This is a genomic window from Allosphingosinicella deserti (genome assembly GCF_003012735.1).
Taxonomy (GTDB): Bacteria; Pseudomonadota; Alphaproteobacteria; order Sphingomonadales; family Sphingomonadaceae; genus Allosphingosinicella; species Allosphingosinicella deserti.
In genome coordinates, this window is record NZ_PXYI01000001.1 from 856506 (window position 1) to 914176 (window position 57671).

Genomic DNA, 57671 nt, shown 5'->3' on the forward strand with positions numbered 1-57671 from the left:
CCCGGCAACGTCAGGCATAAGCGGCCTCGGCTTCGGCGCGGCTGTCGATGCCGTCGATCCAGGTTTCGAGCACCTGGAGATCGTCGTCGGCGGCAACCAGGCTCGCGCGATAGCCGGGCGCGATCCGACCGAGCTCGTTGCCGAGGCCAAGGAATTCGGCCGGGTACAGGCTCGCCATCCGCACCGCTTCGGCGAGATCGAGTCCGAGCATGGCGACGGCGTTCCTGACCGCGCCGGCCATATCGAGATCGGAGCCGGCGAGGGTGCCGGCATCGTCGACGCAGACGCCGCCCTGGACGTTGATCGTCCGCCCCTGCAGCGAGAAGGACTTGGTCGCGGCACCGACGGTGGGCATGGCATCGGTGACGAGCATGAAGCGGTTGCGCGGGCGGGCGCGAAGGGCGATCCCGAGCACCACCGGGGAGACATGGACGCCGTCCACGATAATTCCGCACCAGGCCTGGTCGTCGTCGAGAACGGCGCCGACGACGCCCGGCTCGCGGCTGCCGAGCGGCGACATCGCATTGAAAAGATGGGTGACTCCGCGCAGGCCTCGATCAAGCGCCTCGCGCATGATTTCGTAGCTCGCGTTGGTGTGGCCGGCGCAGACCAGCAGTCCGGCCTTCGCAAGATCCTGCAGCGCCTCGGGGGTGATCCGTTCCGGCGCGAGCGTGACCATCCGCTTGCCGCGGCCGGCAGTCTTGAGGATCGCGAGGTCGCGCGGATCGGCCCGGCGGATGTGATCGGCAGCGTGAATGCCCTTGCGCTCGACATTGAGGAACGGCCCCTCGATGTGGATGCCGAGCACGCCGGGGACGTTCGCGGCAATCGCGGAATCAACGGCCGCGATGCAGCGTTGTACGGTTTCGAGATCGTCGCTGATCAGGGTCGGCATGAAGCCGGTGGTGCCGAATGGGCGATGCGCCTTGCCGATCGCCTCGATGCCCGCAGCTGTCGGCGTTTCGTTGAACAGCACGCCGCCGCCGCCATTCACCTGCGTGTCGATGAAGCCGGGGACGAGCAACGCGTTGCCGAGATCGCGCCGCTCCATGCCGATCGGAACGTCGTCACGGCCAACAAGGGCAGAGATGCGCCCCTTGTCGACGATGACAACGGTGTCGGTGCGGAAGCCGTCGTCGAGGAGGACGCGTCCGTTGGTCAGCGCAATGGCCATCAGATCGTCTCCGTCACCTTGGAAAGGTGCGGCGGCCGATCGGGATCGAAGCCACGCGCGAACGAAAGGGCGTTTGCGGCGCGATAGAAGCTCTGGATCTGGAGGATCGGCTGGAGCGCCGGGTGCGAGTCGACGCAGGGCAGGGTGATCGAACCGGCAGGCCCTTCGCCAGCAACCGCGACGTGGCTGCCGCGCGCGACCAGCTCTGCAACGAGATCGGTGACGCCCTGCGCGGTCCGATCCCGCTGGCGGAAGACGACGATCGGAAAGCCCTTGCCGATGATCGCCATCGGGCCGTGACGAACCTCGGCGGCGCTGAAGGCCTCGGCGTGGAGCCCGCAGGTCTCCTTGAGCTTCAGCGCGGCTTCCTGGGCGACGCCGAGGGCGATGCCGCGGCCGATCGTGTAGAGGTTGGAGCGTTCACGCAGCAGATCGACCAGCGGGCTCCAATCGAGGTCCCAGGCCTGGCGGAGCAGGGCAGGTGCCTCGGCGAGAGCCGCGCGCAGCGGATCGTCATCGGCCCACTCGGCAACGAGGCCGGTGATTGCCGTCAGCGATGCGATGTAGGATTTGGTGGCGGCAACGCTGAGCTCCGGTCCGGCGTTGAGCGGGATCACTTCGTCGGCGAGCGCAGCCAGAGGCGAATCGGGTTGATTGACGAGGACGATGACGTAGGCGCCCGCATTTCGCGCAGTTTCGACCGAAGCGAGCAGATCCGGGCTCTTGCCCGACTGGGAGATGGCGATGCACAGGGCACCGTCCAACCGCGGCTTCGCTTCGTAGACCGAGGTGATCGACGGCGCCGCGGACGCCGTCGTGACCCCTGCCTTGGTTTCCATCAGATATTTGGCGAAGGTCGCGGCGTGATCGGAGCTGCCGCGAGCGCAGGTGACGACCAGTTGCGGGTTCAGCGTGCGCAGCCGCGCGCCGATCCGCTGGAACTGGGCACGGCTTTCATCGTGCTGACGAGCGACGGCATCCGCTGCCTCGGCGGCTTCGGAGAACATGCGGCTTTGGGTCGACAGAGAAGCGTTCATTTTCATCCGTTCAGTTCCGCGACGAAATCATAGGCATCGCCGCGATAGTAAGATTGGGTTGTTTCAACGGCGCGACCATCTTCCAGGAACGCGCGCCGCTCGATGAAGAGCCCGGGCGATCCCGGCTGGATGCCGAGCAAGGCGGATTGGGTTTCGTTGAACAGCACGGCGCGGAGCCGTTGCAGCGCGCGCCTCGGCCGGCAGCCGGCGGCATCGAGCGCCTCGTAGAGCGATTCTCCGACATCGTCGGCCGATGCCAGGCAGAAGCCGGAGATGGTCGATTGCTCCAGCGCCATCGGCTCCTCGTCGGCATAGCGGACGCGGCTGAAGCGATAGACCCGGGTGCCCGGGCTGAGCCCGAGCATCAGCGATTCGTCCGGAGTCACCGCGCCTTCGGATCGGCTCAGCCACTTGCTATGCGACGTGCGCCCCCGCGCCGCCATGTCCTCCGTGAACGAGGACAGCATCGAGAAGCTCTTTTCCACCCGGCGGGCGACGAAGGTTCCCGCGCCCTGCCGGCGGGTGAGCAGCCCGTCGGCGACGAGACCATCAAGCGCCTTGCGCACCGTGATCCGCGACACCGCAAGCTGCTCCGCCAGATCGCGCTCCGGAGGCAGCGGATCGTCGGCGCGGAGAACATTGTTCTCGATCGCCTGCCGGATCGCCTTTCGGAGTTGATGGTAGAGCGGTGTCTCGAGCCCGCTGTCCAGCGCACCGATCTTGTCGATCAAGCTCATCGCGACCTCTCCCCGATATTTCCGGTAACATAGGACCAATGGCGTACCAAAAGCCAGTGCTTTTGCGGGGGAGGTGAATTCTGCACGCTTGACGAGTTCCGGCAAAGAGAGGATGGTCATATCCAATCAGTGTTGAATACGAAAGAGGGTACTACCAATCATACGATAAAATAGCAGGGAGACAAAAAATGGTGTTGCGCACGATAATGGTGGCGTCGGCAAGTTTGCTGGCGATCGGAGCAAGCGGGGCGGCGCAGGCGCAGGCGAGCGGGGGTGACGGCGCGCCGAGCGATCAGCCTCCAGGCGGAACCCAGTCTTCCCAATCGGTGAGCGAGGACGAAATCGTCGTCACCGGCATTCGCGGCTCTCTGCGCCAGGCGATCGAGGCCAAACGCCAGTCGGATGTCGTCTCCGACGTGATCACCGCCGAGGATATCGGCAAGTTCCCCGACAAGAATGCGGCCGAGGCGCTGCAGCGTATTCCGGGCATCGTCATCAATCGCGAATTCGGCGAAGGCGAGCGGGTCAGCCTCCGGGGTACTGCCCCGAACCTCACCCGAACCTTGCTCAACGGCCATGCGGTGGCGACGGCGGACTGGTTCATCCTCGAACAACTCGCCGCAACGCGAAGCTTCAACTATCTCACTCTGCCCGTCGACGTCGTCGGCCAGATCGACGTCTACAAGAGCCCGCAGGCCGACGTCGAGGAAGGCGGCATCGGCGGCACGATCAACGTGCATACCCGCAATCCGCTCGATCTCGCGCCCTTCGTCCTCACCGGCTCGCTGCAAGGTGCCTATACGGAGAAATCGGACTCGCTCGATCCGCAGGCCTCCGCGCTGATCAGCTGGAAGAACGAGGCCGAGACGATCGGGCTGCTGTTCGGAGCCGTCTACCAGAAGCGCGACATCCGCCGCGACGGTGTCGAAGTGCTCGGCTATTTCACACCGGCCGGGGCACCCGCAGGGACGGCGCAGGTGCCGTCACTGATCGGATCGGCGCTGTTCCAGCAGGAGCGGGAACGCTACGGCGCCAACACCACGCTGCAATTCCGCCCGTCGGATCAGCTGGAGATCAACCTTACCGGCCTTTATTCGCATTTCGGCGCGAACAACTTTAACCAGAACTATCTGGCCTGGGGCAGCAACGCACTGGGCGGCGGCGGCACTTTGACCAATGCCACCGTTGAGGACGGCACCGTGGTGAAAGGCCGGATCACCTCGGCACCAGGGGGACGCGCGGTCGTGTACGACGCGATCGACCGCGAGGCCTTTGCCGAAAATTGGTCCGCAGATTTCGATACCGTTTACCGGCCGACCGAGACCTCCAAGATCCACCTGAAGCTCGGCTACACCAAGGCGAGCGGCGACACCGAGTCGCAGCCTTTCTACGAGGGCGGCGCTCCCGGTGCGTTCGACTTCAATCTGACCGGGCGCGTGCCGCAGGTGACCTTCATCGGCGTCGATCCCACCGATCCGAGCGATCTCGCGTTCGATTTCGCATCGCTCCACAAGATTACCAACGACGATAAGGAAAAATACGCCTATCTCGATTTCGAGCAGGAGGTCGGTTGGGGCCCGGTCCGCGCGCTGAGCGCAGGCCTCAAATATACCGACCACGATCGCGTCACCCGGTTCGATGCGACCACCTATGGCGGCTTCTTCCTGCCGCTGCTGGCGTCCGGATGCGGCGGCCCGTGCACGTCGCCCTTCTTCGCCGGTAAGCCTACTCCAAGCAACTTCCTGAACGACCTTGCCGAGCCGGGAACGCTGACGAACTTCTTTCAGATCGACCGGAAGAAACTGCGCAACACCTTCTTCGCATTGCCGGCGGAGGTGCGCGCCCGGATCCCCAATCCGCCGGAAAACTACTCGATCAACGAGAAAGCCTATGGCGGCTACGTGATGGCGACGCTCGGGCAGGACGGCGGCAAGTGGAGCGGCAATATCGGCGTGCGGGTGATCCGGACCGACCAGACGTCGCGCGGCAACATCGTCGGCGCGGCCGGACCGGGGGCGATCTCAAACGCGTTCGGCGACTTCATCCCGGTCGTCGTCGAGCGCTCCTATACCGACGTGCTGCCGAGCGCGAATGTGAAGTTCGATCTGTCTGACCAGTTCGTCCTGCGCCTCGGCGCCGGCGAAACCATGGCGCGCCCCGACTTCACCGACATCGTGCCGCGGGTGAGCCTCAATCCGGGAACACTCACCGCCGATGCCGGCGATCCGTTCGTCGATCCGTTTCGTGCGACAACGGCCGACGTGTCGCTGGAATGGTATCCCGATCGCGACACGATCGTCGCGCTCGCGCTCTATTACAAGGATATCGAGTCCTACATCGTCAACAGCACGACGCAGGGCATCTTCCCGGTGCAGACCGCGACTCCGAACCTCTCACGCTGCACGCCGGTGGCGGGCTCCACCGACAATCTCTACAATTGCGTGTTCGACGTGAACCGGCGCTCGAACGGCGGCGGCGGCACCAACAAGGGCTTCGAGATCCAGGCGTCACGGCCGGTGTGGGGCGGGTTCGGCGTGCAGGCCAACTACACCTATTCCGACGCAAGCTCCTCGGGCGGCGATCCGATCCCGGGCAATTCCAAGCACTCGCTCAACCTCACCGGTTATTACGAGAATGACTGGCTGAGCGCGCGCCTGGCCTACAATTACCGCTCGAGCTTCTTCATCAACATCGACCGGGCGACGCCGCTGAACCAGGGATCGACGGAATCGCTCGATGCGTCGATCAACATCGACGTGATTGACAACGTCACCCTGACGTTCGACGCGGTCAATCTGACCAACGACAAGATTTTCCAATATGCCGGAACGCAGACGCGGTTCCGGGCAATGTACGACAATGGACGCCAATTCTATTTCGGCGTGCGCCTGCGCTACTGATCAACGATAGGGTCTCACTCCGGGCAGGGACATGCAGATGCCGTCATGCACGGCAGATGCGGTTCCTGCCCTTTTTCTTGGCCCGGTAGAGAAGCTCGTCGGCCTGGCTGATCAGCGGCGTCGCGCCGGCACGCCCCTCGGCGATCCCGGCCGAGAAGGTGATGATGCCGATCCGCGCGCCATTGTCGCGGTCGTGAAGGACTCGTCGCTCGAGCTCCATCCTTGCTTGCTCGAGACAGCGCTCCGCATCGGCGGCCCGCACCTTCTCGAACACGACGACGAATTCCTCGCCGCCGAACCGCGCCACGAGATGGCCGCCGCAGAAGTGGCGCAACGTATCGGCGATGACCCTCAGCACTCGGTCGCCGACTTCGTGCCCGTGCCCGTCATTGACCTGCTTGAATCGATCCACGTCGCACAGCCCGATGCTTACGGCGGCGTTCTCACGCTCCAGCGCCTGCCAGCGCATGTCGAACCCGCGACGATTGAGCAGGCCGGTGACCACGTCGGTGCGCGCATCCTGCTCCGCGGCGGCGAGCTTCTCCCTGAGCGCACTTGCTTCCCGTTCCGCTTCCGCGAGCCTGGTCTCGGCAAGGCGGGTTCGTGCGAGCATTTCGCTGGTGATGGCAAGCAGGCTGGCCTTGGCGAAGACATCGCCAACCTCCTCGATGGCGGCCGCACCCGATTCTAGGTTGCGCCCATAATCCTCGGTTTCGAGGCGGACGATTTCGATCGTGCGCGCAAATGCCTCCATCTGGCGGAAGGCAAGATCGAGCTCTTCCGTCTGCGGGCGCACCGGACGCCTGGCGTCGTCCTCGTCGCCGGCGGTCTCCCGGAGCAGCCGATCGGCTTCGCTCTGCAGCAGCCTGACGCCGTTGAACGTTGCCGCCTCGATCGCTTTGGCGAGCGGTGAATTCGGATTTGCGACTTGCTCGAAGGCGAGCCGATAATTGCCCGGCGTCGAGCGCAGCGCATGCGCAGCGAGGAAATGGCCAACCTCGCGGAGAATGCGGGCGTTCTCCTCCTCGATCGATCTGTTCTGCGGAAACGGGGTGATGATGCCCATCGCAATTCCCAAGCCCTCGGAACGGATGATGTTGCAGATTACGGTAACCATAAGGTGAAGATGGTCGTACCGCCTCCGGAATAACCGTCGTGAGCGGAGGTGTGCAGCGCGCTCGGGGCGGAGCCGGCGCGGGTGAACGGTTCGTCGCACCGTACGAAAATGCCGGGAACGGCGTTCCGGACTTCGCGTTGGACGGGTGATGCGTGATGTTCCCGGAAAGATTGCTGCCGACGAGCTGCGGCGGCGTGCCTCTCACTACCGTCTCCTTGCCCAAGATTGTGCTTACCCCGAGGGCATAGACCTTCTGCTGCTAATGGCGGAGGTCCACGAGGATGAAGCCACGGCTGCCGACGCGAAGTCGTTCCTCATAGCGCAGCCGACGCCCAACGCCTGAGGGGCTAGCAGCCCCGGCTCCGACACTTCCAGCCGTTTCAAGCCACGACCAGGCCGAGTACCTCATCAAGTTCGGCGAAGAGAACGTCGGGCGCGAAGGGCTTTTCCAAGATCTTGGTCGCGCCGAGCCGCTTGGCATCCACTTCCAGATCGAATTCGGCATGGCCGGTCATCATGATCACAGGCCAGTCGCACGATTGTCGCCTCAGTTCCCGCAGCGCCGAGAGACCGTCCATCCCCGGAAGGCAGACGTCGAGCAGAACGCAGCCGCGCGGCAACTGCGGGCGGCGGCGAAGGAATGCGTCCGCGGAGGCAAAATGATCCACCTTCAGGTCCCGCATCTGCAGCAGCACCATCAGCGATCGAGCGACTGCCTCGTCGTCCTCGACCAAATACACGCAACATTCGAGGACCACCACTTGCCCTCCCAACAGGACGTGCCGAACACTGACACGCGCCAACCTTAACAGCGGTTCATGTGCCGTGTTGCTGAATATCGTGGTCAACACACTGTTTACCGCAAGGATGCGGCTTCGCGGCCACAGCCGATCCACTTTGGATCAATTCTTTGCGCAAAAGGCGCGGCATCGGCTGTTTACCGGGCGCCGGTGACGGCCCACCAGCCGATACCTGCTGCGGCGCAGGCGGCAAGCACCTTGAACGCCGCAACCTTGAACCGGAACATGGCGATGATCGCCGCGACAGTCAGGGCAAGGGCCGCGCCGTTCAGGCTGGCCGGTACCGGCAGTTCCGTTCTCACCGCTCCGAACGACCACGGCCGCACCTCGGCGAAGAGCGTGTGCAGCGCGAACCAGATGGCAAGGTTGAGGATGACGCCGACCACCGCCGCGGTGATTGCGGAGAGCGCTGCCGAAAGCGCCGCGTTACCGCGAAGCTTCTCGATGAACGGCGCGCCGAGAAAGATCCAGAGGAAGCAGGGTACGAACGTGACCCAGGTGGTCACCAGGCCGCCAAGCGTGCCCGCGACAAGAGGATGGAGACCGGTGGCGGCGCGGGATGCACCCATGAAACCAACGAACTGAGTGACCATGATCAGCGGACCGGGCGTCGTTTCCGCCATTCCCAAGCCGTCGAGCATCTCTCCAGGGCGCAGCCAGCCGTAGCCCTCAACGGCTTCCTGAGCGACATAAGCGAGGACGGCATAGGCGCCGCCGAACGTGACCACCGCGAGCTTCGAGAAGAAGATCGCGATGTCGGTGAAAACATTGTCGGGGCCGGCCAGGCCGAATAGCAGGGCGACCGGCGCGAGCCAGAGCAGCAGGAAGATTGCGCTGACCTTGAGGGACCAGCGGAGGTCCGGGCGGGCATGGGCCGGGATCTCTTCCCCGAGCACCGTCTCGCTATCCTCGACGATCGGGCCGGGGCCGGAGCCGTGTCCGCCGCCGATGGCGAAGGCCTCGAGACCGGCACGGCCGCCGAGCCAGCCGACCAGTCCGGCGCCGAAGACGATCAAAGGGAAGGGCGCGTGGAACAGGAAGATCGCGACGAATGCGGCGGCAGCGATCGCCCGCATCGCGCCGTTGCGAAGGGCGCGACTGCCAATCCGCTTCACGGCCTCGAGCACGATTGCGAGCACCGCCGCCTTGAGGCCGAAGAACAAGGCGGCGACCGGACCGACATTGCCGAAGGCGGCATAAAGCCAGGACAAAGCCATGATCGCCACCAGACCGGGGAGGATGAACAGCCCGCCCGCGATCAGCCCGCCTTTGGTGCGGTGCATCAGCCAGCCGATATAGGTTGCCAGCTGCTGCGCTTCGGGACCGGGGAGGAGCATGCAATAGTTCAGCGCATGAAGGAACCGGTGCTCCCCGATCCATTTCTTCTCCTCGACGACGATCCGGTGCATGACCGCGATCTGCCCCGCCGGCCCACCGAAGCTCAGTGCGGCAACGCGCGCCCAAACCTTGACGGCTTCGGAGAGCGGGATGCCGTGGCGGGGCTGTTCGACAGGTTCCCCGACAATGAACATCCCGCTCCTCCTCAGAACCGCGCCTGCACCGTCACGCCGTAGGTCCGGGGATCGCCCGGCTGGCCGACGACCAGGCCCGTACTGCCCGATTGCGTGGCCAGCACCTCGTAATATTTCTTGTCGAACGCATTGCGAACCCAGCTGAAGATGTTCCAGCCGTCATCCGTCCGGAAGCCGAGCCGGAAATTGGCGAGGGCATAGCCTTCGATGTCGGTATAGGCCGATCGCGAAGGATTGGACGAGAAGCGCGAGCGGTAGCTGGCATCGACGCCGACATAGGCTTCGCCGGCCCGGCCCAGCAACGTGCCCGGCTGGTTGTACTCGCCGCCGAACGATGCCGCCCATTTCGAGATGCCAGGCAGCCACTGGCCCGAAATGTCGCAATTGGCCGGGCTGAACCCCCCCGGGGTTCCCGCCGGGCTGGCCGGGTTGGCGGCACTGGCCGCGGCGCCGCCGGCAAGCTCGGGCGGGCAGGGGGCGTCGACGAACTTCACATATTCGTGATCGGTGAAGGCACCGCTCGCATACAGGCTCAGCCGCCTGGAGGGGCGGACCGAGAAATCGGCCTCGATGCCGCGGACCCGCACCTTGTCGGCATTGGCGAGATACCCGCGCAGCACGCCGAGCTGGCCGTTGGTCACCGTCGCCTGATAGTCCTTGATCTCGGTCCAGAAGCCGGCGAGGTTCAAGGTCGCCTTGCGGTCGAGGAACTGGGTCTTGAGACCGACTTCGAAATGATCGACCTTCTCCGGCTTCACCGTGCTCGCGCTGAGGATCGGGTTGTTGCCTGCGTCGAGCGGCAATCCGGCAAGGTTGATGCCGCCCGATTTGAAGCTCTTGGCGTAGGTTGCATAGGCGAGAACGTCTTCGGAGACGTCGTAGGAGATGGTGAAATCTCCCGACAGGTTCCAGTCGCTGAACGTCGCGTCATAGCTTTGCGGGGCAAGCACGCCGCGCTGATCGTTGTTGAGAACGGTGCTTCCGGTTCCGGTGGTGACCACGGCGACGTAGGAGCCGTCTTTCTTGTCGTAATTAACCCGCAGGCCGGGCTGGAGCCTGAGCCGGTCGGTCACGTGCCAGCTGAGCTGCCCGAATGCGGCGAGGCTGGTGGTCTTGAGCCGGATGTCGTTCTCGGAGCGCAGGCCGTTCAACACCGCCGGGTTGCACGCATTCGCGGTCGGGGTGGCGCAACCGGGAGAGCCCGGCGGCACGTTGCCCGGGTTGAGCAGCCAGCGGCTGGCCGCACTCCCTTGCTCCTGGGCACCGGTCGTATGCTGTTTCTGATGGTAGGCAAACAGGCCGAAGACGTAGTCGAGCGACTCGCCCGAGGCGGCGTAGCGCAGCTCCTGCGAATATTGATCCTGCTTGGACGGGTTGGCCGAAACGGTGGTGATCGGAAGCCCGGTGAAATCGCGATCGTTGGACGGGCCCCAGTTCCAGAAGCGCCAGGCACTGACCGAAGTGAGCGTGCCCGGGCCGATATCCCATTCCGCGCGCAAGGCGACTCCGCCGATCTCCTGGAAAGCGTCGAGCGGCGTATCGAGATCGGTGAGCCGATCGAACGCATTGGTGCTCGGCGGCGCGTAGCCGAAGGCGGAGGCGAGCGCCGCGTATTGGCGGTTGAGCGGGCGCTGGGTGGTGCCGGTGCGCACGTAGATCTGGGCGCAGCATTCGGGATTCTGGCGGTTGTAGTCGGCCGACAGAGTGACGTTCAGCGTGTCCGTCGGCCGCCACAGCATCTGACCGCGAAGTCCGAGATTGTCCTGCTCGTTGACCCAGCGATCGCTGAACAGATTGTAGATCGTGCCGCGGCGGTGGGACTTGGATGCGGCGAGGCGGACGGCGAGCTTGTCGTCGATGATCGGGCCCGAGATCGATCCTTTCGCCGAGACGTAATCGAGGTTGCCGATCGAGAGCTCCAGCCGTGCTTCCGGCTCGAACGTCGGCGCCCGGGTGGTGATGCTGATCGCGCCAGCCGTTGTGTTCTTGCCGTAGAGCGTGCCCTGCGGGCCGCGCAGCACCTCGATCTGCTCGACATCGAGGAAGTCGAAGGTAGAGACCGCGATGCGGCTGTAATAGACCTGATCGATATAGATGCCGACGCCCTGTTCGATGCCGTCATTGGTGAGGCCGAATGGCGCGCCGAGGCCGCGGATATTGGCGGCGGAGTTGCGCGGATTGGTGGTGAAGAACTGGATCGACGGCTGGATCTGCTGCAGCCGGCTGACATTGATGCTGCCGGTGCGTTCCAGCTGATCGCCGCCGACCACCGACACGGCGAGCGGCACGTCCTGCAATTGTTCGACGCGGCGGCGCGCGGTGATGACGATGCCGTCTTCGGACGCGACCGCCGGCGCCGCCTCCGCGCTGCCGGTGGTGGCGTCCGCGATGCCGGCGTCCGCCTCCGGCGGTGATTGGTCCTGGGCGTTTGCCGGTGCGACGGCGACGAGCGCCGATGCGGTACCGGCGAGCAGAATGAAGCGTGCGATCACGAGAACCTCCCCTGATGGATCGCGACGCCTCCGGCTGTCCGGTCGGCATCGAATGATGTGGATGTTTGGGATGCGGCGCTCAGCCGAGCGCCTGATAAACTCCGTACAGGCTGGTGACGGTAAGCAGACAGCCGACGAAAATGAGCAGCGCCTTGCCGGGCGCCTTCTTGACGACGAACGCGCCGAGCGGCGCCGCTATGACGCCGCCGATCAGCAGGCCGAGCGTCGCTTCGGTGAAGGCCGACCAGCCCAAGCTGGCGATGAAGGTCGCCGAGATGGTGGTGGTCAGCACGAATTCCGACGCGCTGACAGTGCCGATCGTCTTGCGCGGCTCGTGCCCCTGAACCAGCAGATTGCCGGTCACCACCGCGCCCCAGCCGCCGCCGCCTGCGGCATCGAGGAACCCGCCCGCAAGGCCGAGCGGCTCGACCATGCGTGCCGCCTTGTGCTCACCGGTGAGATGGAAGCCGCGCCAGATCAGGTAGACGCCGATGATCGCCAGATAGGCCATCACGAACGGGCGGGCGACGCCGGCGTCGATGTTGCTGAGCAGATAGGCGCCGATGATGCCGCCGATCACGCCCGGAATGACGAGGCGCGCGAACAGCTTCCAGTCGACGTTGCGATGAAGGATATGGCTGAACCCGGAGACGCCGGTGGTGAAGGTTTCAACGGTGTGCACGCCGGCCGATGCCGCGGCGGGCGGAACGCCAAGGCTCAGCAGCAAGGTCGACGAGATCACGCCGAATGCCATGCCAAGCGCTCCGTCGACGATCTGGGCGGCAAATCCAACGGCAATGAACGGCAGGAGATCGAACAGGCTGAAGCCGTCCATTCACGGGACTTTCTCGGGTGGGCTGCGGCCGCCGTCTTTGCCATCGGTCTGCCTGCGGTCAACCGCCGAAGCGACGCTTCTCCGTCACCTCAAGCTGAGTGAGACGACCCTCGTGAATGGTGAGGGTGATCGTCCCGAAGCGTACCGAGCCCGCTTTCTCCCGGACGACGCGCATCGCCTCGTCGAGCGCCTGAAGCGGCTGCGGCCTGGTTCCGAACGTCATGTCGCTCATCGAATCCTCCTCGTCGACTTGTGTCGATTCGTGGTGCAGTAGTATCTCAACCGAATTAGTTGACAATAGGCTCCGTCAAAAAATGTTCCTGTGCGCACTGCCGCACGCAAAGGTTCGAGGCGCCCCGGTCCGTCGTCCGGGGCGCCTCGAGAGCAGCCCACCTCGCGAAGGCTGCCCAAGCTCATGAAAGGCTCTCAGGCAAAAGCGGTCCTCAGGCCCAGTTCGGCGACGAGCAGGTTCGGATTGTGGCCGGTCAGACGGGCGAGCAGCGGCAGCCCCTCCGCCCACGCGCCGACCGGGGATTCGGCATTGATGTGCCCGGCAAAGCCGGCGTCGACGAACTCGCTTCCCCAGGCCGAGGCGATCTCCTGCGCCCGGGCGAAGCTGCAATAGGTATCGTCGCGGCTTGCCACGACGAGGCTGGGAAATGGCAGCCGCACCCGGGGGATCGGGCGGAAGTCGCGGATCCGCGGATCGACATCCTCGGCGTCGACATCGGGCGGGGCGACGAGGAGTGCGCCGCAGACCTTTTCGCGGAAGGCTTCGCTCCACGAGAGGGCCGCCCACCAGGCGAGCGCTACGCAGCCGAGGCTATGCGCGACCAGCACGACGCCGCGGGGCGCCTCGCGAACGGCGCGATCGAGCTTGGGCACCCAATCGTGCAGGCGAGGCTCGTTCCACTCGCCGAAGTCCACACGGTTGAAATGGGGAAGCCTGTCCCACGCGCTCTGCCAGTGCCGCGGCCCCGAATTGTCGAGGCCGGCGATCGTCAGCACGCCGTGCGGGCCGTCCTCCTGACCGAAGGGATGGTGCCGTTTCGCGCTGCTGTGATGAAGTTCCAATTGCACCTGTGCCTCCTTGCAATCTGCGCTCAGCAGTGTGGTCTGAAGGAGCCCTCCGGTGGTCCGGTCGATGCCTGCCGTTCGCATTTCGCCGTCATTTCTGAGTCGACGACATGGAAGCGACAACAGCAGAAGAATAGCTAAGTGCCGCGGTTGACAATGGCCTCGCGCCCAACCGGTCGAATCGAAAGCCGGTCCGAAATCGCTTTGGCGACGCCGCGCACAGCGATCGCTTGCCCTCTCCGATTGCGCCTCTAACGTGCCCATCGGGCACATTCGGGAGGGACAATGACGCCGCCGGGAGACCGTCTCCAGTTGATCGATTCCTTGCGCGGCTACGCGTTGATGGGGCTGTTCCTCGTCCACTGCGTCGAGCTGTTCGAGCTCCACTGGGCCCATCCGCAGCCGAGCCTCGCCTTCGATACCGTGTTCGCGCTGTTCGCCGGCAAGGCGTTCGCGCTGTTCGCTTTGTGCTTCGGGCTGAGCTTCTCGCTCATCTTCGAGCGCGCCCGTGCGCGCGGCGAAGCGCCCGAGGCGCGGTTCGCGTGGCGGCTGTTCCTGCTGCTGCTGATCGGCATCGCGCACAGCCTCGTCTATCGCGGCGACATCCTTCAGTTGCTGGCGCCGCTCGGGCTCATGCTGCTGGCCTTCGACAGGATCAGGAGCAACAGGCTCCTCATCGTCATTGCCGCTCTGTCTTTCCTGCAACCGCCGCTGATCGCGCGCGCCATGGCCGCAGCCGCCGGGGCGGAATGGGCGAACGCACCGCCGTTGTTCATGGCGGAATCCGGCACCGCGATGCTGACCGACGGTGGTTTTGCCGACGTCCTGCGAGTCAATCTTCTCGCCGGCCGGATCTCGGCCTGGTCCTATTATGTCGAGACCGGTCGGTTGTTGCAGATCGTCGGCCTGTTCCTGGTGGGCCTGGTGCTGGGACGCATCCGGTTCTTTTCCGAGCCCGATCGCTTCGTGCACCCTCGCAGGTGGATCGGCGGAGCGGCGGGCGTGATCATGGTCGGTTTGTGGGCGTCGAGGCCCTGGCTGCTTGCCGCGGTCGACCCGAGTGCGCCGGCCGCGGTCGTTGCAAATGTGGGGTGGCTGCTCTCGGGATGGATCGCGCTCTGCTCGCTCGCGCTGCAGATCGTCCTGTTCGTCGAGATCTTCCAGGCGCTTCATGGCCGGATCCTCGGGCATCTCGCACCGGCGGGCCGGATGACGCTCAGCCTCTATGTCGGCCAGTCGCTGGTCTTCGTGCCGGTCTTCTACGGCTTCGGGCTCGATCTTCACGACGATCTGAGCGGCCGCGAGGCCTTGCTGCTCGGCCTCGTCAGCTTTGCCGTGCAACTGGTCCTCGCACGCTGGTGGTTCGGTCGCTTCCAATTCGGTCCGCTGGAATGGCTCTGGCGTGCAGCGACCCGGCGCAGCCTGGACATCCCCTTCGTGCGTCCAGCAACGGCCTGATCGTGGCCAGCCAGAACCACCGCCCGGCCTATTCGTGGCGCGCCGACCCCAACGTGCCGGCGTTTGCAGACGAGAAGCCGCTGATCGTGTTCGACGGCCTGTGCGTGCTCTGCTCGGCCAACGCGAAATTCGTTCTCCGCCACGATCGTAAAGCCGCCTTTCGGCTGACGACGGCGCAGGGACCGGTCGGAGAGGCGCTGTATCGGCATTTCGGCCTTGCGAACGGCGATTACGAGACCCTTCTCGTGCTTTCGCAAGGGCGTCTGCTCACGCATTCCGACGCGGCGATCGCGATCGGCGAAGGGCTCGGATGGCCGTGGCGCGCTGCACGGGCGCTGAGGATGGTGCCGCGACCGTTGCGCGACACGTTGTATCGGCTGGTGGCGCGCAATCGTTACCGGCTCTTCGGCAGGCGCACCGCGTGCTGGATGCCAAGGGACGAGGATCGGGCGCGGATCCTGTGAAACGCGTTCTGATCCTCGGCGGCTACGGCACCTTCGGCGGCCGAATCGCCAGGCGCGCCGCGGCCGCCGGCTTCGAAGTGCTGGTCGCCGGGCGAAACGCCGCCAAGGCGCACGCTTTCTGTGCCGGCGAGGATCGGCTGATCCCGTTCGTCGTCGACCGCGATGCCGGGCTTGTCGAGGCGTTGCGAACGCAGCGTCCGTTTGCACTGATCGACGCGGCGGGGCCATTCCAGGGGGCGGACCATGCGGTTGCCGAAGCGGCCATCGCCGCGGGCGCCCATTATGTCGACATCGCGGACGGGCGCGATTTCGTTTGCAGCATCGGCAGGCTCGATGCGGCCGCCCGCAAGGCCGGAGTCGCGGTGATATCGGGCGCGTCCAGCCTGCCGGCGCTGTCTGGCGCGGTGACCTCGCGGCTTGCCGCGGGCCTCGATACGGTGGGAGCCGTCGAGATAGTCCTCAGCGCCTCCAGCCGCGGCACGGCCGGAGCGTCGGTCGCGGCGGCCGTGCTGTCTTACCTCGGCAAGCCGATCCGGCTCTGGCGCGGGCGCCGCCCGGCAACGGGGTGGGGCTGGCAGGACCTGCAGCGCAGGGATTTCACGGTCGAAGGGGTAAAACCGCTGCGCCGGCGCCTCGTCGGCCTGGCGGATGTCCCGGATCTCGATCTGCTGCCCGCGCGGTTACCGGGTCGGCCGGCCGTGAGCTTCCTCGCCGGCACCGACGTTCGGCTTCACAATATCGGCCTGTGGCTGCTCAGCTGGCCGGTGCGCTGGCACTGGCTCGAAAGTGCATCGGGGCTGACCAACCTGCTCGTCCGTCTTCACGGGTGGAGCCGATGGACATCGTCGCTTAGGTCGGCCTTCTCCGTCCGCCTCGTCGGAAAAGCGGGGAGCCGCCGCATCGAACGGATCTGGACGCTGATCGCCGAAGAGGGGCAGGGGCCCGAAATTCCAAGCTTGGCCGCATCGATCCTGCTGGAGCGGCTGGACACCTTGGTACCGGGCGCGCGCGATGCCGGCACGGCGCTGACCATCGAGGATTTCGAAGCAGTGCTGTCGCGGATGCCGGCCTCATGGGAGGTCCGCGAGCGCGCGCTTCCCGCGCCGGCTTATGCACGCGTGATGGGCACAGACTTCGACGCTCTGGCGCCGCCCGTCCGCGCCTTTCACGCGGTGCTCGGCGACACCGGCGCCGCCGGCCGCGCGATTGTACGCCGCGGGCGCAATCCGGTCGCCCGGCTGATCGCCGCCCTGTTCCGATTCCCGCCAGCAGGCGAACACGCGCTGCACGTCACCGTCAGGGAACGAAACGGCGAGGAGATCTGGACTCGGGATTTCGGCGGCCGGCGCTTCGAGAGCATGCTCAAAGAACGCGGCGGGCTCCTGGTCGAGCATTTCGGGCTGCTGCGTTTCGGGTTCGATCTTCCGTTGGGCGATGACGGTGGCCTGAAGATGGTGATGCGGCGGTGGTGGCTCGGGCCCATGCGGCTGCCGCTGGCGATCGCGCCAAAGGCGCCCGCGCGGGAATGGGCGGAAGACGGCCGCTTCTGCTTCGACGTCGCGATCGCGCTGCCGTTGGTCGGCCTCGTCGTCGCCTATGAGGGGTGGCTCGAGGTCTCACCTGTGGCACGAGAGACTGCCGTCCCCTAAGGCACCGCCGAAGGCAGACGCCATAGGATCTAAGAATGGACTTTGACGACCAGCTTCGCCGCTATTTCGGGACGGCGGATCTCGCCGCTCTCACGCCGTCGGCGATGGAGGCGGGAGTCGATCGCATGCGGGTCGATCTCGGCCTCGAGAAGGATCGCGGCCGCCGTTTCGCGCTCTGGGCCTTGATGCACATGCTCGGCGTGGCGCCCGATCTGGACGTCGCCTTCAAGGACGAGGCCGACCGTGAGGCCGCGCGCAATTTCATGGACCTTGCGGGCGGCCTCACGCCCGACTGAACTGGAGCAGCGAGCGCGATCTGGGAATCACGCTTGCTGCTCCAGGCTTTTGTAAGCGCATCGCTGAAGCCGAAAACCGGCAGCCACTTTTCGGCGCGATGCTCTAGAGCCTGATCACCTTGGGTTGGAGCGTTTAGCTCCGACCTGAGGTGTGAATCAGGCTCTAAACCAAGGACGAGAGCATGATTCACGGATCAGGCTGATTCAGCCTGATCCGATCATGCTCTAGCGCAGCTTCAGCACCACCACCGATCCGGCCGGCAGCGTCGCCGACAGCCGGTTTCCGGCGATCTGCGCGCCGGTGAACGGAGCCGGCTGCACCTGGGTCGGCGCATCGAAGCTGTTATGCGCCCCGATATTGGCGCCCGCGAGAACACGTCCTTCTGCAACGCTGGCCGTGGCGCTGCCGAGATCGACGCTGACGCTCGCCGGCTGGTTCGGATCGACGTTGACCAGGGCGATCAGGATCGCGCCGGTGCTGTCGCGGGCCGCGGTGGCGCTCACCGCCGGGACGGTGAACTGCTCCTTGTTGTACCATGGAGAGGCCACCTCCACCGGAAGGGCGGTCGCATCCTGGAAGCCCTTGTACATCTCGAAGACGTGATAGGTGGGCGTGAGCACCATCCTGGGTCCGTCGGTGAGGATCATCGCCTGGAGAACGTTCACCATCTGGGCGATGTTGGTCATCCGCACCCGGTCGGCATAATGGGTGAAGATGTTGATGTTGAGCGCTGCGACGATCGCGTCCCGCATCGTGTTCTGCTGATACAGGAAGCCGGGATTGGTGCCGGGCTCCACGTCGTACCAGGTGCCCCATTCGTCGACGGCGAGGTTCACCCGCTTCGCCGGATCATATTTGTCCATGATCGCAGAATGCTTGCGGACCAACTCGTCCATCAGCAACGTCTTGGAGATGGTGCGGGCGTAATCCTCCTCCGAGAAGTTGGTCGCGGGACCCTTCTTCTCCCAGGTGCCCGGTACGGTGTAGTAGTGGACTCCGATCCCGTCGACCGTCTTGCCGGCCTCGCGCATCATCACTTCGGTCCAATTGTAATCGACCGAATTGGCGCCGCTGGCGATCTTCTCGATCTTGGTGCCCTGCGGCGCCTTGACGAAGGTACCGTAGCGGCGGGTGAGATCGGCGGCATACTCCGCCGTCATGTTGCCGCCGCAGCCCCACAACTCGTTGCCGAGGCCGAAGAAGGGAAGCTTCCACGGCTGCTTGCGGCCGTTCTTGGCGCGCAGATCGGCGAGGCTGCCAGCGGGGGCCGTCATATATTCCACCCATTCGGCCATTTCCTGCGGCGTGCCGTTGCCGACATTGCCCGACACATAGGCCTCGGCACCGATCAGTTCGGCGAAGTCCATGAATTCGTGCGTGCCGAAGCTGTTCGGCTCGGTGACGCCGCCCCAGTGGGTGTTGACCTTGGTCGGGCGCTGGTTGCGCGGGCCGATGCCCTCGCGCCAATGATATTCGTCGGCGAAGCAGCCACCCGGCCAGCGCACCACCGGCACCTTGAGATTGCGCAGAGCCGCAACGACGTCGTTGCGATAGCCGCGGGTGTTCGGAATTCTGGAGTTCGCGCCGACCCAGATGCCGCCGTAAATGCCGGTGCCGAGATGTTCGGCGAACTGGCTGAAGATTCGCCGGTCGATCCTGGCGCCCGGCGCGTCCGCCTTCACCGTCACCGTGGTCGATCTTGCCGCCGCGCTCTGCGCATACGCCGGTCCGCTTGCGACCATGCCTGCCGCGAGCGCGATCGCTGCGCATCCGAGCGCCGCCCGGCGCATCCTCCTCACCATTTCCATTCGACTCTTCTCCCTCTCGCGGCGGATGCCGTGCGCGTCCATTTGGACGTCGGTGAAATCGATATGAACAATCCATAACTCAGACAAGAGACTTCGTTGCGAAGCGGCCGAGTCTGCGACGAAGCGGAAACTGGACGAACCGCCCAAGAGGCCGCTATCGCGCCGCTGTGACCCACCACCCCCTCCGGCTGCGTATCGACGGGCAGGCGCTCGTATCCAACTGGCGCTGGCTTGCGGCGCGCAGCGGTGCCGCGGCGTGCGGCGCCGCCGTGAAGGCGAACGGCTATGGGATCGGCGCGGCGGAGGTGGCGACTCGGTTGCTCGCTGCCGGCTGCCGCGACTTCTTCGTTGCGACGTGGAACGAGGCGGATACGCTCCTGCCGTTGCTGGGCGACGCGTCGCTGTCCGTGCTCCACGGCTTCCAGGAGGAAGATCTCGGCCGCGCCGCCGTGTCGGGCGCACGTCCGGTGCTCAACACCCCGCTGCAGGTTCGGCGCTGGCGGGAGGCTGGGGGCGGGCGTCCCTGCGATGTCATGCTGGACAGCGGCATGAACCGGCTTGGTCTCTCACCGGCGGATGTTGCAACCGGATTGCTGGATGGCCTCACCATCGAAACGCTGATGAGTCATCTCGCCTGCGGAGACGAGGATGCCGACATGAATATGCGGCAGCGCGACCGGTTCGCGGAGCTCGCCGCCACGATACCCGCACGGCGCCGCAGCCTCGCCAACAGCGCCGGCATTTGCCTCGGCCCGAATTATCTTTTCGACCTCACCCGCCCCGGCATTGCGCTGTACGGCGGCATACCGCGCGCCGAAGCGGCGGGCGGGATCCGGCGGGTGGTCCGGCTCGATGCCCAGATCGTCCAGCGCCGCCGCGCCGAGGCCGGCGAGTGCGTCGGCTACAATGCCACCTTCACGGCGGCCCAGCCGGTGGAGCTCGCGGTGCTCAATCTCGGCTATGCAGACGGTTATCTGAGGGGATTCTCAAGCCGCGGACAGGCGTGGTTCGAAGGTGCCGCGCTTCCGGTGGTGGGCAGGGTATCGATGGATCTCACGACCATAAGCGTCGACATCTCGCCCGATCTTGCCGAGGGCGATTGGGTCGAGATCGACTACGATCTCGTCTCGGCTGCGGCGCAGTCCGGCCTTTCGCAATATGAGCTGCTGACCGTCCTCGGCAATCGCCACGCGCGCGTCTGGACCTGAACGCGCCCCTGGTCGTTCATCGCGCATGTCGACCATCGCGCACCTCTCCGACGTCCATTTCGGCCGCCACGATCCCGAGATCGTCGCCGCCGTCGAAACCTTCCTGTTCGAGAAGCGACCGGATCTGGTCGTGATCAGCGGCGACTTCACCCAGCGCGCCCGTGTGGAGCAGTACAAGATCGCGTCCGACTGGCTGGAGCGGCTCGAGGGCGGCGGCCTCGTCACGCTTGCGGTGCCGGGCAATCACGACGTTCCGCTCTACGACATCCTCCGCCGCTTCGCCCGGCCGCTGAACCGCTATCGCCGCTATATCGACGACGATCTCTGCCCATTCGTCGAGACCGGCGGATTCGCGGTGCTGGGGATCAACACGGCCCGTTCGCTGACGATCAAGGACGGAAGCGTCAGCCGCGAGCAGATTGCGATGATCCGGGAGCGCTTCCGCGATGTCAACGATGCCAAGACCAAGATTTTGGTCACCCACCATCCTCTGTTCGCAATGCCGATCGGGGACGAGGGGGCGCTCAGCAAGGTGGTGAAGCGCGACGAAGACGCGCTCCAGGCGGTGGCGGACGCCGGCGTCGACATCCTGCTCGCCGGCCATTTCCACCGCACCTACGCCCAGTCCGCGCGCGAGATGGTGAAGACGGCCGGCGCTGCCCTCGTCATCCAGGCGGGCACGGCCACGTCGACACGGCTGCGCGGGGACGAGTTGCAGAGCTTCAACATGATCGAGATCGCCCCCGATCGAGTCGAGCTGCAGGTCCAGCGGTGGGACGGAAGCGCGTTCGTCGGCGGACGGCCGACCTTGTTCGCGCATGACGGCGAGAATTGGCAGTTCGAAGGCCGGCGGGAGGATGAAGGAACGCCGGCGCCTGTGGTCGCCGCGCGTGCCGATGCCGTGGCGCAGAGCGAATAGCGCTTCCTCGTTCGCCTCAATACGGCAGCAGGGAGTTGGGCGCCGGGAAGGTAAAGCGCGCGCCCCGGATCCAGCGGGTGGCGATCAGCTTGATTCCCTTTGTCACCGGCAGGCCGGCATGCTGTGCTTCGGGATCGGGCCGACCATCGGAGGTGACGTTGGCGAACAGGATGGCGTCGCCTGGCCGGCCTCGGAACGTCACATTCCGGCGTACAAAGGTCGTCTCGCCGCCCTCATAGCCGTCGTTCAGATAGACGATGACGGTGAGGACGCGCTGGTTCGGTTCGCCAGGGAGCGCGTCCATATGCGCGCGATACTCTCCTCCCGCCCGGTAGCGAAGCAGTTGCAGCGGCTCTCCCTGCTCCGGCGCCGTGCCGCTGATCGCCGCGATCCGACGGTTGATCGCATTGACGACCATATCCTCGGCATAGACGCCGAATTGTGTGTTGTCCGAGGTGCGGATCGGATGCGGTATCAGTCGGCCGCTCTGCGGATCGACGACGACCGAAGGTTGCAGGCTAGGACTGCCGGCTGTCACGAGATAGGCGCATTCCTGAGCCGTGAGCAGGCTTCGATAGACTTCCACCCGCGGCGCAGCGCTCAGCACCTCCGGCGCGGGAGCCGCGTCCGCGATCCCCTGGGCGTCGAGGGGCATCGCGTCCAGGTGCCGGACCTGTTGCGCGGCGCGTGGATCGTGCGGCGCGAGCCGTCGCACGATCTTCAATGCTCCGGGCCAGTCGGCAGCTCCGCCCACGCCGCTGGCGAGAAAGGCGGCATGCAGCAAGGCGGAGTCGCGATCGCCGGCGGCGCCCGCCCGCTCGAAGGCCGTGCGCGCTGCCGAAAGGTCTCGGCGGACGATGTTGCCGGCAACCCGCCAATGGCCGAGTTCGGCAAGTGCCGGGGCCTCGCCGGCCGAGGCCGCCTTGATGAGCAGCTTCGCCGCGTCGTCGAAGCGGCGGGCATTCAGGAGCGCTTCGACGCGCGCAATCGTGGGTGAGGCCATGACGCTGGAATAAGGCGCCGGCAGGGTTCCGGGAAGGGGCGCGTGCTTGCGCTTTCCGGGCCACTTTCCTACCCCGTGCGGATGAAGGTGATCGGCGATTATCAAGCGCAGGGCTATGCCCATCTCGAAGGGCTGGTTCCGCCCGATGTGACCCACGCATTCCTGCAGTCGCTCAAGGCAGACATCGGGCCCAATGCGATCCCGCTCAGCCAGGTGCGCGATCATCCCAACCTGCTGACCAGGCCGGCATTCGAGATCTACGGGCACCATTACAAGCCGATGCTGTTCTTCCTGTGGGGCTTGACGCCGATCGTAAGCCAGTTGGTCGGCAAGGATCTGCTGCCGACCTACGATTATCTGCGGGTGTATCGGGAAGGCGACGTCTGCAAGGTCCATTCGGACCGCTATTCCTGCGAGCACAGCCTGTCCCTGACGCTCGATTACAGCGACGGCGAGATCTGGGATCTGCAGGTCGAGAAAGCCCGTTCGGATCCGTCCGCCCGGATCGAAGAGGATTTCGGGATGGAGCAATTCGCGACCGTGCCGATGAAGGTTGGCGACGCCGTTCTTTATCGCGGCGTCAATCATCGCCACGGACGGATCAAGCCAAACCCCAATGCGTGGTCGGCGCACCTCTTCCTGCATTGGGTCGATCGCGACGGACCCTATCGCGAGCATGCCTTCGACGGGCAGATCAGCCCAGCAAAGGTGAACTTCCGCTTCGCCTGAGCTGCCCCGGACCCATCAGGATCGGACACCGGCTCCGGCGAGCGTGATGGCGCGCGCTACCTCCGAATGACACGAGTTCGCTTGCGGACGATCCGCGGCCGCTTTCATCGCTATCCGTTTCGGCACGCCTGGCGAAGAAAAAAGGGCCGGAGCATCGCTCCGGCCCAGCATGTTCGTTGAAGCGCTCGACTTAGAACTTGGCGACCACACCGCCGTAAAAGAAGCGCCCACGAAGATCGTAGATGCCGCTTCCACCGCCGATGCCCGTCAGGCCGAGCGGGGGCTTGCGGTTGAACGCGTTGTCGACGCCGAGATAGAAGTTGAACTTGTCGCTGGCGTCGATCGCCACCCGGAAGTCGTGGTAGAAGACCTTCGGGTAGAAATCGCGATCGGCGTAGTCCGCATTTTCCGGATCGCGGCCCTGCACCGAGTAGATGTCCTCAGCGAAGTTGAGAACCTGCTTGCCGATGAAATTCAGTCGGTAGCCGAACGTATAGGCTCCAACCTTCAGATCGGCCCGGAAGTTGAACGTGTCCTTCGGATCGCCGAGCTCGTAGAGGATCTGATCGGCAAAGGTCGGATCGACGGGGTTGATGAAATCGTCGCGCTGCAGCACGTGCGTGTAGGTCAGCCGGGTATCAAGCTGACCGAAGTCGAACGTGTGCCGGTAGGCGATCTCCGTGTCGATACCGCGAGCCTTCAGCTGCGCGAAGTTGAGCGACGACTGCAGCAAGCTTGCTTCGAGGATCTGGAAGGGAATCTCGCCGTTCGGCCCGCCGCCGGCACCCGCACGCTCGAACAGATCGCAATAGGGATTCTCGAGCGACGCCTGATCGTAGCACTGATCGGCAATGTCCTGGGCCGTGATCGACGAGATCACGTTGTCCACGGTGATGTTGTAGTAATCGACCGAGACGGAAAGGCCCGGGATGAAGCGCGGCGTGAACACACCGCCAAGCGTCCAGGACTTGGACGTTTCTTCGCGAAGGTCCGGATTGCCGCCGCTGACGATCTCAAGCGAACCATTGTAGACGAAGTCGTAACCCGCCGGACGGCCCGCCGCGGCGCAGTTGGCGGCGCGGGTGGCGGAACCGGTGCCGATGTTCCGCTCGGAGCAAGGATCGACGAAGCCAGGCGCGAAGTTCTGCCCCTGAGCCGAGTAGAGCTCGACCAGGTTGGGAGCGCGGACTGCGCGCGAATAATTGCCGCGCAGGTGCAGATCACGGATCGGCGACCAGTCGACGCCTGCATTGTAGGCGAACACCGTGCCGGTGGCGCCGCTATAATCGGCGACGCGGCCGGCGCCGCTGATTTCCAGGTTCTGGAAGAACGGCACATCCTTGAGAACGGGGATCCGGATTTCGGCGAAAGCTTCCTTCACCTCGAAGGCCGGCGGATTGAAGCCCGGCAATGCGTTGTAGAAGGTGTAGCCCTCTTCGACGAGCGGGTCCGCGCGGAAGGAGTTGGTCTCACGCCGGTATTCGGCACCCAGGGCGAAACCGATCGGGCCGGCCGGAAGCTCGAATAACTGGCTGAGATCGCCCGAGACGAAGGCGTTGCCGACGAATTGGGTGATCTTGCCGACTGAGGTCGTGTTCTGGAGCAGATAATCGCGCTGAGCCTGGGTGAACTGGCCACCGAACAGGTTGAGCGGGGTGCAGGCTGCGACATCGCCGGCGAGCAGCGGGCTCCCGTCGACATAGGCGATGGCTGCAGAGGGGTCGAACTGCGAACGGCAGCGGATCTGGCCATTCGAGGGATCCCGGGCGGCGTCGGCGGCGAGCAGGAACCGCTGGACGTTCAGGTTGCCCTGAACTTCCGTCTTCTCCTTGAACTCGCCGTAATTGGCCGAGACCTCATACTGCCAGTCGTCGTTGAACGTGCCGCGAACACCGGCAACACCGCGCCACGTCTCGCGAACGGCTTCCTCGGCGCGAACGCCGAGACCGAGCAGGTTCTCGCGCAGATTGAAGCGGAACGTCCCGGCGGTGACTGCCGCACGCTGAGCGGCGAGCTGAGCAGCCGCCGTAGTGATCGAGCCGTCTTCGTTCTCGATATCTTCGAAGGCGGCACCGGTGTTGACGTTGACTGCCGAGCGGAGGAAATTCTCGGTCAAAACGCCGCGGGCCTGTGCGCTCAGATACGGGTTGTCGAGACGAACACGCTCACGCGAGCTGCCCAGCGTGGTTCCGGTGATGAAAGCCGGGCCGCTGTTCCCCGAGCCGTAGGTTTCCGTGCGCGAATATTTGGCTTCGATGAACGGCTCGAACGCATCGGAAACGGTGAAGTGGGCAAGAAGATTGACATTGTACCGATCGAGCTTCGGTGCCAGCTGGAATTGCTCGCCGCCGCGGAAGTTCTCGCCGTTACCGCCGATGAAGTTGCCGTTCGGGCCGATGCCGACGCGGGTTCCGGTCACCGGAACGAGGGTTCCGTCAGTCTGGAACTGGTACGGGCAGTTGAAGAAGCTGCCGTTGGCTGCCCGGCCGCAGTTGAAGGCGGCATTGGCATCGCGGCCGAACTGGACAAGACCGGTGTTGTTCAGGGTCGCCGACCGGAAGTCGCGGAAGAACACGCGATCGGGATTGCCGTCGCTGCCGATCGGATCCGTGTCGACCACGATGAAGCCGTCCTGACGGGCGATGTTCGGGCGGCTGGAGCCGAAATATTGATTCTGGTGGGCATATTCGGCGTTGATCGCGATGTTGCCGCGATCACCGGCGAAGTTCTTGCCGAGCAGCACGCTGCCGAAATACGAACCCGCATCGCCGTAGGAACTGACGCCGCCCTGGCCGCGAACCTGGGCGCCTTCAAAATTCCGCTTGAGAACGAAGTTGACGACGCCGGCAATGGCGTCGGAACCGTAAACGGCCGAGTTGCCGCCGGTGACGACGTCGACGCGCTCGATCAGGTCGGCCGGGATGGTGTTGATGTCGGTCGAAACGGCGTTGTTGAGGATGTCGCCTGCGACGTGACGGCGACCGTTGACCAGCACCAGCGAACGCTGGGTGCCGAGGCCGCGGAGATCGACGAGGTTGAGGCCGGCGGTGCCGAGGAAACGGGTCGAGTTGGACTGGCTGAAAGTCGAACGAAGCGCCGGGAGATCGTTCAGCACGTCACCGACGGAGACGTTGCCGGTCTCGAAGAACTCTTCGCCGCCGATCGACGTGATCGGAACGGTCGATTCAAGGTTCGGGCGGCGAATGCGCGAGCCCGTGATGGTGATCACCTGGTCGGTGCTGCCGTCATCGACCGCGGTGTTCGATTCGATCTCGGCTTCGCTTTGCGCGCCGCTCGCCGTTTCATCATCTTCCGGCGCGGTCTGGGCCAGCGCGGGCGTGAACGCAGCAACCGACGCGGCCACAAAAACGGCCGAGCGAATCGCGCTCGTGCCCAGGAGTCCGGTCTTTCTCATCCCTACGATATCCCTTTGCAGTGAGCCGCAATCCCGTGCGGCCTCTCGGGGGTGCAGAGACGAATAAGCAAAGTCTATCAAGGGGTCAGGGACAATCCCGGTACGGAACCGCGACTAATGTAACCGAACTGCAACACATTGTTGACCCTCGACCGCCCGCGGAATGCCGAGCCTTTCCGCGAGTTCCCCCGTCGGCGGAAATGCTGTCCGCGCAGCCGAGGCCGATCCGTTGCTGTCCGGCTAAAGCGTGTGGGGCTTCTGTACCACGTCCGACGGGGGCACAGGATTGATCGCGGGACCTCGGCAATGGCAATCTTCGTTAGTGGCCTCATGATGCGCGGGGCCCGACCGGGGTTGCCCTAGCCGATGCCGGTGTGGGGATCGGCTATCGTGATCCGAGCGGAGAGGAAGCGAACAATGCGGTAACCTCGTCTCGCTCCCGGTGGCTGAGTTCGGGACGCCAGATGTCAAAGATCAGCACCACACGATCGTCACCGCTGTCGTTCCACGCTTCGTGCTCGATCGTGTCGTCGAAGATGAAAAGCTTGCCAACTTCCCACTCGCGTACTTCGTTACCAACGCGGAAGCCGCACCCGGGCGGCACGATCAACGGCAGATGACAGACGAGGCGTGTGTTGAACATGCCGGTGTGCGGTACGATACGACTACCCGGGCGCAGAAGGGAGAACATGACGCTTGGAGAGTTCGTCATGTGGGGCAGAGGTGCCGCCTGCACCGCTTCCCAGGTCCGGGGGCAACGGGCGATTGTCTCCTTCGCAATTTTACCGTTTTCGATCAGAAAGAGTGCGCTCCAATCGGTACTGTCGAGAAGGGGATTGTCGTCTCTGCGCGGCCGGTTGGGATCCGACTGGATATAGGGCCGGAAGTCCTTGGTTCCGGTCGACTCCAGCAGCCGCGCCAATTCTCCTCGGATCGCCGCGGTGCTGGCTTCGAGCGGAGCTGCCCATGCGAATGAAGCGGGATCGTAGAACTGGATTTGCGGCAGGCCAGGGAAGTAGAAGGCGGTTGGTTCCTGGACAAAGATCCGTTTGCGTCCCGATAGAATGTCGAGCGCCTGTTGAAAGCGTGGGCTTCGGGTGTCCGGCGTCAGTCCGGCTTCCACGAGAGCCGCTTCCCTTCGTGCTTCGATGCGTTCTTTAAGCTCTTCGATCGCACTCTCGATCCGTCGAAGCTCCGCAACAAGGTCGGGCGGCAACGCCTGTCCGTCGGCGAGAAGTCTGGCGCTTTCATAATAGCCAAGGGCGGCACCTTCGTCCCCGGCGTGCGAACGACAATCACCTTTGAGGATATGTCCGCGCACCATGCGCGGCTCGAGCGCGAGCAGGCGATCTACGGCCGCCTCCGTTGCTGCCATATCGCCCTCGGTGCGACATGCAATGGCCAACAGCAGCCAGATCTGCGCGTTGGCGCGACCGGTCTCGGCTATTCTGTTGAACAGGGAGCGGGCTAAGGATCCTCGGCCGCTCTGGAGCGCCTGCACGCCCTCGCGAACGAGTTTTTCCGCTTCTTGGTTGCTCAGCTGCTGCATCGGACGTCTTGGAAGAAGGAAGGGTTGCCTGTTCATGCGACCCGGATCAGCCGACCATAACAGAGCACGAAGATGTGGAAAGTACCTGCCGGCGTGAATCTTCTTCCCGCTTCTGCTGTCTCTAAGACGCCAAAAAAATAGGGCCGGGGGATATCGTCCCCCGGCCCAGACCAATTCGGAGCTGGAGTTAGAACCGAGCGCGAACGCCGGCGTAGAAGGTGCGGCCAAGCGCCTCGAAGATCGATGCGTTACCCGTGCCGCGATCGCCGCCGGCTCCACCCGTACCCGTGCCGGTCAGGCCGAGCGGCGGGAATGTATTCAGCAGGTTGTCGACGCCGCCATAAAGCCGGAACTTGCTCTCTCCGCCATCGACACCAGGGATATCCCACTGAAGACGGATATTGTGGTAGAAAGTCTTCGGGTATTTGATCGTGTCGGCGAAATCCGGATTTTCGGCGGGTCGGCCTTGCAGCTCGTTGAAGTCCTCATACACGCTGACATATTGCGGCCCGATATAGCGCATCTGGTACCCAAACGTGAAATCGTTGAAGGCCAGATCCGTATCCCAGCGGAACTCGTCCTTCGGTGTTCCGAGTTCGCCAAGAACACGGTTTTCGAAGTCCGGGTTCTGTGGATCCTGGAAATTGCTGTTGTCGAGATTGTGGACGTATATGACATTGGTGCTCAAGCGAGCCTTGTCACTCAAGCGCGTGCGATAGGACAGCTCGAAATCGATGCCACGGCGGATCCGGCTTGCGAAGTTGAGCGGGACCTGACGCAGGCTGTTGCCAAGGATCTGCCCCGGAATTTCTCCGGACGGGCCGGGATTCGGCCCGCGATAACGCTCGAAGAGAGCGCAGAACGGATTGTCGAGCGTCGGCGAGTCGTAGCAATTGTTGGCAATCGCCTGAGCGCCAAGCGCAACGATCACATTCTTGACCTTGATGTCGAAGTAGTCGGCGCTGAAGGACAGGCCGGGGATCATCCGCGGCTGAATAACGACACCGACCGTGTACGAATCCGATTTCTCTTCAGCGAGATCCGGATTGCTTCCGCTCAGCACAGGCAATGATGGCGTCCCAAGCGAGGAGATGCTGGCGAGAAGGTCGGAACCGAGGTCGGTAAGGCAGTTGGCGGCGCGTGTCGCAGAGCCGGTCGCGATCTGTGATCCCGAACAAGGATCAGCAAAGCCGGGCGCGAAATTTGGTACGACTGGAAACGCCGTTTCCGACTGATTGGGAGCGCGAACGGATCGGCCGTAATTGGCTCTGAAACGGACGTCGCGGATCGGCGCCCACTCGACGCCCGCATTGTAGGCGTAGACCGTTCCGATGGTGTTGTAATCGGACACTCGACCCGCGGCGGTGACGGTCAGCTCCTCGAAGAATGGAACGTCCTTGAGGATTGGGAGCTGGATCTCGCCAAAAGCTTCCTTCACCTTGGTGGCCGCAGGCGTAGCCGTGCCGAGCACCACCGCGTTGGTTACGCCCTGAAGCGCGATCGGATCGTTGATATATTCGGCATCTTCGCGCCGGTATTCGCCGCCGATTGCGAAGCGCACCGGCCCACCGGGGAGCTCGAATGCCTGGCTGCTGTCGCCGGAAAGGAAGCCGGAGATCACAAGCTGGTCGATCTTGGCGCTATCATTGTTGGTGTAGACGAAATAGTTCGACGCCGCCTGGTTCTGGGCGCCACCAGCTCCGAACGGATTGTAGGGAACGCACGCGGCGATGTCAGACGCAAGCCGTGCTGCAATGAAGGCGTTCTGCGCTGATGTCAGGATCGCCGACTGGAAAGGCACACGAGCGGCCGGATCGAACTTCGCGCGGCACTGAATGCCTGCGCCCGGATTGGCCGGATCGATGCCAGCATCAAGGGAAAGCAGGAAACGTTGCCGGTCAACGAAGCCGCGGTTCGTGTTGTCCTGCTTGAAAACGCCGTAATTGGCCGAGACCTCGTAGCTCCAGTCGTCGTTGAACGTCCCACGCAGTCCGACCACGCCGCGATATGTCTCGCGCTTGAACACCTCGTCCCGGATACCGATGTCGAGGAACTGCTTGCCGATCGGGAAACGGTAGGTTCCGGCCGTGATCTGGGCGATCTCGGTCGCGGAGAGGCGGGTCGCGCTCGTTGGAGAAGTCGCGGCTGCGCAAGCAGCGCCGGTGATCGTCGGATCGCAGCCGGATGTCAGAAACGCGTTCGTAAGGAATGCCCGGTCGGCGGGGTTGAGGAACGGGTTGTCGAGGCGGAAGCGCTCGCGCTGCGGAGTCGCGCTGCCCAATCCGTTTTCTGTAAAGGAGCCGCCCTGGGTGAATGTCGGGCTTGCGTTGTTTCCGATCGCATCGGCACGGGCATATTTCGCTTCGACGAACACCTCGAAGGCGTCGCTGAACTGGTAATGCCCAAGAAGATTGACATTGTAGCGCTGGACCTCGGGCAGGATCGAGAGGAGCGTGTCCTCGCGACCAGTCTGGCCGTTCCCGCCGATGAACGAACCATTGAGGGTAGTGCCAACGCGTGTGCCGGTCTGCGGCGTCAGCCTACCAGCGGCATCGAAGATGTAGACGCAGTTGAACGGTGCGGCGTTGGCAGCTCCGCTCGTGCCGCAGGGTGCCGCCCCGCCGATGGCTTGCGTTACCGGGACCAGGCCATAACGGTTGTTGGTAGCGCTGCGTACGTCGCGGAAAAAGACGCGATCCGGATTGCCGTCGCTCGGCGTGGAGTCCACGTCGACGGTGAGAAGCCCGTTCACCTGCCGATAGCGCGGCACCTGTGAGCCGAAAACACGCTCCTGGTTGGAATATTCAGCATGAAGCGTGATGTTGCCCCGATTGTCGCCGAAGTTCTTCCCGACCATCGCAGAGACATATTGCTCGCCGGCATAGCCCTCTTCGGCAACGGACGCATTGCCGCGAATCTGCGCACCTTCGAAATCGCGACGAAGAACAAAGTTCACGACACCGGCAATAGCGTCCGAACCGTAGATCGCCGATTGACCGCCAGTGACGATGTCCACTCGCTCGATCAGGTCGTTCGGAATGGTGTTGATGTCGACCGAGGCGGCATTGTTCGTGATGTCCGCGGCGACATGGCGGCGACCGTTGACCAGGACCAGTGTGCGCTGCGGGCCAAGTTGGCGAAGATCGAGCAGATTGAGTCCGGCGATGCCGATGCCCAGACCCGGATTCTGCTGTGCGAACGTGCTGGCAAGCTGCGGCAATTCGTTGAGCGCGTCACCAATGTTGGTATCGCCCTGCTGGATGAAGGATTCGCCGGCGATCGACGTAACGGGAACGTTCGAATCGAGATTTGGCCGGCGGATACGCGAGCCGGTGACGGTGATCGTCTCTTCGCCCTGCGCGCCTGCGGAGGCATCCTCGCCGGATTCGATCTCCTGTTCGCTTTGCAGGGTCGCGGGATCATCGGTATTGCCAGCCCCGTCCTGCGCGAGTGCGGGCGTAATCGAGGCTGCTACGAGCCCAACGAAGGCAACCGAGCGAATCGCGCTCGTGCCGAGAAGTCCAATTTTCCTCATCCCTCAACCCCTGAATAAGTGCGCGCCGCTAGCTCTGCGGCTTCTGCGGCCCAGAGAGACGAAGAGCCCAAGCTGTTCAAGCGCTAGATGAACGGAAATTCAGAATAGGGGCGAGATGTCGCCTAGTTGCAACACTTGGCTGATATTGCTGGAAAGTTCGTGGCAAATGGAAACGAAACATGGTGCGCTTTTCCGGGCGAAACTCGTACCTGGTTCTTCGAACTGACTGCGAAGGTGAACGCTGAGTGCACCCTTACGACCGTGGCGATGGTGTGCCACGTAGCGCCGGCGGCGTGTCCACGTCCGCGCCAATCCCCACGACAAGGCGGCGCTGAATCATGCCGCCGGATGATCGAACTCAGTCCCGCTCGATGCAGAGCGCGATACCCATGCCGCCGCCGATGCAGAGGGTGGCAAGGCCCTTCTTGGCGTCGCGACGTCCCATTTCGTAGAGCAGGGTGGTCAGCACGCGGGCGCCGGAGGCGCCGATCGGATGGCCGATAGCGATCGCGCCGCCATTGACGTTGACCTTGGCCGCGTCCCAGCCGAGCTCCTTGCCGACGGCGAGTGCCTGAGCGGCGAAGGCTTCGTTGGCTTCGATGAGATCGAGATCGGCAATCGTCCAACCCGCTTTCTCGAGGGCACGCTGGGTCGCCGGGACGGGGCCGATGCCCATGATCGAGGGATCGACGCCGGCGGAGGCCCAGCTTGCCACCCGGCCGAGGATCGGCGCGCCGCGACGCTCGGCTTCCTCTCGGCTCATCAGCACCAGCGCAGCCGCGCCGTCGTTGAGGCCGGACGCATTGCCTGCGGTCACCGTCCCGTCCTTGCGGAAGGCGGGGCGAAGGCCGGCGAGGCCGGATTGCTCGACGCCGTCACGAATATATTCATCCTTGTCGACGACCGTCTCGCCCTTGCGGGTCTTGAGCGTCACCGGCGCGATCTCGTCGCTGAAGCGGCCTTCGGCGCGCGCCGCGCTCGCCTTGTTCTGCGATGCGGTGGCGAAGGCATCCTGATCCTCACGGGTGACCTGATACTTCTCGGCGAGGTTCTCGGCGGTGATGCCCATGTGATAGCCGTTGAACGCGTCGGTCAGCCCGTCCTTGATCATCGTGTCGACGAGCTCGAGACCGCCCATCTTGGTGCCCGCACGCAGCGCCTGCGCATGGTTGGACAGGCTCATGCTCTCCTGGCCGCCGGCGACGACGATCGCGGCGTCGCCGGTCTGGATCGCCTGGGTGGCGAGGGCGACGGCGCGAAGCCCCGATCCGCAGACCTGGTTGACGCCCCAGGCGGGAACCTCCTTGGGTACGCCTGCCGCCATCGACGCCTGCCGTGCCGGATTCTGGCCCTGAGCCGCGGTCAGCACCTGGCCGAGAATGACTTCCGAGACTTCGTCCGGCGCGACCCCGGCCTGCTCGAGCGCAGCGGCGACTGCGATGCGACCGAGTTCATGGGCAGGTGTGGCGGCGAAGGCGCCGAGAAAGGCGCCGACGGGAGTGCGCTTGGCGGCGGTGATGACGACGTCGGTCATGGAATTGTCTCTCCTGGCGTACGCGCTGCGGCGTCGAATTCGGCCCGCCCTAGCAGCTTGCTCAGAAGCGGAAAAGCCAGTCGCGGAGAGGCTCCCACAGGCTCGTCCGCGCACTGCCGCCGACGACCATGCCGACGTGACCCTTGTCGATTTCGATCCTCTCTCCCGCATCGGTGGCGCTTGCGGCGGGGACGATGCGGTCGACGGTCGAGACGATGTTGAGCAACGGCATCGGGAGGTCGGCCGGGATCACGGGGGCGTCCCCGATTCGCCAGGCCCCGCGACCGGAGAGGTCCGCTGCGAACAGATCCTCGAACAGTTCGCGCGCCGCGGCACCGCCGATCGGGGGGCCGTCATTGGCCCAGTCTTCGAGCAGGACGAAGGCCTCCGCTTCCACGCTTCCACCGTCAAGTTGGGCAAAGCGCTCGAACTTCGACACCGTGCGGGCCGGATCGAGGCTCCAGAAGGCGCTCTGCAGCAGCTCCATCGGAAACAGCCCGAGCCGCTCGGCGGTAGGTCGGCCCTGCGTCCACAGGGATTCGAGCAGGGTGCGCGCCTCCTCCGGATAGTGCGCGAAATGCCAGGGCGTGGCGATGGTCGCGACGCTGCGCACCGGCGTGATCGACGCTGCGGCAAGCGCCATCGTCCCACCGAGGCAGTAGCCGACGAGCGCTGCCGATCCTCCCAGCGCCCGAAGCATCGGAGCTACGATGTGCTCGACATGGCCGGCGACAGAGAGATGGCGACGCGAATCGACATCGGCGCTCCAGTCGACGAGCAGCGGCCGGTGTCCTTCCGCGACCAGCCAGCGCAGCAGCGAACGATCGACGGAGAGATCGAGCACGTTCGGTGGATTGATCAGCGACGGAACGAAGACGACCGGAGGACCGCTGCCGCCATAATCGCGCAGGCTCGCGCCGTGCACGGTGTGGATCGCCGGCTTCTGCTTCAGCGGTGCCCGCCGCGCGGATTCCTGATACTTTCGAAGGCCCAGCAAGGCTTTCTCCATGCGCTCCGGATGTTGCGCCGTTTCGCTGCGCAACATCGCAAGGAACAGAGGGAGTGGACGCGGCTTCTGTTGCGGTGCAGAAAGCGTCGGTGCTAGTGCACTTTGCAAAGGCTCGGGAGGACAGTTCATGGCAGCTGCGTCCGGCGACGATGTCGTCATTATCAAGAAATATGCGAACCGGCGCCTCTATGACACGGAAAGCTCCAGTTACATAACGCTCGAGCGGCTGGCCGAGATGGTCCGCCAAAAGCGCGAGTTCAAAGTCGTCGACGCCAAGACCGGAGAAGACATCACGCACGCGGTGCTCACCCAGATCATCATGGACGAGGAGGCGCGCGGCAAGACGATGCTGCCGGTCAACTTCCTGCGCCAGCTGATCGGGATGTATGGCGGGCAGATGCAGTCCCTGGTGCCGGAATATCTGGAGGCGTCGCTCGAGGCCTTTCAGCGCAACCAGGAACAGTTTCGCGACGCACTGGCCGGTGCCTTCACCGGCGGCCCGTTCGCCGAAATGGCCCGCCGCAACATGGAATTGTTCCAGAATGCGGCTGGACGTGCCGGCGTGACCCCGCCGACGAAGCCTGCCACTCCCTCCGCGGCGACCCCGCCGCCGGCCGACAACGAGATCGACCGTCTGAGGAACGAGCTGGCGGCGCTTCAGGCGAAGGTCGATAAGCTCGGCAAGTAAGAGAGTGTGACGGTGGCGTGCGCCCGAAGCCCGGGCTGCAGGCCTTGTCATGGTCTACGCATTCTCATCGGAGATCCCATGCGTCGAGTCGCTGCTCATGGTCTGCTCGTCCTGGTTGCGTCGGCATATGCCGGCCACCCTGCGGTCGCGCAGGGCCCGCCGGCGGTCATTGTCATCCATGCCGGCCAATTGCTTGATCGCCCGGGTCGTGCCGCGCGCGGCCCGGCGACGATCATCGTCAGCGAGGGCCGGATCAGGGAGATCAGGGACGGGCTGACGCCGCCGCCCGCCGGCGCGCGGCTGATCGACCTGTCGGACCGCTATGTTCTGCCCGGGCTGATCGACACGCACGTCCACCTCGAATCCGACGCCGGTGGGCTTGCCGCGCTCGTCGAAGACGTCAGCGATGAAGCGCCGGCCAAGACGCTTCGCGCCCTCGGCAATGCGAAAAAGACGATCGAGGCCGGGTTCACCACCGTGCGCAACCTCGGCGACGGCAGCGGCGCTGCGCTGGCGCTCCGTGACGCATCGGCGCGCGGCGATGTGCTGGCGCCCCGAATCGTCGATGCGGGGCGGTCGATCTCGACGACGTCCGGCCACATGGATTCGACGCTGAGCCTTGCCGAGGATCTCCACGGCGGCATCGTTCAGGACAATCTCTGCGACGGCGCGGATGCCTGTCGCCGCGCCGTCCGGCTCCAGATCCGCCGCGGCGCCGATGTGATCAAGATCGCGACGACTGGCGGGGTCAACAGCCGCATCGGCACGGGGCTCGGCGCCCAGATGTTCGACGACGAAGCCAAGGCGATCGTCGACACCGCACGCCTGTACGGAAAGAAGGTGGCCGTCCATGCCCATGGCGCAGACGGCATCAACCTGGCGCTGGCGGCCGGTGCAGCCTCGATCGAACACGGCACCATGCTCGACGACGAAAGCGTTCGCCTGTTCAAGCGCGGTGGCGCCTATCTGGTGCCGACCCTTTCGACGGTGAACGGCTATCTCGAGCGCCTTGCCGCGGATCCGAACGCCTATTCGGCTGAAGTGATGCCCAAGATCCAGTGGCGGATCGGGATCACCGGCAAGAATGTCGAGAAGGCCTATCCGGCCGGGGTCAAGATCGCCTTCGGCACCGATGCCGGCGTGTCGAAGCATGGCCGCAACGCCGACGAGTTCGAATTGCTGGTCAAGCACGGAATGCCTGCGGCGGAAGCCATCAAGGCGGCTACGGTCAACGCTGCAGACCTGCTGGGCCTCTCGGCCGAGATCGGCACGCTCGAGCCCGGCAAGCGCGCCGACCTGATCGCGGTGGCCGGCGATCCGCTGAGGGACGTCGCCGTTCTCAAGCAAGTCAGCTTCGTGATGAAGGACGGGCAGGTCGCCAAGCCCTGAATTTCCCCCCGGTCTCGCGACCGGGGGCAGGCCTCACCTCGGCTTGACGAACTTCAACGTCATGCGATCGCTCTCGCCGATGGCGGCGAAGCGGGCGCGGTCGGTGTCACCGCCACGATAGCTGGGGGGCAGCGACCAGACTCCGTTCGGGTGGTCCTTGGTGTCGCGCGGATTGGCGTTGATCTCCGACTGGTCGACCAGCTGGAACCCGGCCGCTTCGGCGAGGCGGCGGACGGTGGAGACCTTGACGTAGCCCGAGGCACGCTCCTGCGCCGGATCGGCACTTTCGGGCAGGCGGTGCTCGACCACGCCGAGCACGCCGCCCGGCTTCAGCATGGCGAACGCCTGGCGAAACGCCTCTTCGCCGACCGGCGGGTTGGCCATTAGCCAATTGTGCACGTTGCGGAAGGTGAGCACGACGTCGGCGCTGCCGTCCGGCACGCGCGCGTCGGACCCCTGCGCCGGGAAAGCGGCAAGGCGGATCTTGCCGTAGGTCGCCGGATCCTTGGCGGTGAGAGTGCGAACGCCGCCAAGCCCGCGCTCCGATGCCACCGCCCAATAGGAGCCCTGCTCCTTGAGCAGCGGGGCGAGAATCTCGGTATACCAGCCGCCGCCGGGCCAGATCTCGACGACTGTGTCGTCGGGCTCGACGCCGAAGAAGCCCAATGTCTCGCGCGGGTGGCGATATTGGTCGCGCGCGACGTTTGCCGGCGTGCGCGTTTCGGCCCCGATCGCCGCCGCGATCGACGTGTCGGCGTAAACAGAGACGGCCGCCGCCCGTTCGGCGCTCGCCGTCGGCCCGCATCCCGAAAGGAGGGTTCCTGCGGCGATTGCGGCGTATACAGTCTGGCGGATCATCAACCTCTCCCTATCTGGCGTCAGCAGGTTCATGACGGAAGGGATATGGTGGCGCAAGCAGGCACAAGGGCGGTTCGAGCCGGCGACAGAGCAAGGGCGGGCGTGTGACGTCCCTGGATTTCAGCGAACCGTCTACGTTCCTGTGGACCGCTGCGGGGCTCCTGTTCGCGCTCGCGGCCGTCGCGGCGCTCGCCGAGCATCGCCGGACCCGACGTCGGCATCTCGATCGTGTCGGCTGGGTGCCATGGAACCTCGTCCAGGTTCTCGCCTTCATGGGATCCGTGGTCGCGCTCGCTCTGGCGATCAAGGCGGGCTGACCTGGACTGCGGAGGACGAGGGACCCGATATTAAGCTGCCGAAGCAAGTGGTTGGCCGCCGCCGGTTCGACAACGAGCATCGGTTCGACTAGGGTTGCGCGATGTTCACGGAAAGGGTGGAGAAGACGTGATCCGGGACGTTGCCGAAGACGTCGCTGCAATCGCTGCGATCGACGCCATCCCATCCATCCTGGACGTGGTCTGCCGCGTCACCGGGTTGCGCTTCGCCGCGGTCGCCCGGGTGACAGAGAATAGCTGGACGGCCTGTGCCGTACGCGACGAGATCGACTTCGGCCTCGTGCCCGGCAGCGAACTCGAACTCGCTACCACGATCTGCAACGAGATTCGGCAGAGTGAACGCGCGGTGGTGATCGACCACGTCGCCGAGGATCCGCGTTTCCGTGATCACCCCACGCCAAAGATGTACGGCTTCCAAAGCTACATCTCGATGCCGATCGTGCAGAAGAACGGCGCCTTTTTCGGAACCCTGTGTGCAATCGATCCCGCGCCTGCGAAGCTCGATAAACCCGAAATCATCCAGACGTTCGAGCTGTTCGCCGATCTGATCGCCTTTCATCTCGACGGCCAGCAGCGGCTTTCGGCCAGCGAGGCCGCGCTGCTCGACGCGACCAAGGCCGCCGAGCTGCGCGACCAGTTCATCGCCGTGCTCGGCCACGATCTTCGCAACCCGCTTGCTTCGATCGAAGCCGGGACCCGATTGCTTGCCGACGCCAGGCTCGAAGCACGTCCGGCCAAGGTTCTCGGCCTGATGCAGGAAAGCTGCCGAAGGATGGCTCGGCTGATCGACGACGTGCTCGATTTCGCACGTGGGCGGCTCGGTGGCGGGGTGCCGCTCCGCCTGGTTGGGGACGGCGATCTCACCGGCGCGCTGGAGCAGGTGATCGCCGAGCTTCGTCCTGTCCATCCGAACCGCGAGGTTTTTGCCGATATCCGTCCGCCCGAGCTGATCATCTGCGATCCGCCGCGGCTCGCGCAGTTGCTTTCGAACCTGCTCGGCAATGCGTTGCGGCACGGCGATCCGGCGCAGCCGGTGTTCGTGACGGCGGCAAGCAAGGGAGGGCGCTTCGAGCTGAGTGTCGCCAATCGCGGCACGCCCATCGCGGAAGAGCGCATCCGGACCCTGTTCCAGCCGTTCAAACGCTCCGGCCCGGACGGCCGCAGCGAAGGCCTCGGCCTTGGCCTCTACATCGCGGCCGAGATCGCGGCGGCGCATGGCGGCGTGCTCGATGTCGTCTCCAACGAGGTCGAAACGCGTTTCACCTTCTCGATGGATGCAGAGAGCGGCCTTGACGAGGCGCGCGCCCGCGCGGAGTCGGTTTCCGTCTGAACCAGGAGCGGCGGCCTTACAGGCATGCCTCGAGATAAGGCTGGTCGAAGCCATATTGCTTGGCCTTTTCCAGCGTGTAGGGGCGCAGACCCATCGAGCGGTATTCGCCGATGATCTTGCCGTCCGCAGTTTCGTCCAGATACTCGAACTTGAACAGCTCCTGGGTGACGATGACGTCGCCTTCCATGCCGATCACTTCGGTGATGTTGGTGGTGCGGCGGGAGCCGTCGCGAAGGCGCTTCACCTGGACGATCAGATCCACCGAATCGGCGATCTGGCGGCTGATCGCCTCCTTCGGAACCTTGATGTCGCTCATCATCACCATGTTCTCCATACGCGCGAGGCATTCGCGCGGGGAGTTGGAGTGGAGCGTCGCCATCGAGCCGTCGTGGCCGGTGTTCATCGCAGCGAGGAGATCGAAACACTCGCTGCCGCGGATCTCGCCGAGGATGATCCGGTCGGGGCGCATACGAAGGGCGTTGATGACGAGATCACGGATGGTGATCGCGCCCTGACCTTCGAGGTTGGGCGGGCGTGTTTCGAGCGGCAGCCAGTGCGGCTGCTGCAGCCGGAGTTCGGCCGCGTCCTCGATGGTAATCACGCGCTCGCCCGGATCGATCAGCTTCGACAGCGCATTGAGCATCGTCGTCTTGCCCGAGCCGGTGCCGCCGGAGATGACGATGTTGAAGCGGCTGGCGCCGGCGATCTTGAGGCAGGTCGCCATCTTGTCCGACATCGAGCCGAAATTCTTCATCATGTCGACCGTGATCGGCTTTTCCGAGAATTTACGGATCGAGATTGCGGTGCCGCGAAGCGACAGCGGCGGCACGATGACGTTGACGCGGCTGCCGTCCTGGAGCCGGGCGTCGGCGAGGGGCGTGGTCTGATCGATGCGCCGGCCGACCTTGTTGACGATCCGCTGGGCGATCTGGAACAGATGTTCCTCGTCGCGAAACTGGATGTTGGCAATCTGCAGCTTGCCGCGTTTTTCGATGAAGGTCTGGTTCGGCCCGTTGACCATGATGTCGCTGATCTCGGGGTCGTTGAGCAGCTCTTCCAAGGGGCCGAGGCCGAGAAGCTCGTCGACCAGCACCTTTTCCAGCGCGAACTGCTCGCGGCGGTTCAGGTTTATCTTCAGCTCGGCGAGCACCTCGCCGATGATCGGCCGGAATTCCTCGGCAAGCTCGTCCTTGGACAGGGTCGCGGCGGCTTCGGGGTCGACTCGCTCGAGCAGGCGCGGGAGCACCTGCTCCTTGATGCGGTGGATCGAGGCTTCGAAGCCCTCGTTACGCGAGACCGGCGATTCGCTGACCGAGGCCATGCGCTCGGCAAGGCGGGACATCGCATCCGTGCCGCGATCGGGGACCCCGCCGGGAAGCACATCTTCCGACGCGAAATCCATCGTGTCGATCGGCGGAAACTGATCTCCGCCGATCGGGGGCGCCTCGGACGGAAGCGGAGCGGGGCCGCCGGGGCCTTTCATCGGCTTCGCCACGCCGAAAGCGGGCCTCAACCCGGACCCGCCACTACCGCCTCGCCTACCGAATGCACTCATATTGCGCGAACCCTGATCGAAGTAACACGTCCGAGGGTGGTGAATAGGCTGGAAACTTTGACAATTGCCTAACCGCAGGAGAAGGGGCGCCGTGGCTTCGACGACCTCCGCTCCCGCCCGTGCCTCCGCGCGAACCGCCCTCCTGATAGCGCTGTGTGGTTTCGCCAGCCTTTCATGTGGCGACGCGGTGGTGAAATCGATGGCGGGGGAGTGGCCTGCACCGGCGGTCTCGGCACTGCGCTACACGTTTGGAACCGCCGGGCTCGCGCTGCTGGTGACGCTGCGGCAAGGGCAAAGCGGTTTCGTGCTGCCGCGCCCCGCCTTGCAGTTCGGCCGAGGAGTCGCCGTGTCGGTGGCGACGCTCTGCTTCTTCGGCGGCGTGATGGTGATGCCGCTCGCCGACGCCACGGCGATCCAGTTCACCAGCCCGATCATGACCGCTTTGCTCGCGCCGCTCGTGCTTGGGGAGCGTACCACGCGGGCGACCTGGCTTGCGACCTTGCTCGCCTTTGTTGGCGTACTGGTCGTGCTCCGGCCCAATCTCTACGAACTCGGCGCGGTCGCCCTGTTCCCGATCGGCGCGGCCTTCGGAATGAGCTGGCTGATGATGTTCAACCGCAAGGCGGCCGGGGATGCTCCGATGCTGACCATGCAATTGCTTCTTGCCGCTATGGCCACGCCCTTGCTGATCGCCGCAGCCTTCCTGCTCGCACGATCCGGACTGGTGTCGATTCCGGCGCCGTCGCTTGCGGTGGTCGGCAAATGCCTGGCGGTCGCCTGTTTCGCGACGCTGGGGCACGCCTTGATCTTCGCTGCGGTCGAACGCGCCGATGCGTCGGTCGTCGCGCCGATGACCTATGTGCAATTGCTGGTCGCTGCGGCGCTCGGCTGGATCGCGTTCGGCGACGCGCCGGACGCGACCGGCTTCGGCGGCGCCGCCTTGATCATCGGCGGCGGCCTGCTGCTGTGGCGTGCGCAAAGAGTGAAGGACTTGGGCGAAGCGACGAGCTAGACTTTCGCGCTGGGGAAAGGAGTCGCTGGTGAAGGTGTTTCTTGCTCTTTCGCTGCTGGCCGCGGCGCCTGCGGACATAGCGGTTCCGGACCTCGGATGGATGTCTGGAAGCTGGTCTGCCGAAGCGGACGGTGTCTGGACCGAGGAGACCTGGTCGCGGCCGCGCGGAAACTTGCTGCTGGGCAGCGGTTCTAGCGGAACGGCTGAGATCGTCCGGAGCTTCGAGTTCATGCGGATCGCGCCGGATGCCGATGGGCGCCTGGTTTTCTGGGGCGCTCCGGGCGGCAAGCCTGCGATCGCCTTCCCGGGAGAGAGGTTCGGCGCCCGCGAGATCGTCTTCCTCAATCGGGATCACGATTATCCGCAGCGCATCGCCTACCGGCGCGACGGCGAGACGCTCGTCGCAACGACTTCGCTCGCCGACGGCAGCAAGGCGCAAAGCTGGCGCTACGCTCGCATCAAATGAAAAGGGCCGCGCTCCAGGGAGCGCGGCCCTCGTCGCGTTCGACGTAGCGGACGCTTATGCGGGCACCTCGGCGCGCTCGGCGAGCACCGTCAGGCCGCGGTCGCTGACTTCGGCGAAGCCGCCTTCGACCGGGATCCGCTCGGGCTCGGCGCCGGCGGTGCGGTAGATGGCGATATCGCCGTTGCGCAGCGTCGACATGAACGGCGCGTGCCCGGCGAGCACGCCGAATTCACCCTCGCTGCCGGGAACGACGACCATGTAGACGTCGTCGCTGCGGACGAGGCGCTCTGGCGTGACGAGTTCGAAGTGGAGATCGGCCATGGTTTTTTCCTTACCTCCTCTCCCCTTTAGGGGAGAGGTCGGGAGAGGGGGAGTCTCCGAACCCGCAGTGCGAGCGACTCTTCCCCCTCTCCCCGACCCTCTCCCCTGAAGGGGAGAGGGAGTGACAATTACGCGGCTTCCGCAGCCAGTTTCTGGGCCTTGGCAACCGCTTCCTCGATGCCGCCGACCATGTAGAAGGCCGCTTCCGGAAGGTGGTCATATTCGCCGTCGATCACCGCCTTGAACGAGCGGACCGTGTCCTCGACCTGCACGAACTTGCCGGGGATGCCGGTGAACACTTCGGCGACGTGGAAGGGCTGCGAGAGGAAGCGCTGGATCTTGCGGGCCCGGCTGACGACCAGCTTATCCTCTTCCGAGAGCTCGTCCATGCCGAGGATGGCGATGATGTCCTGAAGCGACTTGTAGCGCTGCAGGATCTCCTGGACGGCGCGCGCGGTCTCGTAATGCTCCTGGCCGACGGTGCGGGGCTCGAGCACGCGGCTGGTCGAATCGAGCGGATCGACGGCCGGGTAGATGCCGAGTTCGGAGATGGCGCGCGACAGAACGGTGGTCGCGTCCAAGTGGGCGAAGGACGTCGCAGGCGCCGGATCGGTAAGATCGTCGGCCGGCACGTAGATCGCCTGCACCGAGGTGATCGACCCCTTGTTGGTGGAGGTGATGCGCTCCTGCAGCTGGCCCATGTCGGTCGACAGGGTCGGCTGATAGCCCACCGCCGAAGGGATGCGGCCGAGCAGTGCCGACACTTCCGAGCCGGCCTGGGTGAAGCGGAAGATGTTGTCGACGAAGAACAGCACGTCCTGGCCTTCCTGATCGCGGAAATATTCCGCGATGGTGAGGCCCGAAAGCGCAACGCGGGCACGGGCTCCCGGCGGCTCGTTCATCTGGCCGAACACCAGGGCGACCTTGGAGCCCTCCGGGGTCGGCTTGCCGTTCGCGTCCTTGGCGATGACGTTGGCGTCGAGAAACTCGTGATAGAGATCGTTGCCCTCGCGGGTGCGCTCGCCGACGCCGGCGAACACCGAGGTGCCGCCATGGCCCTTGGCGATGTTGTTGATCAGCTCCTGGATGAGCACGGTCTTGCCGACGCCGGCGCCGCCGAACAGGCCGATCTTGCCGCCCTTGGCGTAAGGCGCCAGCAGGTCGATGACCTTGATGCCGGTGACCAGGATGGCGTTGTCCGTCGACTGGTCGACGAACAACGGCGCCTCCGCGTGGATCGGCGCGGTCGTCTCGGCATTGATCGGGCCCTGCTCGTCGATCGGCTCGCCGATCACGTTCATGATCCGTCCGAGGGTCATCGGCCCTACGGGCACGCGAATCTGGTCGCCGGTGTCACGGACCGGCTGGCCGCGGGTGAGACCGTCGGTCGAATCCATCGCGATGGTGCGGACCGTGTTTTCGCCGAGATGCTGGGCGACCTCGAGGACGAGGCGGCTGCCGTTATTCTCGGTTTCGAGCGCCGAGAGGATCTCCGGCAGTTCGCCGTCGAAGGTCACGTCGACGACGGCGCCGATGACCTGGCTGATGCGGCCGGTGTGGGTGGTGGCGTTTGCGGCGGTGGCCATGGCTTCTTTCCTTGCCTCTTTAAGGTCTTAGAGCGCTTCGGCGCCCGAGATGATTTCGACGAGCTCGGTGGTGATCGCTGCCTGACGAGTCCGGTTATACTGGATTGTCAGACGATTGATCATGTCGCCGGCATTGCGGGTGGCGTTGTCCATCGCGGCCATGCGGCTGCCCTGCTCGGACGCCGCATTCTCCAACAAGGCACGGAAGATCTGCACGGCGACGTTGCGCGGCAGCAAGGCGGCGAGGATATCCTCCTCCTCCGGCTCATATTCCACGGCCGCTTCGACGCCGCTCGCGACGGCGCCGCTGCTCTCCGGCATTGACACCGGGATGATCTGCTGACTGACCGGATCCTGCACCAGGGCCGATCGGAAGTGGGCGTAGAACAGATGGGCGACGTCGAACTGGCCCGCCTCGTAGCGCTGGGTCAGATCCTCGGCGATCTCCTGCGCGTCGGCGAAGCGCACCTGCTTGATCGCGCCGGTATCGTGCTGATGGACGATCTGCTTGGGGAACAAGCGCCCGATCACCGCGCGACCCTTGCGGCCGACGAGGTAGAAATGGACGGTCTTACCCTCCCGGATCAGATCGTCGGCCTTCTTGCGGGCGGCGCGAACGATGTTGGTGTTGAACGCGCCGGCAAGACCGCGATCGGAGGTGCAGACGACGAGCAGATGGGTCTGCTCGGCGCCGGTGCCGGCGATCAGCTTCGGGCTTTGCGGCCCCACCACCACCTTCGACGCGAGGCTCGCCATCACGGCTTCCATGCGCTCGGCATAGGGACGGCCGGCCTCGGCCGCCTGCTGCGCCCGGCGCAGCTTGGCGGCGGCGACCATCTTCATCGCCTTGGTGATCTTCTGCGTCGACTTGACCGACGCGATCCGGCCTTTGAGCGTCTTGAGGCTGGCCATTCTGTTCCTGCTTCTATTCCGTCATCCCGGCGAAAGCTGGGATCTCAGTGCTAACCCACGAGGAGGTCCCAGCTTTCGCTGGGACGACGATCCCATGGTTCAGGCGAAGGTCTTGGCGAAATCGCCGATCAGCGTCTTGAGCTGGCCGGTGGTCTCGTCGTCGAGCGCCTTGGTGTCACGGATCTTGCCGAGCACTTCGGGATGCTCGGAGCGGAAGAAGGCGAGCAGGGCGCTTTCGAACCGGGTGACGGCGTTGACCGGCACCGTGTCGATGAAGCCGTTGACGCCAGCGAAGATCGAGACGACCTGCTCTTCGACCGGCATCGGCTTGAACTGCGGCTGCTTGAGCAGCTCGGTCAGGCGCGCGCCGCGGTTGAGCAGGCGCTGGGTCGAGGCGTCGAGATCCGAGCCGAACTGGGCGAAGGCCGCCATCTCGCGATATTGGGCGAGCTCGAGCTTGATCGAGCCGGCGACCTTCTTCATCGCCTTGGTCTGCGCGGCGGAGCCGACGCGGCTGACCGAGAGGCCGACGTTGATGGCCGGACGGATGCCCTGGTAGAAGAGTTCGGTCTCGAGGAAGATCTGGCCGTCGGTGATCGAGATCACGTTGGTCGGAATGTAGGCCGACACGTCGCCTGCCTGGGTCTCGATGATCGGAAGCGCGGTCAGCGAGCCCGAGCCATTGGCCTCGTTCATCTTCGCGGCGCGCTCGAGCAGGCGCGAGTGGAGATAGAAGACGTCGCCCGGATAGGCTTCGCGGCCCGGCGGGCGGCGCAGCAGCAGCGACATCTGACGGTAGGCGACCGCCTGTTTGGACAGATCGTCATAGACGATCACGGCGTGCATGCCGTTGTCGCGGAAATACTCGCCCATCGTGCAGCCGGTATAGGGCGCGAGGAACTGAAGCGGCGCCGGCTCGGACGCGGTGGCCGCGACGACGATGGAATATTCCATCGCGCCATTCTCTTCGAGCGCGCGAACGATCTGGGCGACGGTCGAGCGCTTCTGGCCGATCGCGACGTAGATGCAGTAGAGCTTCTGGCTCTCGTCATCGCCCTGGTTGGCGGCGCGCTGGTTGATGAATGTGTCGAGCGCGACGGCTGACTTGCCGGTCTGGCGATCGCCGATGATCAGTTCGCGCTGGCCGCGGCCGACCGGAACCAGTGCGTCGAGCGCCTTGAGGCCGGTCTGGACCGGCTCGTGCACCGACTTGCGCGGGATGATGCCCGGCGCCTTCACTTCGACGCGGCGGCGTTCGACCGAATCGATCGGGCCCTTGCCGTCGATCGGGTTGCCGAGACCGTCCACGACGCGGCCGAGCAGACCCTTGCCGACCGGAACGTCGACGATGGTGCCGGTGCGGCGGACGGTGTCGCCCTCACGGATTTCGGAGTCGGAGCCGAAGATCACGACGCCGACATTATCGGCTTCGAGGTTCAACGCCATGCCCTTGATGCCGTTGGCGAACTCGACCATTTCGCCGGCCTGGACGTTGTCGAGGCCGTAGACGCGGGCGATGCCGTCGCCGACCGACAGCACGGTGCCGACTTCGGAAACTTCGGCCTCGGTGCCGAAGCTGGCGATCTGGTCGCGGATGACCTTGGAAATTTCAGCGGCGCGGATGTCCATTATCAGCCTTTCATCGAAGCCGTTGCGGGCTTTCAGCCCTTCATTGCGTGGGCGAGGGTGTTGAGTTTTGTGCGGATGGAATCGTCGATCATCTGTGATCCGACCTTGACGACGAGGCCGCCGAGAATGGCGGGATCCACGGTGAGATCGACATTGACGTCGCGGCCCAGCCGGGTCTTGAGATTGCTCTTCAGCGCAGCGATCTGATCGTCGTTCAGCGGATGTGCCGACTTGACCTCCGCCGTGGTCTCGCCGCGGTGACGGGCGGCGAGAAGGTTGAACGCGCGGATGACGTCGCCGAGCTGCCCCAGGCGCCGGTTCTGCGCCAGTACGCCGAGGAAATTCGACGTGATCGGATCGAGGCCCATCGACGCGGCGGTCGCGCGGATCGCCTTCACCGTATCGTCGCGGCCGATCAGAGGGCTGGTGGTCAGCGCCTGCAGATCTGACGAATCGCGAAGCGCATCGCGCACGGCGTTGAGGCTCGTGCCGACCGCTTCGAGCTGCCGTTCGTCACGGGCCAGTTCGAACAATGCGGTCGCATAACGCCCCGCGAGACTTGCCTGAATGCCGCCGGAATTCTCCACGCGCGCTCCACCCTCCAGAATCGAAACTATGAAGCCTCTACGCTCCCCCCGGCGGAGGGTGCAGCCTCATAAAGCCCATGCAAAAAGGGGGCTTGCGAACCAAGCCCCGACGGGTTGCGCGCGCCCTAGCAGGGGCGTTTCTGGGATGCAAGGCGCCGAACGGCTTCTAAAGGCTTGGCTTTGAAAGCAAGGGCCGGGGTGTGGCGCCCGCTCGACGGACGTATATCGGGATCATGGAACAGATGGAAATCAGAAAGGCACCGCTGGATGCCGACACGGTGGCCGTAGACTCCGACACTGCGTGGGCGGCGGTGATCGCCCGCGACAAGGCGGCCGATGGACGCTTCGTCACCGGGGTGCTGACCACCGGTATCTATTGCCGGCCGTCCTGCGCGGCGCGTCACCCCAAGCGCGAGAATGTTCGCTTCTTCGCTAGCGGCGCCGAAGCGGCCGCAAGCGGCCTGCGCGCGTGCCTGCGCTGCCGCCCGGACGACGTCAGTCGGGAAGCGGCGGCGCTGCGGAAGGCACTGCGGTTGATCGAGACGGCAGAGACGCCGCCGTCGCTGGAGGCGCTGGCGGACGCTGCGGGCTATTCCCCGTTCCATTTCCACCGATTGTTCAAACGCGCGACCGGGGTGACGCCGGCCGCCTACGCACGCGGCAGGAGAGCAAGGACGATGACCGAAGCACTGGCAGACGGCGCAAGCATTACCGAGGCGATGTATGATGCCGGCTATTCCGGGCCCGGGCGATTCTATGCGGAAGCCAAGGATCGGCTGGGCATGACCCCGTCCGCCTGGCGCGACGGCGGCCGCGGGGAGACCATCCGCTGGGCAAAGGCGGAGACGTCGCTCGGCATAATGATGGTGGCGGCAACGGCGAAGGGCATCTGCAGCCTCACCTTCGATCAGGAGGAGGCCGATCTTCGCGCGCGATTCCCGCATGCGACGATCGAGGAGGGCGGCGACGCGATGGCGGGACTCGTCGAGCGCACCGTCGCTGCCGTCGAAGCCCCGGCGCGGCCGCACGATCTGCCGCTCGACGTACGCGGTACGGCGTTCCAGGAAGCGGTGTGGCGCGAGCTCTCCCGGATCCCTCCAGGCGAGAGTCTGAGCTATGCGGCGCTCGCCGCCCGCGCCGGCAAGCCTGGCGCCGCGCGGGCTGCCGGCACGGCCTGCGGATCGAACAAGGTCGCGATCCTGATACCCTGCCACCGTGCCCAGCGCGGCGACGGCTCACCCGGCGGCTATGCCTGGGGGCTGGAGCGCAAGGCTAGCCTGCTCGAAAAGGAGCGCAGCGCCTGAGCCGCGTCCGGTTCAGTCGGCCGGCCCGCACTGGTAGACGAGACGCTCGTTGGGGAGTTGGGGCAGGCTTGACCGGATCGTGTCCTGACGGTCGCCGAGGATCGCCCGCGATTCCTCGTCGGCGGAGCAGGCCTTGATGTTGATCCCCTCGCGCAGGCGGCGCACCTCGGCCATTGCTTCCTGGCTCATCAGGTAGCGAGTCACGACATATTCGCTGCGTGAAGGCGTATATTCGAGCACGGAGACGGTCGCTTCGCCGTTCGGGACCAGGATCCGGCGCCAGACATTACCGGCCCGGGCATATTGGGTGCGGCCGTTCATGCAGCCACCGGGTGCCCAGTCGAGCGCAACGTCGTCGGTCGAGGAGACCGTGACCCGGCTTCGGTTCTCGACCAGCTTGCAGACGCTCTTGCCCGTCGCTTCCGAAATGCCGGCCTTGGCATCGCTGGTCTCGATCGCGGCATCGGGCCGAATGTGGAGATCGTCGCGCGCTGGCCGCGAGAGGAAGGCGAAGGTCGCGCCGACGAGCAGCAGCGCCCCGCCGCCGACGAACAGCATCGCGGGCCGCATCCGGTCCTTATACGCCATCAGCCCGGCGCCGCCGAAGGCCGCGAGGCTGAGCACGCCGAGTACGATCGCGAACGCGAGACGGTTTTCCCGCAAATCCTCGTTTTCGGCCTGCGCCTTGGCGAGAGCGGCCTGCTCGGCCTTGTCGCGGGCCCGCGTCTCGATTGCTTCGGCGCGCGCCTTCTCCTGCTCTTCGCGGCTGCGTTCGGCGTTCAGCCGGTCCTCCATGCTGACGCAGGGGCTGGTGACTGCGGAGAAAGGCTGCTTGGCGCCGCGCAGGAAGGTCGCGACCTCGCTGTTGGCGATCGCGAAGCCGAACGGCGCGTCACCCTCCTCGCCGCGGGTGATGAAGGTGTTGACCCCGACGATGCGGCCGCACGTGTCGAGCAGCGGCCCACCGCTGTTGCCGCGGGCAATGTTGGCGGTGTGGAGCAGCGCGCGGATGCCGTCGACCTGGCGATCGTTCGAGTAATTTCCGGCCGAGCGCGTCGGCGCCTGCGGCGTGATATAATCATTGGCCGATTGGGCGGTGGCAAGATCGACATTGCCGGGATAGCCGAGCGCGACGACGTTGCCGCCCTCGGCGAAGGGCCCCATGTAAAGCGCCGCCGGCGGAAGGCTGCCTTCGGTCAGCTCGAGCAGGGCGAGATCGTGCGCCGCATCATAGGCAACGAGGCGCGCGCCGTAGGACTTGCTACCTTCCGAGGGGACCACGCCGACCGCGACATTCTCCGGATTCTCCGCGGCGAGGGCGACGACATGGGCGTTGGTGACGACCCGGTTGCCCGACACCGCGAAGCCGCTGCCATGGCCGAACCCGACCACTTCCTCGCCGTCGACGGCGATTACGACGACCCGGACGACGCTCCGCGCGGACGCCGAGATGTCGTCGGCGCGCGCAGGGGATGCGGCACCGAACACGAGCGCCAGCTGCGCGGCGAAGAAGAGCAGGATTCGAGCCATGGCGTTCCCGGGGTCGTTGGACTGGCTCCCTTAAGCCAGATCGAGCCCTCAGAGGAAGCTGTAAGGATCGACGTCGACGGCGACACGCACGCCGCGCGGCCATTCGAGCTTGCCAAGCCAGTCGCGGATAACGTCCTGGACGTCGAGGCTGCGGGCGGCGTGGACGAGCAGGCGCTGCCGGTGGCGGCCGCGCAACATCGCCAACGGCGCGGGAGCGGGACCGAACACCGCCATGTTCTCGACGTTTGGCGCGGTCCGGCCGATCAGTCGCGCGGTCTCGGTTGCTTCGGCGAGATCCTCCGACGAGACGATGATCCCCGCCAGCCGGCCGAAGGGCGGCATCGCCGCCTCGCGTCGGGCCTCCGTCTCGGCCGCGTAGAAGCTTTCCTCGTCGCCGCTGACCAGAGCGCTGATCACCGGCGCGCCGGGCTCGTGGGTCTGGACGAGGACGCGGCCAGGCTTCTCGCCGCGGCCGGCGCGGCCCGCCACCTGGGCGATCTGCTGGAAGCTGCGCTCGGCGGCGCGCAAGTCACCGCCGGACAGGCCGAGATCGGCATCGATCACGCCGACGAGCGTGAGATTGGGGAAATGATAGCCCTTGGTAACGAGCTGGGTGCCGACGACGATGTCGATCGCACCGGCTTCCATCCGCGCGACGAATTCCGCCGCCTTGGCCGGCGACCAGATCGTGTCCGAGGTGACGATCGCGGTGCGCGCCTCGGGGAACAGTGCCTTGACCTCATCCGCGATCCGCTCGACGCCCGGCCCGACCGGCACGAGGCTGTCCGGCTCCTTGCATTCCGGGCAGAATTCGGGCGGCGGCATGACATGGCCGCAATGGTGGCACGCAAGCCGCGAGACGAGGCGATGCTCGACCATCCAGGCGGTGCAATTGGGGCATTGGAAGCGATGCCCGCAATGACGGCAGAGGGTCAGCGGCGCGTAGCCGCGACGGTTCAGGAACAGCAGGGCCTGCTCGCCGCGCTCCAGCGTCTCCTTGATCTCGGTGACCAGGCGCGGGGCGATCCAGCGCCCGCGCGGCGGCGGCTCGGCGATAAGATCGATCGCCTCGATGTCCGGAAGCTCGGCGGCACCGTAGCGGCCGGGCAGCCGCACTTCCTTGTAAACCCCGATCTCCGCCATCTGCCGGGTTTCGATCGCCGGTGTCGCCGAGGCGAGCACGACCGGGATCCGTTCGAGCTTGGCGCGCATCACCGCGACGTCGCGGGCATGATATTGGACGCCGTCTTCCTGCTTGAAGCTGGTTTCGTGCGCCTCGTCGACAACGATCAGGCCAAGGTCGCGATAAGGCAGGAACAGCGACGAGCGCGCGCCGACAACGACCTTGGCGTCGCCGGTGGAGATCGCGCGCCAGGCACGGCGGCGCTGCGACTGGCGCAGCCCCGAATGCCAGGCGACGGGCTCATGGCCGAAGCGCGCGGCGAAGCGCTTGAGGAAAGGTTCGGTCAAGGCGATCTCAGGAAGCAGCACCAGGGTCTGGCGACCGCGGCGGAGCGCCTCGGCGATTGCTTCGAAATAGACCTCGGTCTTGCCCGATCCGGTGACGCCGTGGAGTACGAAGGGCGCGAAATCCGGCGTTCGGACCGCCTCCACGAAGATGTCGGCGGCCTCGCGCTGGACGGCCTCGAGCGCCGGCGGCGCATGATCGGGATCGGGAGTGGGGAAGGGATCGTCGACCGAGACTTCCACCGCCTCGATCGCGCCCGTCTTGATCAAACCGCGGATCACCGCGTCTGAGACGTCGGCGGCCATGGCGAGCTCGCGGCACAGGCCCTGGCGCTCGCCGATCCGTTCCAGCGCCTGCTCGCGCTGCGGCGTCAATCGTTCGGGGACGAGGCCGGTGGCGCGATATTCGGTGACGGTGCGCCCGCCTTCCAGCGCCGAGGCGGAAGCGAGCGCCATGCGCAGCACCGCCGCGGTCGGCGCCAGATAATAATCCGCGGTCCACTCGATCAGGCGGCGCAGCGGTGCCGCGAGAGGCGGCAGATCGTAGGCCTGGACCAGTGGACGCAGGCGATTGTCGCCGACGCTCTCCGCCGCCAGCCGGTCGGCCTCCCAGACGACGCCGGTCAACTGCCGCGGACCGAGCGGCGCGAGCACGATCGAGCCCGGCTCCACCTCCATGCCGTAGGGCACACGGTAGTCGAGCGGCCCCAGGGCCTGGTTGAGGAGAAGGACACGGACGCGGCTCATCGGCTCCCGCCATATGGCCATTGCAGGCCTTTGGGAAAGAGGCGCGCGGTGCCGCTGCGTGCGGGATGCAACGCGGGCGCATGGCGAGTCGTTAGCCCTGCGTTCCAACGGAGTATCGCCCATGGACCAGTTGCTTTCCCGACGGCGCCTGCTCTCGGCAGGGCTGTCGCTTCCGTTCGTCGCGCTCGCCGGTTGCGCCGGCGGGCTGCCGGCCTTCGGATTCGAGGACGCCATCCGGCGCCTGCTCACCCTGTCTTCGCAGCGTGCATTTGCGCAATTGCTCACCGGTGAAGGATTCTTCCGCGACGAGGTCGCGCGGGTGCAGCTGCCGGCCGAGTTCGGCGGCAGCCGGGTCACCAGCGCGCTGGCGCTCGCGCTCGGCACGTCGGCGGTGCAGGATCGCCTGCTGCGTCTTGTCAACGACGCCGCCTCCGAAGCAGCCGATGCGGCCGCGCCGATCGTCTATCAGTCGATCCGCACCATGAGCATCGCCGACGCCGTGTCGATCGTGCGCGGAGGTCCCACCGCCGCGACCGACCTGCTCGAGCGAGCCATGGGCGACGCGATCGTCGACGCGATGTTTCCGGAGGTGGGGCAGGCGCTGCGGATTGCCGACAGCGGGATCGTCAACCGCGTTCTTCGGGTGGCGACCGGCATTGATTTCGCCGGTCTGCAGACGGACGTCTCGCGGAAAGCGGCGGCTGGGATCTACCGGGCGATCGGCCGCGAGGAAGCGGCGATCCGCGCCAACCCCAGTTCGGCCGGCGATCCGGTGCTGACAGGGGTGTTCGGGCTGCTGCGATAGGATTGCCGGCGACATGCGCCAGACGCTTGCCGGCGAGGCGCTCAGGCGTTGAGGCCGGCATCCACGGTGAGCACCGATCTGATGGCCAACCTGGCTGCCGGGCCGGCGAGGAAGGCGACGGCGCCGGGAACGTCGTCCGGAGTGCCGTAGCGACCGAGCGCAGTCAGGCTCGCACCATGTCGGAATGCTCGCCATCGGCAGGGTTCATGTCGGCATCGATCGGCCCCGGCTGAACAAGGTTCACTGTAACCTCGGCAAGCCCGAGCTCGGTCGTTCGCGCCTGCCCCGCCTCAGTCGGATCCGAAGCGTGTCGCCCGGGCGGACAATTCCGCGCCATTGCTCCTCGCCAGCGCGCCATAAAGATCCGGCCGCCGGCCGCGCATCCAGCGGCGACCGCTGCTTGTCGGGACGAGATCGAGATCGAGATCGGCGACGACCATGTCGTCCCCGATCGCATCGGATTCCTCCACCACATCCCCATAGGGATCGAGGATCATGGCGTGTCCGGTCCTGACCTCGTCCATGTCCCGGCCGACGCCGTTGCTGAAGACGACGAAATAGCCATTGTCGTGTGCACGCGCCGGCAGCCAGCGCATCAGCCAGCCGCGGCCGCTGGGGCCAGCGAAGGCGCGCTTCAATGCTTCCGGCTCCGTCTCCCTTCGCTCCCACAATTCGAGCGGGATCGGCTTCATGCCTCTCGGGCTGAGCGAGTTGGTGCCGCCGGTCTGGTGGGGGGCAAGCAGGACTTCGACGCCCTCCAGACCGCAGGCACGGGCATTCTCGACGAGATTGTTATCCCAGCAGATCAGGATGCCCATCCGCACGCCCCAAGGCGTGTCGAAGATTGTGTAGCGCTCTCCGGACGAAATCAGCGGATGCTCGAAGGCGTGAAGCTTGCGATGGGTGTGGCCGCTGCCATCGGGCATGCACAGGCGCCACGCATTGTAGAGCCGGCCGTCGTCGCCAATCTCCAGCCAGCCGGCGCCGATGGCGATGCCGAGTCGCTGTGCGAGCGCCGACACGGAGGTGATGCTCGGTCCGCCAACCGGCTCGGCAAGGGCGTAGAGCGCCCGGCGATCGAGGCCGGGCACGTGCCAATAGCCGCTGATGCACATCTCCGGCATGCAGGCGAGCTGCGCGCCCGCGGCGGCTGCCCGGACGGCGAAATCCTCGATGCGGGACAGGTTGAATGCCTTGTCTCCGGCGCGATGCTGGAACTGGACGGTGGCGCTTCTGATGGTTCGCGACATATCGATGCTCCTTTTGCAAGTCTGTGCCACTCCGACCTGCCAAAACTCCAATGAAAATATCGGTCGTCCTTGATAACCAGGAGGAATGGACACGGAACGCCTGCGCGCCTTCGTAGCGCTCGCCGAACACGGCCATTTCGCCCGTGCGGCACACCGCCTCAACATCACCCAACCAGGATTGACCAAGCGCATCCATGCCCTCGAAGCGGAGCTTGGCGGCGCCCTGTTCGATCGGCAACGGCAGCCTGCCGGGGTGACGCCGCTCGGTCGGCTGCTGCTTCCGCAAGCCAGGCGCATCCTCAGCGATATCGATGCCTTGGTGGACGATGCGCGGCGGGCTGCTGCGGGAGAGATTGGCAGCCTCGCCATCGGCTTCGGCCTGTAGACGATCTCGATCGCGCCGCGCCTGATCGCACGCTTCCGCGCCGATCATCCGAATGTCGGCGTAACGATGAACGATTTCTCCTCGCACGAGCAGGTCGAGCTGCTGCGCCGCGATGCGCTCGATCTCGGCTTCGTACGATTGCCCGTGCCCGCGGAGTTCGAGGCATTGCCGCTGGCCAGCGACCAGCTTGCCATTGCCAGTCCTGCGCGAATCGAAATCCGGGCCGGCGGCGACCCGGTCCAGGCGCTTGCGGATCACGACTTCGTGGCGCTTCGTGACGGACGTGGACCGGGGCTCTCGGCCCAGATCCGCGACTGGTGCCGGGCATCGGATTTCCATCCCAAGATCGTCCAGGAAGCCGACGATATCCAGACCGTGCTGGCGTTGGTCGCGGCCGGCCTGGGCTGCGCGATCGTGCCGGCGAGTTCATCGGCATTGCTTCCGGGCCGCCTGACGCTGACACCGATTGCGGGCGAAGCGGCGCGGTGGACGGTGGGGGCGGTGTGGAAGTCGAGCCGCAATTTCGGCGCGCTCGCCGGGCTGGTCCGAATCCTTCGCGCGGCCGAGGAGGCGGAAACTTGACTGGTATTCTGCCCGACCGAAGGTCAGGCCGAGAATATCCGTTCTCAGCGACCCTTCAAGCTGCGGCTCATGCTCTTCGGCAGTACGATGACGGACGCTCGGTAGATGCCGCCGCGCATCAATGGGCTCACATCGACCATGATCTCCGCATCGTCCGTATTCCAGCTCACCGACTGGCGGGACAGGAAGGGCGTCGCCGGCTTGAGCGAGGGACCGAACCGCGCCACCAGCAATTGCTCCAGCTTTGCCTTGTTGGCGGCGCTGCCGACGATGCCGTACGTGCTGCAGGTCCTGGCGCTGTCCCCGGATCTTGGAACGACGATCTGGAGATCGCCCGAGGGCCGGGCAAAATATTGTGCATCGGGGGCACCGTCCGGCGCCGTACCCGCGACGCTTTCCCATCCGCGCTGATGCAGTGCGGCGGGAGCAATGATATGGCCGTGAACCAGGGCGGCGCAAGTGACGATCGCATCCGCCACCTGCTGCGGGGTCACGGGCGCAAGGCCGGCGAGTGGATGGAGTTGCCGTGCGATGCCGCCGGACGGCGGCGGGGATCGGTCGGGCAGAGGGGCGGCGGCTGGCTCGGGCAATGCCGCGGACGCGTTTTCCGATCGTGCCGCGGGCGCAGCCTCGGCGGCGAGCGCTTGCTCGAAGTCGTCGATTGCGCCGGCACCCTTCTCCTGAGCACAAACAGCATTCGACAGCGAGATCAAGAGCGCGGGCAGGGCGACGATCTTCGCTCTTGCAACTCTGGTAGAGATATCCGGACGTTTCATCGGGATCCTTGCGGATGACTGGAGAGGTCCGCTCGAGCCGTCCAGGATCTTGCGTCCTGGCCGTTCCGCTGTTCCATGGATACGAACAGGCAGGGTTATCGGACCCGGCAGCGGCAAGGCGTCTGCTGGATAAGCGGTCGCAAGCCGTCCGGTGCGCAGGCGTGAAACACCCGTGAAATGGTGCTCCTGCACGCCTCAGCTTCAGAGGAGGCAGAACGTCGGGCTCCGCCTTGGCGCGCCGCGTTCGCGACGCAGCCGACACGACCGGACCGGGCCTCCACAATCTACATCAATCGCCGCCCGACCGAGGCCGCGCCATCGTGTGATGCGGAGCGAACGGCAGTCGGTGACGTCACTTGGGTCGGCCGCTATAACCGGCGGCCGTTCGAAGCGCATCGCCGTCCATCACGTAACCGTCGCTCACCACGGTGACGACGCGGCGAAGTGCGCCCAGCTCCCGCGAGGGATCACCGTCGACCAGCACCATGTCCGCCTCCTTGCCCACGGCGATCGAGCCGGTGCGCTTGTCGGCCCCGACCACCCTGGCCGGGAGGATGGTGGCGCTCTGGAGCGCTTCGGCGGGCGTGAAGCCGGCCTGCTGATAGATTTCCAGTTCGCGGATCAGTTCGACCCCCCAGCCGTCGGTGCCGGCGACGATCGGCACGCCGGCCTTGTGCAACTTGCCGACCAGCCCGACCATCTTCGCATAGCTCTTGCGGTAATCGTCGCGGGTATAGCCATCGACCAGCGGGTAGCCGCCGCTGGTGAAGACGGAGCGTTCGATGACCGGCGAGATGATCCCCATATAGGGGGCATAAGCCGGGTGGGGGGTGCCGCCATCCTGGGTCAGAAAGCCTTCGAAGATGACGATGGTCGGGTCGACGATCGTCTTGCGGCGGGCAAGATCGGCGATGAAGCCGGTCATCAGCGGGCCGTCGAGATCGACATCCTTGAACAGGCGCGCCGGCCCTTCCATCCGCTGCCGCGTATTGGCCTTGTCGACGACCTCCTTGGGCATCGCTTCCATCACGACGAAGTTCAAATGGGTGAGTTCGTCATAGCCGGCGGCAACGGCTTCGCTGGGTTTCATCGTCGCTGGGACGTGGCCATGGACGTGCAGCCCGAGCCGGTGGGCCTCCGCCGCCGCCGGAGCGATCCAGGCGGGATTCATCGAGGTGTAGAATTTGACGCCCCACAGGCCGGCAGCCTTTATCCGCCGCACCGCCGCGATCGCTTCGGCCTCGCTGGAGACGACCTCGGCGCCCTGCGCCGCCAGCGGATCCTTCTTGTCGATGATCGCGGAGATGAACGGCTCGCCCATCAGAAGCGCGCCGCTGGCCCGGCGTTTGGTGGCATCGACGGCGCGGTCGAACGTCGTTCCCGGGCTGCGGAAGCTGGTCATCCCGTTGGCGACGTTCGAGAGGACGCTCCAATCGTCGCCGATATGCATGTGGCTGTCCCAGATGCCGGGAACCAGGGTCTTGCCGCTGCCGTCGATGACGCGTGCTCCGGCGGGGGCTTTCAGCGATCCGGCCGGGCCGATAGCGGCGATCTTGCCGTCTTTGGCCAAGACCGCCCGGTCCGCGATGAAGACACCCTTGTCGGCGTCGAACAGCCGGACCTTGTTGAACAGCACGGGGGCGCGCGCGCCCGGAGCGAGGAAACGCTGCGCAATCGCCTTCACCTCGGATGCGGTGGCGGCATCCTGTGCGTCGCGAAGCGGCTTGAGGGCCCCCTCATAGCCGGCCGGAAGCGTCGAGATGAAGCTGACCTCTCCAAAATAGCTTCGATCCGCGTTCAGCCAGACGGGGATGGGCGAGGGCAGAATGCCGCGGATGAATGCGAGCTGGACCGTCTTCGGGCCAGCGGCACCTTGTAT

Annotated in this window: 47 protein-coding genes (1 of these 47 only partly in view); 18 read left to right on the forward strand and 29 right to left on the reverse strand. The window is 65.2% G+C overall.

What is annotated here, in order from left to right; translation table 11 throughout:
* Positions 1–10: 10 nt before the first annotated feature.
* Genes nagA through C7I55_RS03985 form a run of 3 tightly spaced genes read right to left on the reverse strand, consistent with a single transcriptional unit; the run spans position 11 to position 2948 of the window.
* Entirely contained in the window at positions 11–1174 is a 1164-nt protein-coding gene (gene nagA / locus C7I55_RS03975) for an N-acetylglucosamine-6-phosphate deacetylase (protein ID WP_106511541.1), read from the reverse strand.
* Positions 1174–2211: an SIS domain-containing protein gene (locus C7I55_RS03980; protein ID WP_199192704.1), complete on the reverse strand. Its 1038-nt coding sequence runs from the start codon at positions 2209–2211 to the stop codon at positions 1174–1176. Before C7I55_RS03980 ends, nagA begins: the two co-directional genes overlap by 1 nt.
* A 2-nt stretch (positions 2212–2213) precedes the next feature.
* Positions 2214–2948, reverse strand: a complete 735-nt coding sequence (locus C7I55_RS03985) for a GntR family transcriptional regulator (RefSeq protein ID WP_106511542.1) — start codon at positions 2946–2948, stop codon at positions 2214–2216.
* Between the two features lie 188 nt (positions 2949–3136).
* Between C7I55_RS03985 and C7I55_RS03990 the strand changes: the two genes are divergently transcribed.
* On the forward strand, positions 3137–5848 hold the full coding sequence (locus tag C7I55_RS03990) for a TonB-dependent receptor (protein ID WP_106511543.1): 2712 nt from the start codon (positions 3137–3139) through the stop codon (positions 5846–5848).
* 43 nt (positions 5849–5891) lie between these two features.
* Here C7I55_RS03990 and C7I55_RS03995 read toward each other — a convergent pair whose 3' ends face one another.
* The 7 genes from C7I55_RS03995 to C7I55_RS28010 all read right to left on the reverse strand — a co-directional run bounded on the left by C7I55_RS03995 (position 5892) and on the right by C7I55_RS28010 (position 13704).
* On the reverse strand, positions 5892–6914 hold the full coding sequence (locus C7I55_RS03995; RefSeq protein ID WP_158266278.1) for a GGDEF domain-containing protein: 1023 nt from the start codon (positions 6912–6914) through the stop codon (positions 5892–5894).
* Between the two features lie 431 nt (positions 6915–7345).
* The gene (locus C7I55_RS04005; RefSeq protein WP_146150920.1) at positions 7346–7726 is read right to left on the reverse strand and encodes a response regulator transcription factor; all 381 of its coding nucleotides are present in this window, start codon (positions 7724–7726) and stop codon (positions 7346–7348) included.
* A 176-nt stretch (positions 7727–7902) separates the two neighbouring features.
* Complete coding sequence (gene chrA, locus C7I55_RS04010) at positions 7903–9297, reverse strand: chromate efflux transporter (RefSeq protein WP_106511547.1); 1395 nt, start codon at positions 9295–9297, stop codon at positions 7903–7905.
* 11 nt (positions 9298–9308) lie between these two features.
* Positions 9309–11789, reverse strand: a complete 2481-nt coding sequence (locus tag C7I55_RS04015) for a TonB-dependent receptor (protein ID WP_408640576.1) — start codon at positions 11787–11789, stop codon at positions 9309–9311.
* Positions 11790–11868: 79 nt separating this feature from the next.
* The gene (locus C7I55_RS04020; RefSeq protein WP_106511548.1) at positions 11869–12624 is read right to left on the reverse strand and encodes a sulfite exporter TauE/SafE family protein; all 756 of its coding nucleotides are present in this window, start codon (positions 12622–12624) and stop codon (positions 11869–11871) included.
* A gap of 58 nt (positions 12625–12682) precedes the next feature.
* Positions 12683–12856 (reverse strand): YezD family protein, encoded by a 174-nt coding sequence (locus C7I55_RS04025; RefSeq protein WP_106511549.1) that lies wholly within the window; start codon positions 12854–12856, stop codon positions 12683–12685.
* Positions 12857–13050: 194 nt separating this feature from the next.
* Positions 13051–13704, reverse strand: a complete 654-nt coding sequence (locus C7I55_RS28010) for an RBBP9/YdeN family alpha/beta hydrolase (RefSeq protein ID WP_158266279.1) — start codon at positions 13702–13704, stop codon at positions 13051–13053.
* A 282-nt stretch (positions 13705–13986) separates the two neighbouring features.
* Between C7I55_RS28010 and C7I55_RS04035 the strand changes: the two genes are divergently transcribed.
* From C7I55_RS04035 to C7I55_RS04050, 4 genes are read left to right on the forward strand one after another with little or no spacing between them, the layout of a single operon-like run.
* A complete protein-coding gene (locus tag C7I55_RS04035; RefSeq protein WP_106511551.1) occupies positions 13987–15159 on the forward strand; it encodes a DUF418 domain-containing protein in 1173 nt (390 codons plus the stop codon).
* A gap of 2 nt (positions 15160–15161) precedes the next feature.
* Positions 15162–15623: a thiol-disulfide oxidoreductase DCC family protein gene (locus tag C7I55_RS04040; RefSeq protein WP_233222025.1), complete on the forward strand. Its 462-nt coding sequence runs from the start codon at positions 15162–15164 to the stop codon at positions 15621–15623.
* Positions 15620–17272 (forward strand): SDR family oxidoreductase, encoded by a 1653-nt coding sequence (locus C7I55_RS04045; protein ID WP_199192705.1) that lies wholly within the window; start codon positions 15620–15622, stop codon positions 17270–17272. Before C7I55_RS04040 ends, C7I55_RS04045 begins: the two co-directional genes overlap by 4 nt.
* Before the next feature lie 35 nt (positions 17273–17307).
* Positions 17308–17568, forward strand: a complete 261-nt coding sequence (locus tag C7I55_RS04050; protein ID WP_106511553.1) for a hypothetical protein — start codon at positions 17308–17310, stop codon at positions 17566–17568.
* Positions 17569–17793: 225 nt separating this feature from the next.
* On the opposite strand, the gene C7I55_RS04055 is transcribed toward C7I55_RS04050, so the two are convergent.
* Entirely contained in the window at positions 17794–19371 is a 1578-nt protein-coding gene (locus C7I55_RS04055) for an alpha-N-arabinofuranosidase (protein WP_106511685.1), read from the reverse strand.
* A 173-nt stretch (positions 19372–19544) separates the two neighbouring features.
* Here C7I55_RS04055 and alr point away from each other — a divergent pair, with 173 nt between their 5' ends.
* Positions 19545–20585 carry an alanine racemase gene (alr, locus tag C7I55_RS04060; RefSeq protein ID WP_106511554.1) on the forward strand — a complete coding sequence of 347 codons (1041 nt, stop codon included), beginning with the start codon at positions 19545–19547 and terminating at the stop codon, positions 20583–20585.
* Positions 20586–20610: 25 nt separating this feature from the next.
* Positions 20611–21504 (forward strand): metallophosphoesterase family protein, encoded by an 894-nt coding sequence (locus tag C7I55_RS04065; RefSeq protein ID WP_106511555.1) that lies wholly within the window; start codon positions 20611–20613, stop codon positions 21502–21504.
* A 16-nt stretch (positions 21505–21520) separates the two neighbouring features.
* Here C7I55_RS04065 and C7I55_RS04070 read toward each other — a convergent pair whose 3' ends face one another.
* Positions 21521–22507, reverse strand: coding sequence for a 2OG-Fe(II) oxygenase (locus C7I55_RS04070; RefSeq protein ID WP_158266280.1), 987 nt, complete (start codon positions 22505–22507; stop codon positions 21521–21523).
* A gap of 42 nt (positions 22508–22549) precedes the next feature.
* Between C7I55_RS04070 and C7I55_RS04075 the strand changes: the two genes are divergently transcribed.
* The gene (locus C7I55_RS04075; RefSeq protein WP_233222026.1) at positions 22550–23236 is read left to right on the forward strand and encodes a hypothetical protein; all 687 of its coding nucleotides are present in this window, start codon (positions 22550–22552) and stop codon (positions 23234–23236) included.
* A gap of 190 nt (positions 23237–23426) precedes the next feature.
* Here C7I55_RS04075 and C7I55_RS04080 read toward each other — a convergent pair whose 3' ends face one another.
* From C7I55_RS04080 to C7I55_RS04100, 5 genes are all read right to left on the reverse strand, one after another.
* Entirely contained in the window at positions 23427–26651 is a 3225-nt protein-coding gene (locus tag C7I55_RS04080; RefSeq protein WP_106511557.1) for a TonB-dependent receptor domain-containing protein, read from the reverse strand.
* A 385-nt stretch (positions 26652–27036) separates the two neighbouring features.
* Entirely contained in the window at positions 27037–28200 is a 1164-nt protein-coding gene (locus C7I55_RS04085) for an aspartyl/asparaginyl beta-hydroxylase domain-containing protein (RefSeq protein WP_158266281.1), read from the reverse strand.
* Positions 28201–28387: 187 nt separating this feature from the next.
* Positions 28388–31735, reverse strand: coding sequence for a TonB-dependent receptor domain-containing protein (locus tag C7I55_RS04090; RefSeq protein WP_106511559.1), 3348 nt, complete (start codon positions 31733–31735; stop codon positions 28388–28390).
* A 358-nt stretch (positions 31736–32093) separates the two neighbouring features.
* Positions 32094–33269 carry an acetyl-CoA C-acetyltransferase gene (locus C7I55_RS04095; protein ID WP_106511560.1) on the reverse strand — a complete coding sequence of 392 codons (1176 nt, stop codon included), beginning with the start codon at positions 33267–33269 and terminating at the stop codon, positions 32094–32096.
* Between the two features lie 61 nt (positions 33270–33330).
* On the reverse strand, positions 33331–34278 hold the full coding sequence (locus C7I55_RS04100) for an alpha/beta fold hydrolase (RefSeq protein ID WP_233222027.1): 948 nt from the start codon (positions 34276–34278) through the stop codon (positions 33331–33333).
* 127 nt (positions 34279–34405) lie between these two features.
* Between C7I55_RS04100 and phaR the strand changes: the two genes are divergently transcribed.
* Positions 34406–34966 carry a polyhydroxyalkanoate synthesis repressor PhaR gene (phaR, locus tag C7I55_RS04105; protein ID WP_106511562.1) on the forward strand — a complete coding sequence of 187 codons (561 nt, stop codon included), beginning with the start codon at positions 34406–34408 and terminating at the stop codon, positions 34964–34966.
* A 78-nt stretch (positions 34967–35044) separates the two neighbouring features.
* Positions 35045–36355, forward strand: coding sequence for a metal-dependent hydrolase family protein (locus C7I55_RS04110; RefSeq protein ID WP_106511563.1), 1311 nt, complete (start codon positions 35045–35047; stop codon positions 36353–36355).
* Positions 36356–36388: 33 nt separating this feature from the next.
* Here the strand turns inward: C7I55_RS04110 and C7I55_RS04115 are convergent, their stop codons facing one another.
* On the reverse strand, positions 36389–37213 hold the full coding sequence (locus tag C7I55_RS04115) for a class I SAM-dependent methyltransferase (RefSeq protein ID WP_106511564.1): 825 nt from the start codon (positions 37211–37213) through the stop codon (positions 36389–36391).
* Positions 37214–37317: 104 nt separating this feature from the next.
* Between C7I55_RS04115 and C7I55_RS04120 the strand changes: the two genes are divergently transcribed.
* On the forward strand, positions 37318–37530 hold the full coding sequence (locus C7I55_RS04120; RefSeq protein ID WP_106511565.1) for a hypothetical protein: 213 nt from the start codon (positions 37318–37320) through the stop codon (positions 37528–37530).
* 127 nt (positions 37531–37657) lie between these two features.
* A complete protein-coding gene (locus tag C7I55_RS04125) occupies positions 37658–38878 on the forward strand; it encodes a GAF domain-containing sensor histidine kinase (RefSeq protein WP_106511566.1) in 1221 nt (406 codons plus the stop codon).
* A gap of 16 nt (positions 38879–38894) precedes the next feature.
* Here C7I55_RS04125 and C7I55_RS04130 read toward each other — a convergent pair whose 3' ends face one another.
* Positions 38895–40433: a CpaF family protein gene (locus C7I55_RS04130; protein WP_106511567.1), complete on the reverse strand. Its 1539-nt coding sequence runs from the start codon at positions 40431–40433 to the stop codon at positions 38895–38897.
* 91 nt (positions 40434–40524) lie between these two features.
* On the opposite strand from C7I55_RS04130, the gene C7I55_RS04135 reads away from it, so the two are divergent.
* Both C7I55_RS04135 and C7I55_RS04140 read left to right on the forward strand, forming a co-directional pair.
* Complete coding sequence (locus C7I55_RS04135) at positions 40525–41445, forward strand: DMT family transporter (RefSeq protein WP_106511568.1); 921 nt, start codon at positions 40525–40527, stop codon at positions 41443–41445.
* A 28-nt stretch (positions 41446–41473) separates the two neighbouring features.
* Positions 41474–41911: a DUF6265 family protein gene (locus tag C7I55_RS04140; protein WP_233222029.1), complete on the forward strand. Its 438-nt coding sequence runs from the start codon at positions 41474–41476 to the stop codon at positions 41909–41911.
* A 54-nt stretch (positions 41912–41965) separates the two neighbouring features.
* Here the strand turns inward: C7I55_RS04140 and C7I55_RS04145 are convergent, their stop codons facing one another.
* The 5 genes from C7I55_RS04145 to C7I55_RS04165 all read right to left on the reverse strand — a co-directional run bounded on the left by C7I55_RS04145 (position 41966) and on the right by C7I55_RS04165 (position 46946).
* Positions 41966–42232: an ATP synthase F1 subunit epsilon gene (locus tag C7I55_RS04145; RefSeq protein ID WP_106511569.1), complete on the reverse strand. Its 267-nt coding sequence runs from the start codon at positions 42230–42232 to the stop codon at positions 41966–41968.
* Positions 42233–42360: 128 nt separating this feature from the next.
* Positions 42361–43818 carry a F0F1 ATP synthase subunit beta gene (atpD, locus tag C7I55_RS04150; protein WP_106511570.1) on the reverse strand — a complete coding sequence of 486 codons (1458 nt, stop codon included), beginning with the start codon at positions 43816–43818 and terminating at the stop codon, positions 42361–42363.
* Between the two features lie 27 nt (positions 43819–43845).
* A complete protein-coding gene (locus C7I55_RS04155; protein ID WP_106511571.1) occupies positions 43846–44730 on the reverse strand; it encodes a F0F1 ATP synthase subunit gamma in 885 nt (294 codons plus the stop codon).
* 99 nt (positions 44731–44829) lie between these two features.
* The gene (gene atpA, locus C7I55_RS04160; RefSeq protein WP_106511572.1) at positions 44830–46359 is read right to left on the reverse strand and encodes a F0F1 ATP synthase subunit alpha; all 1530 of its coding nucleotides are present in this window, start codon (positions 46357–46359) and stop codon (positions 44830–44832) included.
* 32 nt (positions 46360–46391) lie between these two features.
* A complete protein-coding gene (locus C7I55_RS04165) occupies positions 46392–46946 on the reverse strand; it encodes a F0F1 ATP synthase subunit delta (protein WP_106511573.1) in 555 nt (184 codons plus the stop codon).
* Between the two features lie 242 nt (positions 46947–47188).
* Between C7I55_RS04165 and ada the strand changes: the two genes are divergently transcribed.
* Positions 47189–48250, forward strand: a complete 1062-nt coding sequence (gene ada, locus C7I55_RS04170) for a bifunctional DNA-binding transcriptional regulator/O6-methylguanine-DNA methyltransferase Ada (protein ID WP_233222030.1) — start codon at positions 47189–47191, stop codon at positions 48248–48250.
* A gap of 12 nt (positions 48251–48262) precedes the next feature.
* On the opposite strand, the gene C7I55_RS04175 is transcribed toward ada, so the two are convergent.
* Together C7I55_RS04175 and C7I55_RS04180 are read right to left on the reverse strand one after the other, a co-directional pair.
* On the reverse strand, positions 48263–49780 hold the full coding sequence (locus C7I55_RS04175; protein WP_106511575.1) for a S1 family peptidase: 1518 nt from the start codon (positions 49778–49780) through the stop codon (positions 48263–48265).
* Positions 49781–49828: 48 nt separating this feature from the next.
* Positions 49829–51994, reverse strand: a complete 2166-nt coding sequence (locus C7I55_RS04180) for a primosomal protein N' (protein ID WP_106511576.1) — start codon at positions 51992–51994, stop codon at positions 49829–49831.
* 121 nt (positions 51995–52115) lie between these two features.
* Here C7I55_RS04180 and C7I55_RS04185 point away from each other — a divergent pair, with 121 nt between their 5' ends.
* Complete coding sequence (locus C7I55_RS04185; RefSeq protein WP_158266282.1) at positions 52116–52799, forward strand: DUF4197 domain-containing protein; 684 nt, start codon at positions 52116–52118, stop codon at positions 52797–52799.
* A gap of 290 nt (positions 52800–53089) precedes the next feature.
* On the opposite strand, the gene C7I55_RS04190 is transcribed toward C7I55_RS04185, so the two are convergent.
* Positions 53090–54049 (reverse strand): nitrilase-related carbon-nitrogen hydrolase, encoded by a 960-nt coding sequence (locus C7I55_RS04190; RefSeq protein WP_106511578.1) that lies wholly within the window; start codon positions 54047–54049, stop codon positions 53090–53092.
* 85 nt (positions 54050–54134) lie between these two features.
* Here C7I55_RS04190 and C7I55_RS04195 point away from each other — a divergent pair, with 85 nt between their 5' ends.
* Together C7I55_RS04195 and C7I55_RS04200 are read left to right on the forward strand one after the other, a co-directional pair.
* Positions 54135–54434: a LysR family transcriptional regulator gene (locus C7I55_RS04195; RefSeq protein ID WP_106511579.1), complete on the forward strand. Its 300-nt coding sequence runs from the start codon at positions 54135–54137 to the stop codon at positions 54432–54434.
* Positions 54435–54443: 9 nt separating this feature from the next.
* Positions 54444–55016, forward strand: a complete 573-nt coding sequence (locus tag C7I55_RS04200) for a LysR family substrate-binding domain-containing protein (protein ID WP_332888407.1) — start codon at positions 54444–54446, stop codon at positions 55014–55016.
* A 44-nt stretch (positions 55017–55060) separates the two neighbouring features.
* On the opposite strand, the gene C7I55_RS04205 is transcribed toward C7I55_RS04200, so the two are convergent.
* Both C7I55_RS04205 and C7I55_RS04210 read right to left on the reverse strand, forming a co-directional pair.
* Positions 55061–55792, reverse strand: a complete 732-nt coding sequence (locus C7I55_RS04205) for a hypothetical protein (RefSeq protein WP_106511581.1) — start codon at positions 55790–55792, stop codon at positions 55061–55063.
* A gap of 352 nt (positions 55793–56144) precedes the next feature.
* Positions 56145–57671, reverse strand: the 3' portion of a protein-coding gene (locus C7I55_RS04210; protein ID WP_106511582.1) for an amidohydrolase family protein. The gene runs 543 nt beyond the window's last position; 1527 of the gene's 2070 nt are visible here — the last part of the coding sequence; its start codon lies off the right edge, out of view — the gene reads right to left on this strand; the stop codon is at positions 56145–56147.

Coding starts and splice junctions, on each gene's coding strand:
- C7I55_RS04205 (WP_106511581.1), bottom strand. CDS start 55,792: ATGAAACGTCCGGATATCTCTACCAGAGTTGCAAGAGCGAAGATCGTC.
- atpD (WP_106511570.1), bottom strand. CDS start 43,818: ATGGCCACCGCCGCAAACGCCACCACCCACACCGGCCGCATCAGCCAG.
- C7I55_RS04175 (WP_106511575.1), bottom strand. CDS start 49,780: ATGGCTCGAATCCTGCTCTTCTTCGCCGCGCAGCTGGCGCTCGTGTTC.
- C7I55_RS04155 (WP_106511571.1), bottom strand. CDS start 44,730: ATGGCCAGCCTCAAGACGCTCAAAGGCCGGATCGCGTCGGTCAAGTCG.
- C7I55_RS03995 (WP_158266278.1), bottom strand. CDS start 6,914: ATGGGCATCATCACCCCGTTTCCGCAGAACAGATCGATCGAGGAGGAG.
- C7I55_RS04115 (WP_106511564.1), bottom strand. CDS start 37,213: ATGATCCGCCAGACTGTATACGCCGCAATCGCCGCAGGAACCCTCCTT.
- C7I55_RS04185 (WP_158266282.1), top strand. CDS start 52,116: ATGGACCAGTTGCTTTCCCGACGGCGCCTGCTCTCGGCAGGGCTGTCG.
- C7I55_RS04110 (WP_106511563.1), top strand. CDS start 35,045: ATGCGTCGAGTCGCTGCTCATGGTCTGCTCGTCCTGGTTGCGTCGGCA.
- C7I55_RS04195 (WP_106511579.1), top strand. CDS start 54,135: ATGGACACGGAACGCCTGCGCGCCTTCGTAGCGCTCGCCGAACACGGC.
- C7I55_RS03990 (WP_106511543.1), top strand. CDS start 3,137: ATGGTGTTGCGCACGATAATGGTGGCGTCGGCAAGTTTGCTGGCGATC.
- C7I55_RS04090 (WP_106511559.1), bottom strand. CDS start 31,735: ATGAGGAAAATTGGACTTCTCGGCACGAGCGCGATTCGCTCGGTTGCC.
- C7I55_RS03985 (WP_106511542.1), bottom strand. CDS start 2,948: ATGAGCTTGATCGACAAGATCGGTGCGCTGGACAGCGGGCTCGAGACA.
- C7I55_RS04020 (WP_106511548.1), bottom strand. CDS start 12,624: ATGGACGGCTTCAGCCTGTTCGATCTCCTGCCGTTCATTGCCGTTGGA.
- C7I55_RS04070 (WP_158266280.1), bottom strand. CDS start 22,507: ATGGCCTCACCCACGATTGCGCGCGTCGAAGCGCTCCTGAATGCCCGC.
- C7I55_RS04180 (WP_106511576.1), bottom strand. CDS start 51,994: ATGAGCCGCGTCCGTGTCCTTCTCCTCAACCAGGCCCTGGGGCCGCTC.
- C7I55_RS04080 (WP_106511557.1), bottom strand. CDS start 26,651: ATGAGAAAGACCGGACTCCTGGGCACGAGCGCGATTCGCTCGGCCGTT.
- C7I55_RS04100 (WP_233222027.1), bottom strand. CDS start 34,278: ATGGAGAAAGCCTTGCTGGGCCTTCGAAAGTATCAGGAATCCGCGCGG.
- C7I55_RS04145 (WP_106511569.1), bottom strand. CDS start 42,232: ATGGCCGATCTCCACTTCGAACTCGTCACGCCAGAGCGCCTCGTCCGC.
- C7I55_RS04130 (WP_106511567.1), bottom strand. CDS start 40,433: ATGAGTGCATTCGGTAGGCGAGGCGGTAGTGGCGGGTCCGGGTTGAGG.
- C7I55_RS04085 (WP_158266281.1), bottom strand. CDS start 28,200: ATGCAGCAGCTGAGCAACCAAGAAGCGGAAAAACTCGTTCGCGAGGGC.
- C7I55_RS04190 (WP_106511578.1), bottom strand. CDS start 54,049: ATGTCGCGAACCATCAGAAGCGCCACCGTCCAGTTCCAGCATCGCGCC.
- C7I55_RS03980 (WP_199192704.1), bottom strand. CDS start 2,211: ATGAACGCTTCTCTGTCGACCCAAAGCCGCATGTTCTCCGAAGCCGCC.
- C7I55_RS04055 (WP_106511685.1), bottom strand. CDS start 19,371: ATGGTGAGGAGGATGCGCCGGGCGGCGCTCGGATGCGCAGCGATCGCG.
- atpA (WP_106511572.1), bottom strand. CDS start 46,359: ATGGACATCCGCGCCGCTGAAATTTCCAAGGTCATCCGCGACCAGATC.
- ada (WP_233222030.1), top strand. CDS start 47,189: ATGGAAATCAGAAAGGCACCGCTGGATGCCGACACGGTGGCCGTAGAC.
- C7I55_RS04095 (WP_106511560.1), bottom strand. CDS start 33,269: ATGACCGACGTCGTCATCACCGCCGCCAAGCGCACTCCCGTCGGCGCC.
- C7I55_RS04050 (WP_106511553.1), top strand. CDS start 17,308: ATGGACTTTGACGACCAGCTTCGCCGCTATTTCGGGACGGCGGATCTC.
- nagA (WP_106511541.1), bottom strand. CDS start 1,174: ATGGCCATTGCGCTGACCAACGGACGCGTCCTCCTCGACGACGGCTTC.
- C7I55_RS04065 (WP_106511555.1), top strand. CDS start 20,611: ATGTCGACCATCGCGCACCTCTCCGACGTCCATTTCGGCCGCCACGAT.
- C7I55_RS04025 (WP_106511549.1), bottom strand. CDS start 12,856: ATGAGCGACATGACGTTCGGAACCAGGCCGCAGCCGCTTCAGGCGCTC.
- C7I55_RS04035 (WP_106511551.1), top strand. CDS start 13,987: ATGACGCCGCCGGGAGACCGTCTCCAGTTGATCGATTCCTTGCGCGGC.
- chrA (WP_106511547.1), bottom strand. CDS start 9,297: ATGTTCATTGTCGGGGAACCTGTCGAACAGCCCCGCCACGGCATCCCG.
- phaR (WP_106511562.1), top strand. CDS start 34,406: ATGGCAGCTGCGTCCGGCGACGATGTCGTCATTATCAAGAAATATGCG.